The following is a 57306-nucleotide window of genomic DNA, read 5'->3' on the forward strand; positions in this document are numbered from 1 at the left end:
TGGCCCGACGGGCACCATCGTGGCCAAGAACGACGAGCTGGATTATTCGGTGATCGAATTCGGCTCTAATGCTGAGGTCACCCGCACCTACAACGGGGTTACCGTTAATTCCCTGGGCGGAACCGTAAACCCGGGTGAGACCGTATGCAAGCAGGGCGTTGCCACCGGCAAGACCTGCGGTATGACCTATCAGCAGGCACAAAGCATCCAGGTCAACCAGGTCTGCGCCATGATGGGCGATTCCGGCGCGCCGCTGCTCGCCGGTGACCGCCTCATCGGTTCCATCTCCGGCGGCTTCCTGCCGGTGAACTTCCCGTGCCGCACCCCGCTGCAGGGTGCGGTTCACAACCCCACCGCCGCTACCAACATGGACACCGTGTTGGCGGATATGAACCGCCGCGGTGGCGTTGGCGCAGGGTTTACCTTGCCCGAAGCATAAACCGCGAAGCAGATAGCGCCCCGTCCGGCTTTAAGAGCCACGCGGGGCGCTTTTTTATGCGCAATTTCTATGTGCGTATAACGCGCATGCGTCCCGCCAAAGTGGGGGAAAGCGCAGGATAGCCTTGCCTGCAACCAAAGACATAAACTAAGGTGAGACTTACCTATTGTCCATTTAGGAATAGTCAATATCTGCTGTGGCTAACGCTTCCACAGCGAAGTTTGAACTGAGGTTTCCCCCATGCACAAAACCCATTCCACCCCACCAGAAACCGGGCCCATGCGCGCGGACCAAGCACCCACTGACGCCGTGGTGGAACTATCCGCTGATTGCCTGCACAACGCGACCGAGACCCAACCGGCACTGGCCGTGCGGCTGCGCGAGCTGGGCTTTAGTCCTGGTACCCGGGTGCAGATCGGCCGCACCGTTGCCGGCGGTGCGCGCGTGGTCAGCGTAGGCACGGCCCGCTATGCGGTGGATGCACACACGCTGCGCCAACTCGAAGTCATTCCGGTGGAGGCATAAGCGATGGCACATAACTCCACGGCCCCAGCAAGCTGCCACAGCACCTCCACCATGCGGATAGCTGCGGAAGGCACGCCGGTGCTCGCACTGGTGGGCGCGCCCAACTGCGGAAAATCCACCCTCTTTAACGCATTGACCGGAGCGAAGGTCCAGACCGGCAACTGGCCGGGCACCTCCGTCGAGGTCAGCCGCGGGCTCTGGAACGCGCAGCCAGAGGCCTTTGACATCATCGACCTACCCGGCGCCTATTCACTTGAGCCCATGAGCCCGGATGAGGCCTTTACCAAGCAGATGCTCATTGACTGCCCGGCAGACGAGCGCCCCGATGTCGTCGTGGTCCTCGTGGACGCAACGGCCCCGGCCCGCGGGCTCAACTTGGCGCTGCAAATTGCCGCCGAGCCATACCGCGTGGTCATCGGCGTGACCAAGGAGGATATGGCCGAGCAGCAGGGCATTAGCATCGATACTGAAGCGCTCTCCCGCGCCACTGGCATGCCAGTGGTCAGCGTCAATGGACGGCGCCGGCGCAACCTCGACGGGCTGGAAACCACCGTGGCACAGGCCATGCGCGTCGAGCCAACCATCATCCGCCAGGATTCCGGCCTGGATCAGCGCTTTGCGGATCTCGATGCCGCCGAAAAAGCTGCGGTCCACCGCGTGGAGGTAGGCGAGACCCTCACCCAGCGCGTGGACCGCGTGGTGCTGCACCCAGTGGTGGGCCCGCTGCTCTTCCTCGCGGTGATGTGGGCGGTCTTCTTCATCACCACCACGGTGGCAGGGCCCATGCAGGACGGCCTCGAAGACCTTGTCACCGGTCCGGTCTCGGACGCGGCCCGCGCCGGGCTCGAAGCCATTGGTCTGGATCACTGGCTGATTTCGGGCTTGCTTGTTGATGGCCTCATTGGCGGCGTCGGCATGGTCCTGACCTTCGCTCCGCTACTGGCGCTGATGTTTCTGTGCTTGGCGGTGCTGGAGGATTCCGGCTACATGGCGCGCGCCGCGGTGGTCACCGATAGGGTGATGCGCTCGATTGGCCTGCCTGGCAAGGCCTTTATCCCCATCGTGGTGGGCTATGGCTGCAACGTGCCGGCGATTTCGGCCACTCGCGTGCTTGGCGATGTCCGCCACCGCATCCTTACCTGCCTGCTCATCCCCTTCACCTCGTGCTCGGCGCGGCTTATCGTCTTTATGATGCTGGCGCAGGTCTTTTTCCCAGATCACGCCGGATCGGCGGTCTTTGGCATGTACGTTCTGTCCATCGCCCTGGTGGTAGCCGTGGGCTTGGCACTGCGCAAAACAGTCTGGCGCGCCATGCCGTCCGAGGCACTCGTTATCGACTTGCCGTCGTATCAGCTGCCCACGTTCAAGCTATCGCTTTCGGTCATGTGGGTGCGCTTAAAGGGATTCCTGCATACCGCCGGCGGCATCATCGTGGCCACGGTAGTGGTCATTTGGCTGCTCATGTCCATCCCGGTTACCGGTGGCCACTCCTTCGACGAGGAAGCCGTCCCGCCGGAGGACTCGGCGTATGGCGCTGTATCCAAGGCGATATCCCCGGCGTTTGCGCCGGCCGGTTTCGATTCGTGGTCCCTAACCGGCCCGCTGGTGACCGGTTTTGTGGCGAAGGAAACGCTGATTTCCACCTGGGCGCAGACCTACGCCGTCGATGACGTCACGGATGCGGATCCTGAGGAACAAGCCGAGTCTTCGCTGGCCGATCACATCCGCAGCGATTTCGATGCCACCTCCGGCGGGCACGGCCTAGCTGCGGTGTGGGCATATATGGTCTTCCTCTTGGCCTATACCCCGTGTGTGGCCACGGTAGCCGCGCAGCGGCGCGAAATTGGCTGGAAGTGGACGCTCATCGGCTTTGCCCTGCAGCTCGTCACGGCTTGGGTCTTGGCCGTCGGCGTCTTCCAAGTGCTGAGGTTATTCCTATGAGCCCTACAGACAAGGTAAAAGAAGCGATCCGCAGCGGTTACTCCACGCCCGCGGACATCGCCCGCGCGACGGGATTAGGGCAGGGGACGGTGGAGGTTATCCTCGCTCACTTGGAGCACAGCGCGCAGCTTGTGCGCGAATCGCTTTCTTCATGCCCCACAGGCGGCTGCGGAAGCTGCTCGCAGAGCGCCGGCTGCTCCGGCGCCGAGGCCGGGCGCCGTGGACCGGTCTTATTGAAGCTTTCGGCCCGACCTTAATCCTGCAGCATCTGCAAAGCGGCCTTGTGCAGGCGGCCATTGGACGCAATGGCCGATCCGCCGTGCGGACCAGGATTGCCGGAAAGATCCGTGAACGTGCCGCCGGCCTCGGTTACGAGAAGGGACGGTGCGGCGAGATCCCAGAGGGAGACCTCCGGCTCAGTGGCGATATCGACGGCGCCTTCTGCCACGAGGCAGTAGGACCAGAAATCGCCGTAGCCGCGCAGACGCCACGTCTTATCCGTGAGGTTGAGGAACTTATCGCGCAACCCACGCTCGGACCAGCCGGTGAGCGAGCTCATGGCCAGGGATGCATGCCCAAGCTTTTCGATCTGGGAGACGTGCAGGCGCTTCGGCTCGCCGCCAAAGACGCGGTAGGCACCGGCGCCTTTCGCCGCGTACCAGCGCCGGCGCAGGGCAGGGGCGGAGACCACGGAGACGACCGGCTCGCCGTCCTCGAGCAGGGAAATAAGCGTGGCCCATACTGGCACGCCGCGCACGAAGTTCTTCGTGCCATCGATGGGATCGATGACCCACTGGCGGCCCTCATAACAGGCCTGGCCGCCGAATTCTTCGCCCAAAATCTCATCGCGCGGGCGGGAGCGCTTCAGGGAATCGCGAATGTGCTTCTCGCAGTTGAGATCCGCATCCGAGACTGGGGTCAGATCCGGTTTTTCCTTGACGGATAGATCGGTGGCCTCAAAACGGTGCATCGTGACCACATCGGCGTGACCGGCTAACTCGAGTGCGAGACCTAAGTCTTCTTTGAATTTACCCACGGAGCCATTCCTCCATTTGTTGAACTACTTGTTTATTTCCGGCCAAGCACCACTCGACGCCACCGGCTTCTACCTTGCGGGCTGCACCACCGGCGGCCTCAATGAGAGCCTTGCCAGGGAACCAATCCCAATCTGCTACCGAGTGCTGCATCCAAGCGCCCCACGTACCTTCTGCCACGGAGGCCAAGTCCACTGAACCGGCACCAAGCATACGGACTGTAGCAAAGTTTTCGGTCACCCGCTGCCACGCAGCACGAATTTCTGGATCCGCCAGCGACGTAGGGTGCAGGTAGGACGAGAGCGAGGTCTCTTCCGCGGGCTTATTTGCCAGCTTGGCGACGTCCTTGCCATCCAGCGAGGTGGGGTAGTCGCGCCCGCCAAACCATGTATAGCCCATGGCGGGGCGGTGGACGGCGCCGAGGGCGACCCCGGAAGCATCGGTAAGCGCGAGCGCCGAACACCAATAATCCGAGCCAGAGGTGAAATTATAGGTGCCATCGACCGGATCGATAACCCAATTGCGCCCAGACTGGGACTCGCGGGCGGTGCCTTCCTCACCCACGAGGCCGTCCTCGGGGCGCACGGCCTCTAGCACGCCGGCGACGAAGCGCTCTGCGGCGCGGTCCGCATCCGTGACCACGTCAGAGATAGAGGTTTTCTGCTCGACCGAGACGCCCATCTCGCGCAAGCGCCAAGCCAAGCGTCCGGCGTTATACACAAGCGCCTGCGCCAAATGGGCATCCCCATCGTCTGCATGCGCGACAATAAACGTTTTGATGACCGCATCGATCATCTCCTGCAAGCTTGGCTTTTGATCCATGCACACCATTGTCACCCTAAATCCAACCAATGGCTAATTCTGTGGGGGAGGTGGGTAAGATTGGGCCCTATGCGTCCCGAAGTAATTACACGGCTCAAGCAATTGGACACCACCCTGACCACCATTGAAAAGGTCATGGATCCGGAAGCCTTGGCTGCGCGCATTCGGGAATTGGAAGCCCAAGCTGGGGATCCCTCGCTATGGGATGACCCCGAGCACGCACAAAAGGTCACCTCTGAGCTGTCTTCAGCACAGGCAAAGGTCCGCAAACTGGAATCCTTGCGCGGGCGTTTAGATGATATGCCGGTGATGTACGAGCTCGCGGAGGAAGAAGGCACCGTCTCGGTAGCCGATGAAGACCTTGCTGATCTGGAAAGCGCCATCGAATCCCTCGAGGTAACCACCATGCTCTCAGGGGAATATGACCCGCGCGAGGCCGTGATCAATATCCGCTCCGGTGCCGGCGGGGTAGACGCGGCCGATTGGGCGGAGATGCTCATGCGCATGTACACCCGCTGGGCGGGAAAGCACGATCACAAGGTGGATATTTACGATATTTCCTATGCCGAGGAGGCGGGCATTAAATCCGCTACCTTTGTGGTGCACGGGGAATACATGTACGGCCAGCTTTCCGTGGAACAGGGCGCGCACCGCCTGGTGCGCCTTTCGCCCTTTGATAACCAGGGCCGGCGCCAAACCTCCTTTGCAGAGGTCGAGGTCCTTCCCGTGGTGGAGCAAACGGACCACATTGATGTGCCAGATAACGAGGTGCGCGTGGATGTGTACCGTTCCTCTGGCCCCGGTGGACAGTCAGTTAACACCACCGATTCCGCGGTGCGCCTGACTCATATCCCCACCGGCATCGTGGTCACTTGCCAGAACGAGAAGTCGCAGATCCAAAATAAGGCCTCTGCCATGCGGGTTTTGCAGGCCAAGCTCTTGGAGCGCAAGCGCCAGGAAGAGCGGGCGGAGCTCGATGCGCTTGGCGCCGGCGGCAATGCCTCTTGGGGCAACCAGATGCGCTCTTATGTTTTGCACCCGTACCAAATGGTCAAGGACCTGCGCACCAATTTTGAAATGGGCGATCCCTCCAAGGTGCTCGATGGGGACATCGATGGATTCTTGGAAGCCGGCATCCGGTGGCGGATGCAACAAGAGCGCGGGGAGGATTAACCTCAACCGCGCTCTGCAGGCTTAAGCCGGGTAGTGCATCGGGGCGCCCGGCCCGAGCGGGATACCCAGCAGGTACCACACGATAAAGAAGATGAACCAGCCAACGATCATGGCGATGGAATACGGCAGCGCCAGTGACATCAGCGTGCCAACGCCCGCCGGCTTGTAGTAGCGCTGCAGGAAGGTCAGTGCGAGGGCGAAGTACGGCGACATCGGTGTGATGATATTTGTCGGCGAGTCACCGATACGGAAGAGCATCTGGGAGACCTCAGGCGAGATGCCCACGTACATCATCATCGGGATGATTACCGGCGCCATCAGTGCCCACTGCGCAGAACCTGAGGTAATGAACAGGTTGAGGACTGCCACCATGGCCACGAGTGCGGCGAACATCAAGACGGGCGGCAGCGACCATGCCTGTAGCAGCTCAGAACCCTTAATCGCGGTCCAGACACCGAGGTTGGACCACTGGAACCACGCCAAGAACTGGGCCACAGCGAAGAAGAGCACCAGCATGGGAACCAAGGTCTTAATGCCTTTAGCCATGAAATCTGGCACGTCGGAGGCGGACTTCAGCGTGCCGGCGTAGATGCCGTAGACGATGCCGCACACCAAGAATGCCAGGGCAATGGGAACCGCAATCGCGCTAATGAGCGGCGACTCCATGAAGCTATCTTCTTGGCTTGCCAGCGGGGAGCCTGGGATAAAGAGCAGAGCAAAGAATCCCGCGAGGAAGATGACTAGCGCGATGCCAGAGGCGGTCAAGCCCTTTTGCTCCTCCGGCTTTACCCGCAGCTCGTCTTCTTCTTCCTCGAAATCAACGTCGCTTTCTTCCTCGTCCGCCTCGTTATCAGCGGCGCCGGCGGCCTGGGAGAAGGAGACTTCCTCGTAATTGATCTTGTCGTGGTTGACCAGATCGCGGGCCTTTTTCACCATGAACCATTCCGTGACGGCGGTGATGATAAGGGACAATACGATGGCGGATGGGATGACGAAGAAGATATTGGCCAGCGGGCTGACCTCATAAGCCTCATCCACGAACTGCGCGGCGGGCGTGGAAATACCGGCCAGCAGGAGGTCAGTAATGTTCAGGATCAGCGAGGCGTTGAAGCCTGCCGAGGACGCTGCAAAGGCCACCATGGCGCCCACGATGGGGGAGCGTCCCACCGAGTGAAAGGCCATTGCGCCTAGTGGGATGAGGATGACATAAATGGCATCGGAGGCCACGGAACCGGTCACGCCGGCTAGCGCGACGATGAAGGTAAGGAGCTTCGGGCTGACCTTGGTCACCATGGCGCGCACGAGTGCGGACAAAAGCCCGGACTGCTCGGCCACGGCCACACCCAGCATCACTGCCAGGATGACGCCCAACGGCGGGAAGCTCGTGAAGTTTTCCACCGCGTCCGTGACCATGCGCGAGATATTTTCGGTGGTCAGGAGGGATTCAACCTCGATGGTATCGCCGGTTTTAGGGTCCTCGGCGCTCATGCCAATCAAGTGGCCAATCCAGGAGGTAATGGCGACGATGATCGCGAGGATAACGAAGAGCCAGAAAGGATCGGGCAGCTTATTGCCAATCTTTTCTACGGTGCCTAAAAAGCCGCTTGCTTTCTCCGGTTTTTCTTTGGTTTTAGTCTCGGCCATAGTATCGGCACTTTCTGTCGATCGGGTCGGGCATCATTGCGCACCAGATTTTGTGTTCTAGACTACACTACTAAATAGCGTTCACAGGTTGCTGTCAACTTTGATTGCTACAGTAGCGGAGTGATTACTTTCGAAAACGTGACTAAGGTGTATTCCGCCCAGTCCCGGCCCGCGCTCGATGGGGTGTCTTTTGACATTGCGGATGGTGAGTTTGCCTTCCTCATCGGACCTTCGGGGTCCGGAAAGTCCACCTTTCTAGAGCTCATGGTGCGCTATAGCAATGTGACCTCGGGCGATATTTACTTCGGTGACTTCCACGTCAATGAGCTAAGCGGCAAGGATATTAACGCCCTGCGCCAATCGATTGGCTACGTATTCCAGGATTTTCGGCTGCTACCCAAGCTCAACGTGTATCAGAATGTGGCGTTTGCCCTGGAGGTCATCGGCAAGAGCAAGCACCGCATCTCCACCGCGGTGCCGCAGGTACTGGAGATGGTGGGTCTGGACAACCGCCACCATGCGATGCCGCACGAGCTTTCCGGCGGTGAGCAGCAGCGCGTGGCCATCGCGCGCGCCCTGGTCAATCGCCCGAAGCTGCTGCTTGCCGATGAACCCACGGGCAACCTCGATCCAGCCACCGCCGACGGGATCATGGACTTGCTGCTGCGCATCAACAAGCGTGGCACCACCGTCGTGATGTCCACGCACAATTCCCGCGCCGTGGATAAGGCGCACAAACGCGTGCTGGAATTGCGCGAAGGCACGCTCGTTCGCGATGAGCACAACGCAGCCTATTCGGCGCAGGAGGAGCAAGCATGAACCTAGGATTCATCTTCCGCGAGGCCACCAAGGGCTTGGGCCGCAACCTGACGATGACCATCGCGATGATCATTACCACGGCCATTTCTGTCGGCGCCGTGGTTGCCGGCATCATGGTCACCAACCTCACCAAGGATACGAAGGATATCTACTTGGACCGCGTGGAGGTCATGGTGCAGCTCAACGAGGATATTTCCGCCACCGATCCAAACTGCTCTACTCCCGCCTGCGCGGATTTAAAGGACCAGCTGGAATCCGATAGTTCCGTGGAATCAGTGGAATTTCGCAACCGAGAGGCCTCCTACGAGCGCTTCCGTGAGCTCTTCCAGGACACGGACCCGGTGATGGTGGAACAAACCTCGCCGGACGCGCTGCCGGCAGCGTTGCACGTGCGCCTCGTTGACCCGGAAGAGGCCTCCGCCATCGATGCTGTGCGGGATAACCCGGCGGTAGAAGAGGTCGTGGACCAGCAAGAAGAGGTGCGCGAGGCTGCAAGCAACCTCGATTCCATCCGCACCGCCACCTTCATCGTGGCCATCGTGATGTCCATTGCGGCCATCTTCCTGGTGGCCAATATGGTGCAAATCGCCGCTTTCCACCGCACCCGCGAGACCGAAATCATGCGCATGGTGGGCGCTTCGCGCTGGATGACGCAGGCGCCGTTCGTGGTAGAAGCCGTGCTCGCTTCCCTCATCGGCGTGATCTTGGGCGGCGCCGGGCTGCTCATCGCGAAATCCCAAGTGATCGATCCTTCCCTGCAGGGCCTGTACGAATCGCAATTGCTGGCGCCGATGAAGTCCAGTGATCTGTGGGTAGCGCTGCCGCTGGTAGGCCTGCTCGCCTTGGCGGTTACCGCTGCCACCGCGCAGATTACCCTACGTTCTTATGTCCGCCGCTAAGCCGTTTGCCGGGTGCGGTAAACGAACAGTACACTGAGGCAATTATGGCTAAAAAGGGCAAGAAGAATAAGAAGGCGGCTTCCGGGGACGCCACGCTTGCGACCAACCGCCGGGCCCGGCACGACTATAAGATCCTCGAAGAATTCGAGTGCGGCATCGTCTTGCTCGGCACGGAGATCAAATCCCTCCGGGAGGGCAAGATCTCGCTCAATGATGCCTTCGCCACCATTGATAATGGCGAGGTGTACCTGCGCAACCTGCACATTCCGGAGTATTCGATGGGGTCGTGGACCAACCACAGTCCGCGGCGCACCCGCAAGCTTTTGCTGCACCGCCGGGAGATCGACAAGCTCTACGGGCAGGTGCGCAATGGCAATAAAACCCTGGTGCCGCTCAAGGTGTACCTCAAAAATGGGTACGCGAAGTTGTCGCTGGCGCTGGCGCAGGGTAAGCAGGATTATGACAAGCGCGAAGACATCAAGCGGCGCGATCAGAACCGCGAAATCACCCGCGAGCTCGGCCGCCGCGTGAAGGGGATTAATGCTTAAGACGGTAAAGGTTCACGACGCAGTCAAGGGCGAGGACTCCATTTCCGGAGCCGGCGTCCTAGTAGACCGCCTGTGGCCGCGGGGCATCGCCAAGGCGGACCTGGACTATGACGAATGGTTCAAGGACGTGGCGCCTAGCCCCGAGCTGCGCAAGTGGTGGAGCCATGACGCGGATTCTTTCCAAGAGTTTTCGCGCCGCTACCGCGCCGAGCTCGATGAGCGGGAATCCGAAGAGCTCACCCAGCTGCTCTCCTTGGCAAAGGAGGGGGACCTCACCCTGCTCTTTGGTGCTGCCGACCGCGAGATTAACCACGCGGTGGTCTTAAAGGACTGGCTGGAAGAGCACTTGGAGAAATAAAAGCGTCTGCGGTAGTGTTGGAATAACCGTAGGGAATGATGCACTATCCCGTCCCTACAGTGCTATGGGGTTGATTTGGTTTCGACTTCGTACACTGCGCCAGGGGAAGCGTGCCGGTGAAGGCTACCGACCACCGTTTAAGCGTCGTAGCAAACAAATAAACGCAGAGAAGAACTCTCAGCGTGACTACGCCCTCGCTGCCTAATTACAGCGACGCGTGTCTGTCAGCCTAGGTTTCGTTCCTGACCTAGAACCTGGCATCGACTAAGGAACTTGCCGTCTGGCTGTGTCATCAGGGCCAGATGGGACTCTTACTGGTGACTGGGCCCATCATCCGGTACGAGTTCGCCCGAACCGGAGGGCCGAGCAGAGATCATGTGCGAACTGCGCACGGAGAAGCCCTGGCAAGGTGACGAAGGACCCGGGTTCAAGTCCCGGCAGCTCCACCGAGAGCCCCAGCTAGATTCAGTTCTAGCTGGGGCTTTTCTCATAAGGTTGCCCGCGCGCGGCTAGGGTGGTGGACATGCAGCGAGTATTCGATTCCCACCTCCACATCATCGATTTTTCCCACCCCATTCAGGAGAATCAGGGTTATACGCCGCCGGAGTTTTTGGTTCCGGCCTATGACGTATGGCGCGAAAAGCTGCGGAGTGAGGGTTTTGATATCACCGCTGGCGCGGTAGTTTCCGGTTCCTTTCAGGGCTTTGACCAGGGGTATCTGGCAGAAGCTCTGGGGGAGTTGGATAACTTCGTAGGCGTGACACAGCTGCCTGCCGATGTCCCCGATGCTGAAATCCGCCGCCTTGATGGCCTAGGCGTGCGGGCGGTGCGCTTCAACTTCCGGCGCGGTGGCAGCGCAGCGCGGGAGGACCTTGAGGAGCTGGCGTGGCGGATTTATGACCTGGCCGGCTGGCACGTGGAGCTCTATGTGGATGCGGCTACGGTGGGCGATATGGCCCCAGTGCTGAAGAAGTTGCCTGCCGTGAGTATCGACCACCTCGGCCTGAGCGCGCAGGGGGTAGATGGTCTCTTAGAGCTTGTCGATGCCGGGGTAAAGGTCAAGGCCACCGGATTCGGGCGAGTGGACCTCGATCCGAGGGAGGTGGTGCGCCGCATTGTCGACGTTGATCCAACCGCGCTCATGGCGGGTACCGATTTGCCCTCGCAGCGGGCGAGCCGGGTGTTTTCGGTGGACGATTTCCGGCTCATCGGGGAGGCGGCGGGGGGTACATGCTGATGACGTTTTCTTCGCCAATGCAGCGCGTTTCTATGGGCTGGACGATGTATTTTAGGAAAGGTTACCCTCACCCTTGATTGGTTAGGGTGACTTAAGATAAGTTTATGGGGCATTTGTTTCTCGTCTATAAGGAAAGCACAATGAAGAAAATTCATCGCGCTCTTTTGTCTGTCGTGGCTGTCGCCTCCTTGGCTCTTACCGCATGTAGCACTGCGGAAGAAGAGGACCAGGGCTCGAATAAGGGGACATCGGAAAGCGCACTGCAGATCGAAGATAATAACGGTACCCATGAGCTGGATGTACCGTTCGAGCGTGTCGCGGTAACGGATAACCGTTCCTTCGAAATCCTCGCGGATTGGGACGTCAACATCGTGGCAGCCCCGCTGGGCATCGTTCCGGATACCCTGTCGGACAAGATCAATGAAGACACGATCGAGGCCAACCTGGGCATGCACCGCGAACCCGACCTGGAGGCGCTGGTTGCCGCAGAGCCGGACATCGTCATCAACGGTCAACGCTTCACCCAGCACCAGGCCGATATCGAGGCTTTGATGGAAGATACCCCGGTCCTGGACTTCTCCCCGCGCGATGACAAGGATATGGCGGAAGAACTCATTCGCCAGACCGAAGCATTGGGCAAGATCTTCGACCACGAAGATGAAGCAAAGAAGCTTGTCGATGACTTCAACAAGGCCCTGGACCGCGCCAAGGATGCCTACGATCCTGAGAAGACCGTCATGGCCGTCAACACCTCCGGTGGCGATATCAACTACATCGCCCCAGGTAAGGGTCGCTTCTTTGGGCCATTCTTTGACCTGCTGGGCATGAAGCCTTCCCTCGAGGTGGAAAACGCCAGCGATGACCACGAGGGCGATGACATCTCCGTCGAGGCAATCGCTGATTCCAACCCTGACTACATCCTCATCATGGACCGTGACGGTGCCGTGGCCAAGGATGAGGCAGGCTACACCCCAGGTAAGAAGCTGGTAGAGGATTCCGCGGCACTCAAGAACGTGACTGCCGTGAAGGAAGGCAAGATCGTTTCCGCTCCGCAGGATACCTACACCAATGAAAACATCATTACCTTCACGGAGACGCTCAACGCGATGGCAGACGCGTTTGAAAAGAACTAGCCACCACTAAAAATCGGAAACCGGAGGGATTTGTGCCCTCCGGTTTTCAGGTGCGTAAAGGATAGTTATGGAAACCACCACCCGCACAAAGGTCTGGGATTGGAAGCTCGGCCTCGGCGTGCTCATCGTCGCCGCGTTGCTCGTTGCCTCCTTGCTGACTGGGCAGTACGACGTTTTTGGTGCCGACGATGGCGCCGCCATGTTCGGCATTACCCGCTTGCCGCGCACCATCGCCTTGGTACTGGCCGGCGCGGCCATGGCTGTAAGCGGCCTGGTCATGCAGCTGCTCACCCAGAATCGCTTCGTCGAACCCTCGACCACCGGAACCACGGAGTGGGCCGGGTTGGGCCTGCTCACCGTCATGGCCGTCGCGCCCACGTCCTCGATTCTGGTCAAGATGATTGGTGCGGTGGTCTTTTCCTTCCTGGGCACCGTCGTATTCTTCCTCTTCCTGCGTCGGGTGACCCTGCGCTCCTCGCTCATTGTGCCTATCATCGGCATCATGCTGGGTGCCGTGGTCTCTGCAATCTCGACGTTTTTCGCCCTGATGACCGATATGCTCCAGCAATTGGGAATCTGGTTCATGGGCTCGTTTACCGCGGTGTACAAGGGCCAATACGAGGTTTTGTGGATCGTGCTTTTGGTGCTGGTGGCGGTGTACATTTACGCCGACCGCCTCACCGTGGTTGGCTTGGGCGAGGACGTGGCCACCAACGTCGGGCTGAACTATAACCGCATGTTGTTGCTGGGAACTGGCCTCATCGCCATTGCTACGGGCGTGGTGACCGTCGTCGTGGGTTCGCTGCCCTTCCTGGGCCTAATCGTGCCGAATATTGTCTCCATGGTGCGCGGCGATGACCTGCGTTCCAACGTGCCTTGGGTCTGCCTGTTGGGCATTGGCATCGTCACGGTGTGTGACCTGGTGGGTCGCGTCATCATCGCCCCATTCGAGATGCCGGTTTCGGTCATCCTTGGCGTCATCGGCGCCATCGTCTTCATCATCATGATTGTGAGGTCGACCCGTGCGAACTAAGATGTCCGCCCCGCCAAAGAAATATTGGATCACGCTGGTCTGCGTATGGGGCCTAGCTGCGGCTTTGGCCTTTGCCTACCTGGCCTATGGCAATCCGATGGAGTTTGGTACGCGCAAGTTTTGGCTCATCGCCCAGCGCCGCGCCGATGCCCTCATCGCCATGGCGATCGTCGCTGTGTGCCAAGCCATGGCGACGGTTTCTTTCCATACCGTGACCAATAACCGCATTTTGACCCCGTCCATCATGGGCTTTGAGTCGCTGTACGTTGCCATCAATACCGCGACCATTTTCTTCCTGGGTGCTAGTGGGCTTAACGATGCCCGCACCTTGCCCACCTTCCTCATGCAAATGGGCGTCATGGTGGGCCTTTCCCTGGTGCTTTATTCGTGGCTGCTAACCAACAGAAAACAGAATATGCACGCCATGCTGCTGGTCGGCGTGGTCATCGGTGGTGGCCTAGGCTCGCTGTCTACCTTTATGCAGCGCATGCTAACCCCCAGCGAGTTCGACGTGCTGACCGCGCGCCTTTTTGGCTCCGTCAATAACGCCGAGACTGAGTACTATCCCATCGCCATTCCCATCGTGGCCATCGCTACCACGCTGTTGGTGCTCAATGCGCGCAAGCTCAACGTGATTTCCTTGGGCGCCGATGTCAGCACCAACTTGGGCGTGAACCATAAAGCGCACGCAATTTACACGCTGGTGTTGGTCTCGTTGTTGATGGCGACGACCACCGCGCTGGTAGGTCCCATGACCTTCCTGGGCTTTTTGGTGGCTACGCTGGCTTATCAATTCGCCGATACCTACGATCACCGCTATATCTTTCCGATGGCGGTGGGCTTAGCATTCTTCGTGCTCATTGCGGCCTACTTCCTCATGCAGCACGTATTTTCCGCCCAAGGTGTGGTGTCCATCATCATTGAGCTGGTAGGTGGCTCCGTGTTCCTGTTTGTCATTATGCGAAAGGGCCGACTGTGATCGAATTAAAGAACGTTTCTAAAACCTATTCCGCCGAGACCGCTATTGGTCCGCTCAACCTGACCATCCCGCAAGGAGGCATCACCGCGCTGGTGGGGCCGAATGGTGCGGGTAAGTCGACGATGCTCACCATGATCGGGCGCCTGCTCGACATGGATGAAGGCAGCATCGAAATCGCCGGCTATGACATTCAATCCAGCAAGTCCGCCGACCTGGCGAAGATTGTGTCTATCTTGCGGCAGGAAAATCACTTCGTCACGAAACTAACTGTGCGCCAGCTCGTGGGCTTTGGCCGCTTTCCCTATACCAAGGGTCGACTTAATAAACACGATGAAGAGGTCATTTCCAAATACATCCACTTCCTGCATTTGGAAGAATTGCAGCACCGCTACCTTGACCAGCTGTCTGGTGGTCAGCGCCAGCGCGCGTACGTAGCCATGGTGCTGTGCCAAGAAACCGATTACGTGTTGCTAGATGAGCCTCTGAATAACCTGGACATTTCGCACTCGGTGGACATGATGCGCCATCTGCGCGAGGCTGCCCAGGAATTGGGGCGCACGGTCATCGTGGTTCTGCATGACATCAACTTTGCCGCGCGCTACGCGGACTATATCTGTGCTTGCAAGGGCGGGCAGATCGTCGAATTCGGTCCGGCCGAGGAGATTATGCGCGACGATATCCTGACGCCCATCTTCAACACTCCGGTGCGCGTTATCGATGGGCCCGATGGAAAGATCGCGTGCTATCACTAAAAACAAACGTTGGCCTGCGAGTTTGCGTTGTGTAGTGGGGTGGTATAAATTTTAGCGAGTCGCCGAGAGGTAGCCGGTTGGTTACTTTTGAGTGACTTTTTGTACTGGCTTGGTCCGAGGATTTGACTTGGTTCAGGTTGTTGGGTAAGTTGGTACGAGCCGCCAACGAGAGGTTAACGTTTGGTGAATTTTCTTGTGGTGTGTGGATGTTGTTTGAGAACTCAATAGTGTGCCAATGTACTTATTTTTTATTTTTGTGTGCATGGTTGTGTGTTGATTGGTCTGTTGGCCGGCGAACCTATGGTGGTTTGTTGGTTGGTGTGTGCCGGTAAGGTGTTGGAATACGCATCTTTTTGAATACTGTTTAGTGTTTCGGCTGCATTGATGGATTGGTTGGCATGTGATTGTGTTCAACTTTTTGTCTCCCTTTTTGTGCCCCGTCGGGTTGGGGAGGCAGTGATTTTTTCTTTGTAGTAATTTTTTGGACGCCAGCATGGGCCTGCTTTTGTGGGTTTGTGGTGGTTTGTTCTTTTGGTTAGGTTTGGGCTTTTCACGGCCTATTTTGGAATTTTGTTGTTCTGAAATTTTTCTTTTTGTGGAGAGTTTGATCCTGGCTCAGGACGAACGCTGGCGGCGTGCTTAACACATGCAAGTCGAACGGAAAGGCCCTGCTTGCAGGGTACTCGAGTGGCGAACGGGTGAGTAACACGTGGGTGATCTGCCCTGCACTTCGGGATAAGCTTGGGAAACTGGGTCTAATACCGGATAGGAGCCATCTTTAGTGTGGTGGTTGGAAAGTTTTTTTCGGTGTAGGATGAGCTCGCGGCCTATCAGCTTGTTGGTGGGGTAATGGCCTACCAAGGCGGCGACGGGTAGCCGGCCTGAGAGGGTGTACGGCCACATTGGGACTGAGATACGGCCCAGACTCCTACGGGAGGCAGCAGTGGGGAATATTGCACAATGGGCGCAAGCCTGATGCAGCGACGCCGCGTGGGGGATGAAGGCCTTCGGGTTGTAAACTCCTTTCGCTAGGGACGAAGCTTTGTGTGACGGTACCTAGATAAGAAGCACCGGCTAACTACGTGCCAGCAGCCGCGGTAATACGTAGGGTGCGAGCGTTGTCCGGAATTACTGGGCGTAAAGGGCTCGTAGGTGGTTTGTCGCGTCGTCTGTGAAATTCTGGGGCTTAACTCCGGGCGTGCAGGCGATACGGGCATAACTTGAGTGCTGTAGGGGTAACTGGAATTCCTGGTGTAGCGGTGAAATGCGCAGATATCAGGAGGAACACCGATGGCGAAGGCAGGTTACTGGGCAGTTACTGACGCTGAGGAGCGAAAGCATGGGTAGCGAACAGGATTAGATACCCTGGTAGTCCATGCCGTAAACGGTGGGCGCTAGGTGTGAGGGTCTTTCTACGACTTTCGTGCCGTAGCTAACGCATTAAGCGCCCCGCCTGGGGAGTACGGCCGCAAGGCTAAAACTCAAAGGAATTGACGGGGGCCCGCACAAGCGGCGGAGCATGTGGATTAATTCGATGCAACGCGAAGAACCTTACCTGGGCTTGACATACACTAGATCGCTGCAGAGATGTAGTTTCCCTTTGTGGTTGGTGTACAGGTGGTGCATGGTTGTCGTCAGCTCGTGTCGTGAGATGTTGGGTTAAGTCCCGCAACGAGCGCAACCCTTGTCTTATGTTGCCAGCATTTGGTTGGGGACTCATGAGAGACTGCCGGGGTTAACTCGGAGGAAGGTGGGGATGACGTCAAATCATCATGCCCCTTATGTCCAGGGCTTCACACATGCTACAATGGTCGGTACAACGCGCTGCGACACTGTGAGGTGGAGCGAATCGCTGAAAGCCGGCCTTAGTTCGGATTGGGGTCTGCAACTCGACCCCATGAAGTCGGAGTCGCTAGTAATCGCAGATCAGCAATGCTGCGGTGAATACGTTCCCGGGCCTTGTACACACCGCCCGTCACGTCATGAAAGTTGGTAACACCCGAAGCCGGTGGCCTAAACGTGTTAGGGAGCCGTCGAAGGTGGGATCGGCGATTGGGACGAAGTCGTAACAAGGTACCCGTACCGGAAGGTGCGGGTGGATCACCTCCTTTCTAAGGAGCTTTTTTATTGGGCTGCAGTTGCAGCCATGGCCCACAGTTGTGGGTTGCCCACCGTGTTTGATGGTGGGTTGGTGGTTGAGTGGGCGAGTGTTCTGCTGCCACCGAATTTGGAAATTCCGGGTAGGAGACACACCTTAATCAGCAGTATTAAGTGTTGAGACAGTGCTTTGTGACATGCGTAAAAGTGTCCATGCATACAAAATTAATGTTGAGTGGTAAGTCGTTGGTGCATTGTTGGGTGTCTGGGGCATTATCCCCTTATTGTGTGCCTGACTGGTTGATGGATGCCATTCATTGTGGTGGTGTTTGTTGTCAGTTGGGGTGTTGTGTGAGAACTGTATAGTGGACGCGAGCATCTGCATGATGCCATCTGCTTGTGTGTGGGTGGTGTTGTGTGTGTGATGTGATTTTTCTTTTTGTTTATTTTGTCAAGTTCACTTGTTGCTGCTGCATGTGGGCTGCGTGACCTTTTTGTTGGTTGTGTGGTTTGTGTGTGGTGGTTGGTGTGTTCGTTATTTAGGGCGCATGGTGGATGCCTTGGCATGCTGAGCCGATGAAGGACGTGTAAGGCTGCGTTAAGCCTCGGGGAGTTGTCAATAAAGCGTTGATCCGAGGATGTCCGAATGGGGAAACCTGGCCCTGGTTATGTGGGGTTACCCTTCAGTGAATTCATAGCTGTTGTGGGGGTTACGCGGGGAAGTGAAACATCTCAGTACCCGTAGGAGGAGAAAATAATAATGATTCTGCTAGTAGTGGCGAACGAACGTGGATGAGGCTAAACCGTGTGCATGTGATACCTGGTAGGGGTTGTGTGTGCGGTGTTGTGGGGCCTAGCTGTGTGTCATCTACCAGTGGCACGCCCTGTGCATTGTTGTTAGGTGAAGTGGTTTGGAATGGCCTGCCGGAGTAGGTGAGAGTCCTGTAGCTGAAGATGATGATGTGGGGGTTGTTGGGTTCCCGAGTAGCAACGGGCTCGTGGAATCTGTTGTGAATCTGCCGGGACCACCCGGTAAGCCTAAATACTCAGTGTGACCGATAGTGGATAGTACCGTGAGGGAATGGTGAAAAGTACCCCGGGAGGGGAGTGAAATAGTTCCTGAAACCATGTGCTTACAATCCGTCAGAGCACTTTTTATTGTGTGATGGCGTGCCTTTTGAAGAATGAGCCTGCGAGTCAGCGGCATGTCGCGAGGTTAACCCGTGTGGGGTAGCCGTAGGGAAACCGAATCCTAATGGGGTGATAAGTGGCATGTCCTGGACCCGAAGCGGGGTGATTTACCCATGGCCAGTGTGAAGCAGCTGTAAGAGGTTGTGGAGGCGCGAACCCACGTAGGTTGAAAACTGCGGGGATGAGCTGTGGGTAGGGGTGAAAGGCCAATCAAACTCCGTGATAGCTGGTTCTCCCCGAAATGCATTTAGGTGCAGCGTCGCATTGAGCTTGGTGGAGGTAGAGCGACTGGTTGGTTGAGCGGGACTACAATCTTAGCAATGTCAGCCAAACTCCGAATGCCATCAATTGTGTTGTGCGGCAGTGAGACTGTGGGGGATAAGCTTCATAGTCGAGAGGGAAACAGCCCAGATCGCCGGTTAAGGCCCCTAAGGGTGTACTAAGTGGAAAAGGATGTGGGATCGCGAAGACAGCCAGGAGGTTGGCTTAGAAGCAGCCATCCTTGAAAGAGTGCGTAATAGCTCACTGGTCGAGTGGTTCTGCGCCGACAATGTAGTGGGGCTCAAGTACACCGCCGAAGCCGCGGCAAGCAATAATTTTTTGTTGTTTGGGTAGGGGAGCGTCGTGCATGGGTGGAAGCGTTACCGTGAGGAGGCGTGGACTGTGTGCGAGTGAGAATGCAGGCATGAGTAACGAATTGTAAGGTGAGAATCCTTACCGCCGGATGACTAAGGGTTCCTGGGTCAAGTTCGTCTTCCCAGGGTGAGTCGGGACCTAAGGCGAGGCCGACAGGCGTAGTCGATGGATAACCAGTTGATATTCTGGTACCCGTACATGTGCGCCCATGATGAAGCACTGATACTAACCACTGCGGATACGCTACCTGTTCACTTTTTTGAGTGTTGGTGGTGTTGATGTCGTGGGGCCTGATGTGTGGTTCAAGTGATGGGGTGACGCAGTGAGGTAGCCGCGCCACTTAGTGGATTGGTGGTGTAAGCGTGCAGATCGTGTGGTAGGTAAATCCGCCGCACAGTGTGGTTGAGGCGTGATGCGTAGACCCAAAAGGGTTGATGGTGGTGATCCTGTACTGTCGAGAAAAGCCTCTAGCGAGTGTGTGTATGGCCCGTACCCTAAACCGACACAGGTGGTCAGGTTGAAGATACTAAGGCGTTCGGGTGAACTGTGGTTAAGGAATTCGGCAAAATGCCCCCGTAACTTCGGGAGAAGGGGGGCCCTGTGATGTGAAGACCCTGTGCGGTTGGAGTGTTGTGGGGTCGCAGAGAATAGAGGGAAGCGACTGTTTATCAAAAACACAGGTCCATGCGAAGACGTTAAGTTGATGTATATGGACTGACGCCTGCCCGGTGCTGGAAGGTTAAGAGGACCGGTTAGTAGTCTTTTGGCTGCGAAGCTGAGAATTTAAGCCCCAGTAAACGGCGGTGGTAACTATAACCATCCTAAGGTAGCGAAATTCCTTGTCGGGTAAGTTCCGACCTGCACGAATGGCGTAACGACTTCTCTGCTGTCTCGACCACAGGCCCGGTGAAATTGCATTACGAGTAAAGATGCTCGTTACGCGCGGCAGGACGAAAAGACCCCGGGACCTTCACTATAGCTTGGTATTGGTGTTTGGTTCGGTTTGTGTAGGATAGGTGGGAGACTGTGAAGCTGTCACGCTAGTGGTGGTGGAGTCGTTGTTGAAATACCACTCTGATCGGATTGAGCATCTAACCTTGGCCCATGATCTGGGTTGGGGACAGTGCCTGGTGGGTAGTTTAACTGGGGCGGTTGCCTCCCAAAATGTAACGGAGGCGCCCAAAGGTTCCCTCAGCCTGGTTGGCAATCAGGTGGTGAGTGTAAGTGCACAAGGGAGCTTGACTGTGAGACAGACATGTCGAGCAGGGACGAAAGTCGGGACTAGTGATCCGGCACCTACTTGTGGATGTGGTGTCGCTCAACGGATAAAAGGTACCCCGGGGATAACAGGCTGATCTTCCCCAAGAGTCCATATCGACGGGATGGTTTGGCACCTCGATGTCGGCTCGTCGCATCCTGGGGCTGGAGTAGGTCCCAAGGGTTGGGCTGTTCGCCCATTAAAGCGGCACGCGAGCTGGGTTCAGAACGTCGTGAGACAGTTCGGTCTCTATCCGCCGCGCGCGTTGAAACTTGAAGAAGGCTGTCCCTAGTACGAGAGGACCGGGACGGACGTACCTCTAGTGTGCCAGTTATCCCGCCAGGGGTAGTGCTGGTTGGCTACGTACGGAAGGGATAACCGCTGAAAGCATCTAAGCGGGAAGCCTGTTTTAAGATGAGGTTTCTTTTGAGGTCCCCTAAAGACTATGGGGTAGATAGGCCAGACTTGGAAGCACTGTAAGGTGTGAAGGCTACTGGTACTAATTGACCAAAACAAACACACCACAACAACCCCCAAAACACTATGTGGTTTGAGGTTGGATTGTTGGGTGGACTTGTTAGGCGAGTAAACAAATAAATGAACACATTCTTGTGTGTCGCGTCCACTATGCAGTATCTGACACAACACCACACGCAGTGGTGGGTAGTGTTCTTTTAGGTTTGTCGGTGGTTCATAGCTACAGGGAAACGCCCGGTCCCATTCCGAACCCGGAAGCTAAGCCTGTACACGCTGATGGTACTGCAACCGGGAGGTTGTGGGAGAGTAAGTCACCGCCGACACCAAACAACAAACAACAAAATACTGTTTATACAGAGAGGGGCAAGGTTACCAATTTACTGGTGGCCTTGCTCCTCTTCTTTGTGATCCCATAATTTTGTATACTGAATCCCATGAGAACTCTTGCACAGGCGGTAACCGATCTCGTTCGGACCAATGACCCAGATCTGTACAAGGGTGAACGCGGCGTTTATTACAGCGACCGCATATATGAAGCCGCTGAGCTATTAGAACAAGCAGTAGAGGATCCCGCACAACTTTCTGGCATCGTGCCGCCGAATCCATCCGATATCGTGCTTGTTGCTCTAGATGCAGTAGAAGAGGTCCTCAAGACTATCCCTAGGGTCAATGACTATGCCCATGCTGTAAGGGATGCCGGCGAAGTCTTGGCGCGGGTAGTTCCTACCGCGGCGCAGCGAGCTAGTTATTCCGGTAGCGCTTTGGCTCACTGGTTCATACGAATGAACGAGATTCTTTCGGTGGAAGAAATTGACCTTGACCCAGTCTATTTGGCGCCGGCCCTTGGAGATGAGGGCGTGGCCCGCATCCGCTCGTGGTATGCGGCGGAACAGGGCGGTGGCTATGTGGGGCGTCGGCTAGCGGTGCTTGAAGGCAGTGCTGAAGCCGTTCTTCGGACCCATGGTCTCAAGGGAAGTGCGGCGTTGCGATATGAGGAGATCATTGGCGGCCTTTGTGACATCGGCCGCTATGGTCTTGCCTTCGATTGGTCCGAGAAGGCGGTTAACGAGTGCGCCGTGGAGGAAACCCGAAATATAGCCTCGGGTTGGGCTGTTCTTGCCAGGGAGCATTTTCCCGAACATTCGGAACGCGTCGCCCGAAAAGTATTCGATACGTACCCGGAACTACCGTCCGCTCAGGAACTCTATGCAGTCGCCCCCGACAAGGCGGAATCGGCGGCGCATATACAACACACGTTGGAGGATAAGCCATGGGATTTGGTGATGTTTCAGCACTTGTGCCTTGAAGACCCTGGACTTGCCTGGAGCACCGTCGTTAAGGCGGGAATGGAACGGCCAATGGCGCAACGGTTCCTCGATGACCTCCCGGCGCAGGTCCTTCCTTTCGTTCGCGACAATGTCACAACTTACCTAGATTCGACGAAGGTCGGTCGTGACATGGGCATCGAGCTGCTGCAGACCATGAGAGAAAAGTCGTCGGAGCTGGGAGCGCCCTGGGATGCGGATTTCAACACGCTCTTGACAGATCTACGGTGCCGCTATGCAGAGCGGTATGTCGTCTTAAGGAGACTGGACGAGGTTTCCTTTATCACTTGATTCGGCTACCGAGAAAACGCTCAATTTGTGCCTATGGGTGAGAAGGGAGTCAGCAGTACGACGTGACCACAGCAAAGCGCCGGCAATGCTCACAGGGTGGTGTACAAATCGCTTTACTTGTTGTAAACATGTTTACATGAGCGAGTCAGTAATTCGTTTGCGCGTTAACGCGAAGCAGAAAGAGCGCCTAGATGCGCTTGCTTCGCGGACTGGGCGGACTGGGGCCTTCTATCTTCGCAAGGCCCTAGATTCCTACCTAGATGAACTTGAGTATGTGTATGCGCTTGAAGCCGAAGCCGAAGCAGCACGACGCGGAGAATTGGACACAATCTCCCTGCAGGACTTAGAGGACGAGTGTGGCTTGGTCGATTGAGTTCACCCCGCGTGCGGCAAAGTCGTTTCGGAAGCTCGACAAACCGGTACAGAAACAAATCAGTAAGTTCCTTCGTGAGGTAGCAGAGTTAGACGATCCTCGTGTGCGCGGTAAGGGGCTCGTCGCGGACAAGTCTGGATTGTGGCGATGGAGAGTAGGGGATTATCGGGTGATTGTTTCTATCCTCGATGAAGCTGTGGTCGTCAACGTCATCGATGTAGGACACCGACGCAATATTTACCTTTAACCATTTGGCAAAGGTAAAAGAAAAAGCACCAGAAACAATCTGGTGCTTGAGTGACCTAGCTAGAGGACGAGCAGGTCATAGCGGGTGGCTTTGACATCGGAAAGCCGCTTGCGGGCGCGCTCTAGGCGCTGCCATTGGTCCTGTGGGATGGACTTGCGGGCGATGGTGATGGTTTCAGCATCGGGGGTTCCCCATGCAATAGGCATGGGAGAGATCTGCTGCCAATGCTCCTTATCGGATGAAGAACGTTGGCCGGAAACGGCGGCGACGGGAACCTTGGTGCCCACGGTGCGCTGAACGCCGGGGATGGCAGATACCGTGCGCAGGCACGCGCCCCAACGCGGCGGCAGGGAAGGATCCACGTTGGTATTGACCAAAGCCATGAGGACCATGTCACGCTCGTTGACCTCCGCGATGACGGCGGGAGCCAGCGGATAGGAGTCATAGAGAGATTGCGCCGTTCCCACCTTGCTGGCGGCGGCAACGCCGACAATCGCCACGACAATGCCGAACAGGATAAGCCCTAATCCCAAGGTGATTCCCCAGGAAAAGCTCCACCAGACGGCGGCGCCGGCGATGATCAGGATGAGGCCGAAGATAAGCCCGGATACGCGAAGCCGGTTGGAATCACGCAATAACTCGTTATTGGCCTTGGCAAAGGACTCGTCAACGTCGAACTTAAAGATCTTCATTGGCCTAAGTCTACTGCGTCCATGAGTCGGTAGGCATATCCTTGCTCGGCGAGGAAGCGTTGGCGGTGCATAGCGTAGTCCGCATCTAGGCTGTCGCGGGTGACTAGCGTATAAAAGAGCGCCGCGGTTTCCTTCGGACGCAGCAGGCGGCCGAGGCGTTGTGCTTCCTCTTGGCGGGAACCAAAGGTGCCGGAGACCTGGATGGCCAGTGCTGCTTCGGGCAGATCGATGGAGAAATTGGCCACTTTGGATACGACAAGGATGGCCAGCTCGCCCTCGCGGAATTGCTGGAAGAGCTTTTCGCGCTTGGCGGTAGAGGTGGTGCCATCGATGACGGGGGCATCGAGGTGTTCACCTAATTCGCGCAGTTGATCCACGTATCCGCCGATGATGAGCGCTTGCTGGTCGTGGGAAGCAAGGATCTTATCGACGGCGCGGAGCTTGGCCGAGGCCTGTGCAGCGATGCGGTAGCGGTCGCGCGGCTGCGCGGTGGCATAGAGCATGCGTTCTTCCGGATCCATATCCACGCGGACCTCGATGCACTCCGCGGTGGCGATGTAGCCGGCCATTTCCAGCTCTTTCCACGGCGCATCGTAACGCTTCGGTCCGATGAGGGAGAACACATCGCCTTCACGGCCATCCTCGCGCACGAGGGTGGCGGTAAGCCCAAGCCGGCGCCGCGATTGCAGGTCCGAGGTCATGCGGAATACGGGTGCGGGAAGCAGGTGGACCTCGTCGTAGATAATAAGGCCCCAGTCGCGGGAATCGAAGAGCTCGAGGGCGCGGTATTCACCCTTGGTTTTCCGCGTGACCACTTGATAGGTGGCGATGGTAATCGGCTTGATTTCCTTCTTCTCGCCGGAGTATTCGCCGATATCGTTTGGAGAAAGCGTGGTGCGGCGCAGGAGTTCGTCGCGCCACTGGCGGCCGGCGACGGTATTGGTAACCAAGATGAGGGTGGTGGATTGCGCCTTTGCCATGGCGGCGGCACCGACGATGGTTTTGCCGGCACCGCAGGGCAGCACGACGACGCCAGACCCGCCGGACCAGAAGGCGTCGGTGGCGTATTCCTGGTAATCACGCAGGTGCCAGCCGTCCTCGTTGAGCGCGATGGGGTGAGATTCGCCGTCGATATAGCCGGCAAGGTCTTCGGCGGGCCAGCCGGCCTTGAGGAGTTCTTGCTTGAGGCGGCCGCGTTCTGAAGGAGCCACGGCGATGGTGTTGTCATCGATGCGCGAACCCAGCAGTTTTCCTACCTTGCCGCGGGAGAGCTCGGTGAGGATAGCGGGCTCTTCGGATTCGAGGATGAGCCCGTGGGCGGGGTGCGCCTGGAGGCGGACTCGGCCGTAGCGTGACATGGTCTCGGCGACATCGACAAGCAGCGATTGCGGGACCGGGAACCGGGAGTAGGTTTCTAGGACATCGACGACCTGCTCGGCGTCGTGCCCGGCGGCGCGGGCATTCCAGAGTGCCAGGGAAGTAATGCGGTAGGTATGCACGTGCTCTGGGGCGCGCTCCAGCTCCGCGAACGGCGCGAGGGCGGTGCGTGCAGCGGCGGAATCTGGATGATCGACTTCCAGCAAGACGGTCTTGTCCGACTGCACAATCAGTGGTCCGTTCATGCGTCTAGGGTAACGGAGGTGATGCGGTGCAAGGGAAACCGGATGGTGGAGCCATCGGCGGCGCGGGCATCGATTTGGCCACCGGCGACGGTCAGTGGGGTGACGGTGCGGGTCTTGGTATTGCCATTTTTATCGGCGTAGCCAATGGTGATGGGGCGTGCGGTGCGCGCGGCGGCGTGGACCAGATCCAGGTTGGGCAGGCTCGGGGCCTCGCCGGTGGTGAGGTTGCGCAGCGCACGCGCGATATCCGGCGGCGCGGCCTGGGCGCGAGGGCTGGGTGTGGGAAGCGTTGCGGGCTCGGGCGCGATGGACAGGCTAGCGCCGTTTTCGTCCTCGGCAGCGGGGGAAAGGCCGTTTTCGCGCAGGCGCTCCAACAGCTCGCTGACGCGCAGCTGGGAAATCGCGACCGTGGGGGCCAGCAGGCGCAGCGGGGCGGACTTCGCGGCGATCTGCAAGAGGGCTGGGTCCTCGCTGCGCAGGTAGGACAGGGCAGGGCCGGAGCGCAAGGTGCCGTGGCGCTTGGCGATGTCCTCGATGTGGAATTCCAGCGTATGCGGGACATCGCCATGCGCGGCGAAGAAGTCGCGGATTTCTGTGCCCGTCATCCCACGGTCGAGGCCGCGGCGAAGAGAGGCATCGCTGATGCGGTAGACGCTGGCTAAACCGGGCGATTCTAGGTCCGCGAGGGACTCTAGAGTGTGATGGGCGGCAGGCTCGAGGGGCCCAGGCACGAGCACGGTCATATCCGCTTGAATCAGGAAATAATCGATGGTGTCTGGGGTTAAGGCATCGGCCGCAGCAAAGCCATCGATGAGCACGCTGGTAGCTCGCCCGAGCGCGATGGCACCTATCCATTCCGCCTCGTGGTGCAGCTCCTCGATGGTCTCCGGGGAGGTGTGCGTGGCGAAAAGGGGAAAGTAAAAATGCAGATCTTCGCGAAAATCCTCCGTGGAAAGAGGCTCTGCGGAATTGAGGCAGACATCGAGGATATGCCGGCGGAACTTGGGCAGACGATCGGTGCTGGTAGAAAGCACCCGGCCCGATTCCCACGGGGTCCACGGAGAATGTTGCCAGGCCGCGAGGAGCACTCGCCACTGCGCGGCTAGTCCTGCATCGAGCCACTCTTGGGCGGATTCAGTGGGCGCGAGGAAGTTTCCCTCGTACCCGGACGGTTCGCCGCGGTTGATAAGGCGCGCAGACAGGCCGAGCGTGATGAGGCGGCGCAGTTCTGGTTCCGCGATGTCGAGCTGCTTGCTGAGCTGGGCAAGGGGGCGCACGCCGACGGTTTTATCCTTGAGCAGCTCGATCGGCCGGGCACCCAGGGCAGAAATGAGCTGTTGCATGCCGCGCACCACGGACAGGCCCGCGGCGGTGCCGGCGTCATCGGCCTTGCGGTCAGCGGTGGGCTCGCCGCGCCGCGCAGAGGGCTCGGTGGGAATATGCGGGACGGTGTGCCCCTTCATCGCGCGGTGCACCTCGCGCGGCAGGCGAACGGTCTGGGAGTCAACGCGCTGTAAGAGCTGCTTGGCAATCAAACGCGGCACCGGGTGGGACGGATTGGTCTCGCGGGTGGTACCGATGCCATTGGAGCGCGCCAGGGTGGCAAGGACGTGGCGTTCGTCTTCAGCAAGGGCATCGATTGTCGCGGGTGATACATCGAGTTGATTAAGCAGTGACCAGCCCGTGGGGAGTGCGGGCATGACCTCTGGCGGGATTTGCACCGCGCCAAAGGCGAGGCCGCGTTCCTTGAGCTCGCGGGTGATGGCGGGGTTGTGGTCTTCTACCTCTGCAAGCTCCCCGCCGCGCTTGGCGATGTCCTCCAGCACCGCCAACTGCTGCGCGTTACACTCCGCTAGCGCTCGGGCGATGGAGGTGCGCAAGAGCAATCGCGTGGCCAGTGCCGCGATGGAGGGTGGCAGCGGGGTTAAAACGTCGGGGCGGTGGCGAAGGATGGTGGCCAGTTCCTCTTCAGTGAGGGAATTAAGCCAGGTGCGAAAATGTGGGAGGTGGGAGGACTGAGTCATGATAAATCACAATTTTAGCGCCGGATTGAGTTACGTTTTCGCCCGAGGTTTGAAATAATAAGGCTATGTCGAATGAAAAAAATGGCTTTGTTTCCCCGGCTTGGCCGGACAATGAACACCGCGAGCATGCAATTACGGAAATTTCTGCGCCTTTTGCTGGTGCTTCCAGCCCCTACGGCGACGATCTGGTGCTGCCGATGCCGGCAGAGAAGTTGAACTACGTTCACCCTTATACCCGCATCAATCGCTAAAAAATTCCCCTTGCCGCGGACGGCGAGGGGAATTTTTATGTGCTTATTTAGCGGCTGAAGTTCTCAACCAGCTGCGCAACCGGGTCGATGACGTTGCGGTTCGCGGAGTAGAACGCGTTAAAGTCGTGGCGGTTTGCGTGGTAGAAGTCGGTGAACTGCGCCGGCAGCTGCAGGCCGTAAGCATTAGCGGTGTCCTTAACAAGGTTGTAGACGGCGTCTACGGCGAGCTCATCGGACTTGTTTTCTACTGCCTGCTGCACTGGCTGCGGTGCCTCAGCGGGTGCGGAAGGTGCGGTGCGCTCGGTCGCCGCGGAGTTCAGGCCAAGGGAGGCCGAGCATGCGGGCCATGCGCCCCAGCCCTGGTTAGCCAGGGTGCGCTCAGCGATGACAATCTGCTGCTCGCGGGTTGCCTGGTTAGCGGTAGGGGCGAATTCACCGCCGCCGTATGCTTGCCAGGTCTGCGCGTTGAACTGCAGGCCGCCGTGGTAGCCATTGCCGGTGTTGATGTGCCAGTCGCCGCCGGACTCGCACTGTGCGAGGCGGTCCCAGTCGGAGTCAGGGGCAGCGGCGGCGTTCGGTGCCATGATGGCGGCGGCTGCACCCAAGGCAACGGTGCCTGCGGTGAACTTAGCGGCAAAGTGGTTAGTCTTAGCGGAGTGGCGTCCCATAAAAGTAGTCCTTTCCGTGGTGCCCGTTTTCGTGGAAATGTTTTGCGCCTAGAAGAAAGGATGGGCGGGGAAACCTTCTTTGCGGCGACACTGAGGGCCAGCGTAGTGGTTTATAACGAAATAGTCACGTTCTGGGTACTAAACGGGAAAGAATTGAGACTATTGTGGTTCCGTCAGCAAAGTTTCCGCAGGTAATTGCGGCGTTGTAAACTATGTCACACGACACGTGGAACTTCTGTTCTGTATAACTTCCAGCTAAACTTAAGAATTTACCCAAGAGAAGAGGTGGATACCTATGCCCATTGGCAAAGTGAAGTGGTATGACGCCGAGAAAGGTTTCGGTTTCGTTAGCAACCCGGGCGATGAAGACGTCTACGTCGGCCGGAATGTCCTGCCCAAGGGAGTAGAAGAAATCTTTCCGGGCCAGCGCATCGAATTCGATTTCGCGGCGGGGCGCCGCGGGCCGCAGGCGCTGCGGGTGCGCGTGCTGGATAAGCCGCGCCGCCGCACGCCGTCGCGCAAGCCGGAAGAGCTCGGCAGCATGGTCTCTGATGTCATGACCCTGCTGGAATCCCAGGTGCAGCCGGTGCTGAACTCGGGGCGCTACCCCGAGCGCAAGACCGGGCGCCAAGTAGCAGAAATCCTCCGCGCGATCGCGAAGGATTTAGATAGTTAATCATCCATGGTGGATAGGGACCACACGGTGGCGAGGGGGGTTTCTTCGCCATCGTCGTCGGTGCCAATCATGAGGGAGGAGACCTCCACCACCATGAGCCGGGGGCGCTCGCCAGTCGATGCCTCGATGGGGTCTACCGAACCGGGGATATCCACCTCGGTCGTTTCATTCGCACCGTGAGAGGTCTCGTCATTGGCGGCGGGATCATCATAAATGGACAGTACCTTCCATTCGTGATTAGAAATCTCTTCGGGGATGTCCAGATGCAAGGTGTCATCTTCGCCCACGGTTAGCTGGGGAACATCGCCTTCAGGGCAATCGGTTCCCGGCTCGCACACGAGGTAGGGCGTGACCTCCTTGGTGTTATCCCCCACGGAGGCGGTAATCGCAATTTCGCTCGGCTCAGGGCCTGGGCGCGAATTGCGCCAGCTTTGAAAGATCACCACGGAGGCGACGATGACCGCCACGACCACGATGAGCGCGAGGATCTGCAGCAGCGACTTTTTCCTTGCTTCCTTACGGGTTGCCATGGACCATTACTTTACTCGAACGCGGTAGAGCTCATCCCACCGCTTGCCGGTAAGCCAGAATTCATCGGTGCCCTCGATATGGGCGATGCCGTTTAAGACATCATCGGGATCGGTATATTTCGATTTATCTATGGCATCGGTAGAAATCACTGCGGTCACCTCGCCGGAGGAGGGATCTATGCGGTAGATATCTTCACTGCCCCACACGTTGGCGTAGACATCACCGTCCACGCATTCCAGCTCGTTAAGATTTTCTACCGGCGAGCCCTCAAGGGTGACTTCCGTGGTGGAGCGCTCCGCAAAGGTTTCTGGATCCATGTGCCGCAGGGCAGAGGTGCCATCGGACATGATGAGCTCGTCCTGGTTGGCGCATAGCCCCCAGCCTTCGCCGGCATAGGTGGCGGTGTCAATGTGCTGGAAGTCGCCGTCATAGCGCAGCGCCTGCCCGCGCTTCCAGGTCAACTGCCAGATGGAGTCGCCATATTGGGTAATGCCTTCCCCAAAAAGCGATTCATCCAGGGCGTGGTCTTGGAGGACCTCGCCGGTCTCAGGGGAGAAGCGGATGAGTTTAGATTCGCCCCATTGCCCAGTGCCGAGCAGGAGGTTGCCCTCGCCGTCTTCTTCGAGGCCTTGCGTAAAGGAGTTCTCTGGCAGCGGCGCGGTATCGAGGACTTCCACTGATAGGTGCTCGGGGGAGGAAGATTCAGAAGCATCAGAAGAGCAGGCGGTCAAGGCGCAGCAGGGCACGGCAATGAGCGCGGCGCGGCGGAGAAACGACATGCACCATATGTACCACTGTTGGCGGGCCATCATGAATAATGAGGGGCGTGAGTAAGCGAAAAGCAAATCCGTTGATCGATTCCCGCGCCGTACGCATTGCGCGTGAGGCATTGGAAGAGGTGGGGGAAGGGGGCATCGGCAAGCATAGGGGCGTAGCCGGAATGGGCCGCAACGTGGTTACTCATCGCTTTGAAGCGGATATGCCGGGCTACCCAGGCTGGGAATGGCAGGCCGTGCTCGCGTGCGCGGATGGCTCGCGCTACGTCACCGTCAACGAGGTGGCGCTGGTACCGGGCGGGGAAGCGCTGCAGGCCCCGGAATGGGTGCCGTATGAGGACCGCGTGCTGCCGGGGGATTTGGGCCCGGGGGATCTTATGCCGCCGGCCGTCGATGATGAGCGCCTAGATGGAAATGAGCTTTCCGCCAAGGGCCTAGCGGATGCCAAGCAGCGCTGGCAAGAAGAATATGGCCCAACCTCGGAGATGGCGGCCAAGGCGCATCTGCAGTGCCGCACGTGCGCGTTTTATATGCAGCTGATGGATAACTTTGGGGTATGCGCCAATGAGTATTCCGCCGATGGCCGCGTGGTGCATGCGCGCTACGGGTGTGGTGCGCATTCGCAGACGCGGGTGAGTGAGGAGAAGGCGCCGGCCGCGGCCTTCGATGACGAAAAGCCCATTTACCAAGATTTTGAATTTGGGGATTAAAGCAGCACACTTAGGGCGTAAAAATACCGCTCTACGTGAAAGGGCACGGCGTGAAAGCCACTCTCGATCGCTATTTCCAGATTTCTGAACGCGGTTCCACCATTGGAACTGAGCTACGCGCGGGAACGGTCTCGTTCTTCGCCATGGCATATATTATTTTGCTCAACCCGCTGATCCTGGGCACGAGCCCGGATGCGGAGGGCTATACCTTAGGCGTGCCGCAGGTCGCGGCAGCTACGGCGCTGGTCGCCGGCGTCATGTCCATCGCCTTCGGCGCGATTGCGAAGTACCCCTTCGCCATGGCCGCGGGACTGGGCATGAATACCTTCGTCGCCATCAGCATGGTCGCCACCAGCGGGCTGACCTGGCAAGAAGCCATGGGCCTAGTGGTAATCGAGGGCCTTATTATCGTCCTGCTCGCCGTGTCCGGTTTCCGCACCGCAGTATTTGACGCCATCCCGCAGCCCATGAAGGCCGCGATGGGCGTGGGCATTGGCATGTTCATCGCCATGATCGGTTTCGTGGACGGCGGGTTTGTCACCCGCGTGCCCGATGCCGCACAGACCACCGTGCCGGTGGGCCTGGGAATTAATGGATCGATTGCCACCTGGCCGGCGGTGGTCTTTGTCATTGGCCTTATCATTTGTGCCTTCATGGTCATCCGCAATGTCCCGGGTGGGCTATTTATTGCCATCATCCTCAACACGGTGATCGCCTTTATTGTCCAGGCATTCACCGACTCGGAGGACTGGGGCATGGCCGCCCCAGAGGCCCCAGATGCGCTGGGTGGCATACCGGACCTTTCCATCGTGGGCGATGTGAACCTGGTGGGCGCCTTTGCCAATATCGGCGTGATTTCCACGGTCCTGCTCATCTTTACCTTGCTGCTGACCAACTTCTTTGATGCCATGGGCACCATGACCGGGCTGGGTAAGCAGGCCAAGCTCGTGGATGAAAACGGCAACCTGCCGGGCATGAAGAAGGCTCTGGTTGTGGAAGGCACCGGTGCGGTCGCCGGTGGTTTGGGCTCGGCATCCTCGAATACCGTCTTCGCGGATTCCTCTGCCGGCATTGCCGATGGCGCGCGCACCGGCCTGGCCAATATCATGACCGGCCTGCTGTTTATCGCCGCCATGTTTTTCACCCCGCTCTATGAGATCGTGCCCATCGAGGCCGCCGCGCCCGTCCTGGTCATCGTGGGCGTGATGATGGCTGCGCAGCTCACGGATATCCCGTGGACGCGCATGGAAGTGGCCATCCCGGCCTTCCTTACCATCGTGGTCATGCCGTTTACCTATTCGATTGCCAACGGCATCGGCGTGGGCTTTATTACCTTTGCGCTCATGTCCACCTTTGCTGGTAAGGCCAAGCAGGTGCACTGGATCATGTGGCTGCTTGCTGGCTTGTTCGTCATTTACTTTGGCATCGATCCGATTTCGGAGGCCATCGGCTAGCCTGGAAGGCATGCATATTTCTGATCCCCGTGACCCTCGCCTGGATGATATTCGGAACCTCAACAAATCCGATAAATCCGGCGAGGGTTTGGTCATTGCAGAAGGCCCCTTGGTGGCAGCCCGCCTGATGGAATCGCGGTTTCCCATGCGGTGCCTGGTGGGCTTTCCCCAGAAGCTGGAGGCCTTCTTTGCAGAGTACGGAGAGCCAGAGTGCCCCGTCTACGAAGTATCGCGTGAGACCCTCGCGGAGGTCGCAGGGTTCGATATGCACCGCGGGTTGGTTGCCGCCGCAAACCGCGCCCCAGAGCCGGAGGTGGGCGAGATTCTGGAGCAGGCCCGCACCATCGCCGTGCTGGAGGGCGTGGGGGATCATGAAAATATCGGCGCCATTTTCCGCCATGCGGCCGGCATGAACGTGGATGCGGTATTGCTGGGCTCAGGTGCTGCGGATCCGCTCTATCGACGCTCGGTGCGCGTATCCATGGGCCACGTGCTCCGCGTGCCCTTTGCCCATTTGGAGGGCGGTTTCACCACGTGGCAGCGTTCCTTGCAGGCGCTTGCCGATGCCTCCTTCACCCTCATTTCCTTAACCCCCAACCCCCAAGCGGTGCACCTGGCAGAGGCCATGCACGGGCAGGACAAGGTGGCCATGCTGGTAGGTGCGGAGGGTCCCGGGCTTACCGAGCACGCGATGAAGGCCACCGATATCCGCGCGCGGATACCGATGGCCCCAGGTACCGATTCCCTTAATGTGGCAACCGCCGCCGCCATTTCCTTTTATGAGCGCCAGCGATCCTTAAGTGACTTAAACGTCTGACGCAGCCAGTTGCCAATTAGCGAGCCGAGGTGCTTGGCGGTGGAAAGGAGCTCATCGCCGGTGGAATCCGGCTCGGCATCGTGGTCCTCGTAGTCGTCATAATCATTAAGGCCCAGCTTATTCGCGGATTGAGCGGCGAACTCGCTGACCGGCTGCTTCGGCTTCGGCGGATCGATCTTGGGTTCTGGGCGCCCGTCGACGGCATAGCCCACGACGTCCAGGTCCGGGCCTTCCTGTCCCACGGTGATGCCCAACCAGTGTTTTTGGGCGGCCTCCATGATGCTGTGGGGGCGAAACGGCAGGGAAATGCCGCCGAGGGATTCGTCCTTTTCGCCGGCCCAGAACGGCGCCTCGAAGGGCTCGGGCAGGCCGGTGTCCTCGTAGAGACGGTCGCGGGAGGCACACAGGCAGCGCTTGAGCTCGCCGCCTTCCCACAGCGCGAAGCCCGCATAGTCCTCGTCCGCGTTGCTGACCAGGGCGATAACCCGCTGGGCGGGAACCGCGTTCAAGAGGTCTTGCGGCAGCTGGGAAAGCAGGACGGAATCGCCCTCGCAGACCGTTTGCACCACGGTAATGCCCGGGTAGCCGCCGATGTAGTACTCATTCGGATCCGTCTGCGCGGAACGGTTCAGGGGGAATTGCCCAATCGGGGTGACCGGGAAATTCGGGTTGAGTTGGGCTAGGAACTTGCGGCCGAACCCGCGGTCCGCCTTGGGCTCGGTCTTGAGTACTTCTTCGGCGCCTGGCTTGGAGATGTACCACAGCGTGAGAACGGCATGAGAGATGTCCACTGTTTAGTCCCTTGGGCGCTTGGTATTGGAGCGAACGCCCAAGAGTACGTCCTCCCAGTGTGGGGTGACGGCTTTGCGGCGGCGCTTCGAGGGCTTGGACTCGGAGGAAGGATTCTGCAGGAATTCCTCTTCTTCCGTCTCCTCGTTGGAACCGGAAATATCGGTGACATTGGCGGGCTGATCGCCATCAATGGCCTCGTCGTAGCGGCCGCTGCCCAAGGAGGTTAGCGAGCGCACCGGTTGTACGAAGTCCGGGTCCGTAAGGTCTGCCGCGACCGAGTTGCGGGCCTCGACCGTAGCGGGGGAGGACATGGACTGCTTAAAGGTCCATTCCGCCTCGTTTTCAGAAAGGCCCGCCTTCCAGGTCACGCGTACAACCCACGGCTCACCCTGGTGGCGGTAGGCGTCCCACGTGGACTCCGAAAGGGAGTGGCCGCGGGCGGCAAAAGAGCTGGCCAGCACCTCCCACAGGGTGAGCTTGGCAGGGCCATCCTCGCGCATTGGGTGGGCCTGCTTGGCCACCTCAGAAATGCGATTGCGCTCCAGCATGACTGGGTAGGCGAAGGGCTCGATGCGTGATTCATCGACGTGCATTTCTTCCGCTAGCTCTGCCGTGGAAGCACCGGCGCGGATGCGGTTTTGGATCTCGGCCGGCCGGATCTGCTTTTCTTCCTCTTCGTGGGAGGGCTTGGGCATCGGCGCTAGCTTCGGCGGCTCTGGCTTGCTAGCGGTGGGCGTGAGGGCGGAACGCAGCTCATCGGTGATGGGAAGGGAAAACTCTTCGCCTTCTTCGGTGCGTAGCACCAATGAGTCTTCGCTCGATTCGCTGTCAACGAGAAACAGCTCGCGCATAGTGTGGCGCTCCTTTGCCTATCGACGGAAGGACGGATCTGTGATGCAGTCAACTATAACGCGAAAACGCCCCGCGCCATGCGAGGCGGCGGGGCATGTTGATGACTTAGTTGGCATCCAGCACGTAGTCGATGCACTGCGTGAGCTTGGCGATGTCCTCGGTTTCAATCGCCGGGAACATGCCCACGCGCAGCTGGTTGCGGCCGAGCTTGCGGTACGGCTCGACATCGAGGATGCCGTTGGCGCGCAGGGTGGCGGCAAGTTGTGCGGCATCCACGGATTCGTCGAAATCGATGGTGCCCACGACCAGCGAGCGCGCTGCCGGGTCGCTGACGAATGGGGTGGCCTCCGGGCGAGATTCGGCCCAGTTGTACAGCGTGGAGGAGGACTCGGTGGTGCGCTTGACCATGCCGTCGAGCCCGCCATTGTCATTCATCCACTTAATCTGGTTATCCAGCATGAGCAGGGTGGCAATCGCCGGGGTGTTATAGGTCTGGTTCTTGCGGGAGTTAGTAACCGCAGTCTGCAGGTTCAAAAACTCCGGGATGAAGCGATCGGAGTTATTGATCTTTTCGATGCGCTCCAGGGCAGCCGGGGACATCGCGGCGAGCCAAAGGCCGCCGTCGGAAGCAAAGCACTTCTGCGGCGAAAAGTAGTACACGTCGGTCTCTGCGATATTGACGGGGAGGCCGCCGGCGCCAGAGGTGGCATCGACAAGCACGAGCTGCTGGTCGTTGTGGGGGTGGGGGCGAACGACTTCCGTCATTGCGCCGGTCGAGGTCTCATTGTGGGCCCAAGCGGCGACATCGGCATTGGCCGCGAGCTCGCGCGGATCCGGTGCGGTGCCGGCGGGAGATTCGGTCAGGGCCGGGGCATCAAGCCATGGAGCCTTGGAGGAGGCTTTGGCAAACTTGGTGGAGAACTCACCAAAGGTAAGGTGAGCCGACTGGCGCTCGATGAGGCCGAAGGTAGCCGCATCCCAAAAAGCCGTGGCGCCGCCCAAGGACAGGACGATTTCGTATCCCTCCGGAAGAGAAAAGAGATCGCTTAAGCCCTCGCGCACGGAACCGACGAGGTTTTTCACCGCCGGCTGGCGGTGCGAGGTGCCCACGATAGCGGGGTCAATAGCCTCGATCTGGGCGGGGCGCACCTTGGAGGGTCCGCAGCCAAATCGGCCATCGGAAGGCAAGAGATCTGCTGGCAGTGTGATTTCTGGAGTACTCATGCCGCTAGTGTAGAACAGTTCCGGTTGAATGGCAGGTATTTTGATGCCCGTAAACATGTTGGCAGTATCACAAAGTTTGCTAGAGTGTGAATAGGTATAAGGCTGACTTGTGTAAGTTAGCGCCTTAAAGAACTCTTTAACAGGGAAAGGAAATTCCGTGTCTACTGAAGAAAACAAGGTAGTACTCAAGCACGCTGGCAACGAGTACGAGATGGATATCAAGCAGTCCACTGAGGGCGATTCCGGCTTCGATATCTCCAAGCTCCGCAAGGAAACCGGGCTTGTTACCTTCGACCCCGGCTACACCTCCACCGGCTCCACCGAGTCCAAGATTACCTTTATTAACGGTGAGGAGGGCATCCTTCGTTACCGTGGCTACGATATCGCTGAATTGGCAAATAACGCCACCTTCAATGAGGTTTCCTACCTGCTGATTAAGGGTCACCTGCCGGATGAGCAGGAACTGTCGGAGTTCAATAACGCCATCCGCCACCACACCCTCTTGGATGAGGACTTTAAGGCGCAGTTCAACATCTTCCCGCGCGATGCACACCCGATGGCCGTGCTTGCGTCCTCCGTGAACATTCTCTCCAGCTACTACCAGGACCAGCTGGACCCACTGGATGAGGAGCAGCTGGACAAGGCTACCGTTCGCCTGCTGGCTAAGGTGCCGATGCTGGCCGCTTACGCTTACCGCGCGTCCCAGGGCAAGCCTTATATGTACCCGGATAACAACCTGAATGCGCGCGAGAACTTCCTGCGCATGATGTTCGGTTACCCCACCGAGGAGTACGAGGTTGACCCGGTTGTCTCCAAGGCACTGGACAAGTTGCTCATTCTGCACGCTGACCACGAGCAGAACTGCTCCACCTCCACCGTCCGCATGATTGGTTCTGCACAGGCCAACATGTTCGTCTCCATCGCCGGCGGCATCAACGCCCTGTCCGGCCCGCTGCACGGTGGCGCTAACCAGGCCGTGCTGGAGATGCTCGAGGACATCGAGAAGAACAACGGCGGCGACGCTACCGACTTCATGAACCGCGTGAAGAACAAGGAAAAGGGCGTTCGCCTGATGGGCTTCGGCCACCGCGTGTACAAGAACTACGACCCACGCGCGGCCATCGTCAAGGAAACCGCACACGAGATCATCGATCACCTGGGCGGCGACCCGATGCTGGATCTGGCCATGAAGCTGGAAGAGATTGCGTTGAACGACGATTACTTCGTGTCCCGCAAGCTCTACCCGAACGTGGACTTCTACACCGGCCTCATCTACCGCGCCATGGGCTTCCCGACGGACTTCTTCACCGTCCTCTTCGCCATCGGCCGCCTGCCGGGCTGGATCGCTCAGTACCGCGAGCAGCTGGAGATGAACACCAAGATTAACCGTCCTCGCCAGATTTACACCGGTGAAACCCTGCGCAAGGTTACCCCTCGCAGCGAGCGCTAATTAGCGCTTTTGGTCGCCCCAATTCAACCGAATCGGGCTTGAGCACTATAATTGGTGCAGCTCGGTTCGGTTTCATTGCGACCGCACGAACAAACTAGATTTCCCAAGGAGAATAATCCCCATGGATAAACCTGTTATTGAAGCCCAGTCTGGCCCAGCGCCGACCGACCTCGTCATCGAGGACATCGTCGTAGGCGATGGCGCTGAAGCTAAGCCTGGCGGCGTAGTGGAGGTCCACTACGTTGGCGCCGAATATGAGACCAACCAAGAATTCGATTCCTCGTGGGACCGTGGCCAGTCCATCGAGTTCCCACTGACCGGTCTCATTGCCGGCTGGCAAGAGGGCATCCCGGGAATGAAGGTAGGCGGTCGCCGTCAACTCATCATCCCGCCGGAAAAGGCCTACGGCCCCGCCGGCGGTGCGCACCCGCTGTCCGGCCGCACCCTGGTCTTTATCATTGACCTTATCCGCGCCGACTAATCTGCGCTAAAAAGCGTTGAACCGGCTCCCCTTAAGGGGAGCCGGTTTTTCGTTGTGTAGGGGCAGTCAGTTGCCGCAAGGGGCCGCATAAGACGACAAACTGGGGCACAATGGGAACTATGACTGTGCCAACTATTTCTTTCAATGATGATCGCGAGATGCCCCAGCTGGGTCTGGGTACCTACAAGCTCAACGACGATGAATGCATTCGCGTAGTCCGCGAAGCCATTGACCTGGGCTACCGCCACTTTGATACGGCAACGCTGTATAAGAACGAAGAGGCATTAGGTACCGCGCTGAACCAAGCCATTGACGCGGGCGACGTCACCCGCGAGGACCTGTTTATTACCTCCAAGGTCTGGCACTCCCATCACGGCGCGCAGAAGGTGGAACAGGCTTTCCAGGAATCCATGGAGAAGCTGAAGCTGGATTACTTGGACCTGTACCTTATCCACTGGCCGTGGCCACAGGGCGGGCTGTACGTGGAGACTTTTGAATCCATTGCCCGCCTGCAGGGCATGGGTCAGATTGCTTCCATCGGTGTCGCTAACTTCTACGAGGAGGTCCTCGAGGATCTCATTGATAAGACCGGCATTACCCCGGTGCTCAACCAAGTAGAGCTGCACCCCGGATTCACCCAGCCGGAGCTGCGCGAATTCCACCACAAGCACGGCATCGTGACCGAGGCTTGGTCGCCGCTGGCACGCGGCGTGGTGCTTAATAACCCGGAGATTGAAAAGATTGCCGCCGCGCACGAGGCTACCGAGGGCCAGGTGGTACTGGCGTACCTGATGGCCAAGGGCATTTCCGTTATTCCGAAGTCCGCCCGCAGTGAGCGTCTCAAGGAGAACCTGGCCGCCGCGGAGCTAGAGCTGGGCAAGGATGAAATCGCCGCGGTTGACTCCTTGGAAGGCCAAGAAGGCTTCGGCCGCATGTTTAATGACCCCCGCGAATTCCCGGGTGCTGAGGGCTAAGAAAGCACTCTCGGGCGAAGGAGCCACCGGCGACGGCGTCGTCGGTGGCTTTTGCTGTGCGTGCCCGTTGGGTGGGGAGTACGTGCTGGTCAAAGCACCAACGACGTTGATAGGTGGTTCCTTTCGTGCGGCCTTTACTCATTAGTTAATGTCTGGTTAACAAAATTTGCGAACCACTTAAATTCAGGGTGAAGGGGGTGATTTGCAAAGAATATTAGCCCAGTTCATCGGAACCTATCAAGCTAAAAGGGGGGAGTTTTTATGGGGCGTATTGGCAATATTTACTGCTTTGCAAAAAATGTTCTGTATCTTACATATCAACGCAGGTAGTGATGAACAACACATCTCGCCTCGTTTGTACAGAACCTCTCTCACCCAAGGAGACAACCCTTCTATGAGTGATACAACTGCTTCCGTCGAGCGCCGTGAGCTTACGGCAGCCGACTACATAGAAATGCGCGATAGCGAAGAGTTTGGCGAGCTGCGCAGCGCTTATCGTAGTTTCACTTTTCCCATGACCGTCGCGTTTTTCGTGTGGTACATCGTCTACGTGCTCACTGCCGTGTTTGCGCCTGGTTTTATGGCCATTGAGCTTGGCGATGGCGGCTGGAATATTGGCCTCGTCTTCGGCCTAGCCCAGTTCCTCACCACGTTCATCATTACCTGGGTTTACGTGAAGTACGCCAATAAGAATATTCAGCCTAAATCGGTTGCTATTCGCGAGAAGTTGGAGGCCAAGTAAATGACTACCACTTACCTTGCACAAGAAACTTCTGCCGGTAACCCGATTCTGAATATCTCCATTTTCGGCATCTTCCTCGTGGTTACCATGGCCGTCGTGTTACGCGCCGGCAAGTCCACGAAGAAGGCGTCTGACTTCTATACCGGTGGTGGCTCGTTCTCCGGCCGCCAGAATGGCTTGGCCATTTCTGGTGACTACCTTTCTGCGGCGTCCTTCCTCGGTATCGTCGGTGCGGTGGCGCTCAACGGCTATGACGGGTTCTTGTACTCCGTTGGCTTCTTCGTCGCCTGGCTCGTGGCCCTGATGCTCGTGGCCGAGCCGATGCGTAACGTGGGCCGTTTTACCATGGCGGACGTTTTGTCCTTCCGCCTGAAGCAAAAGCCGGTGCGCGTGGCCGCGTCCATCGCCACGCTCTTCGTGACGCTGTTCTACCTCATTGCCCAGATGGCCGGCGCCGGTTCGCTGGTGGCCGTGCTGCTGAACATCCATGACTTCAAGTGGCAGGCAGTTGTCGTCGGCATCGTCGGCGTGCTGATGATCCTCTACGTTCTGGTTGGCGGCATGAAGGGCACTACCTACGTGCAGATGATTAAGGCCGTCCTGCTAGTGACCGGTGTGGTCATCATGTGCATCATGGTGTTTGTCTCCCTGCGGGGTGGCTTCAGTAACATGTTCAGCACAGCGATTGATATGCACGCGTCCTCCGACTACCTCCATGAAAAGGGCTATGAGGCCAAGGAAATCATGGAGCCGGGCCTGAAGTACGGTGGCTCTACCGCCGCAAAGTTGGACTTCATCTCCTTGGGCATGTCCCTGGTGCTGGGCGTGGGCGGCTTGCCACACGTGCTCATGCGCTTCTACACCGTGCCGACAGCCGTTGAGGCTCGCCGCTCCGTGACCTGGGCTATCGTTATCATCGGCTCCTTCTACCTGATGACCCTAATTCTGGGCTACGGTGCAGCCGCACTGGTTGGTCCGGACCGCATCCTGAACGCACCGGGTGGCGCGAATGCCGCGGCACCGCTGCTGGCACTGGAAATCGGTGGCTCCATCTTCATGGCGATTATTTCCGCCGTGGCCTTTGCTACCGTGCTCGCCGTGGTGGCGGGCCTGGCGATTACCGCCTCCGCCTCCATCGCGCACGATATCTACCACGCCGTTATCCGCAACGGTGAGTCCACCGAGGCAGAGCAGGTGCGCGTCTCGCAGGCCACCGTGGTGGTCCTGGGTATTGTCTCCATCATCTTGGGCATCTTGGCGATGACCCAGAACGTGGCCTTCCTAGTCTCCCTGGCCTTCGCAGTGGCGGCATCGGCTAACCTGCCGACCATCCTGTACTCGCTGTACTGGCGCCGCTTCAACACCGCGGGTGCCGTGGCCTCCATGTACACCGGTGTTGTCTCCTGCTTGGTCCTCATCTTCTTCTCCCCAGCGGTATCCGGCACCGAAAGCGCCATGTTCCCGAACGCGGACTGGGCTATCTTCCCGCTGACCTCGCCGGGTCTGGTCAGCATCCCGCTGTCCTTCTTCGTTGGTTGGTTCGTCTCCATCGTGACCAAGCCAGATAACTTGGACGAGCTGGCGGCAGAGATGGAAGTTCGTTCCCTGACTGGTGTGGGCGTCGAGGCCCCAGTCCAGCACTAATTGCCCGAAAAGGAGCAATTACCGGTAATATGGTTCGACGTGTTTAAACCGTCCTCTCTCAACGCGGCGGCATCAGTAAAGGCTGGTGCCGCCCTTGCCGTGTGCATGCTTGCCTGCTCTACGGTTGCTGGGTGCAGCAATAGCGAGCGAGACAGCACCGCCAAAGCCGAAGACACCACGATTACTGCGCATAGGGCAGCAAAGGTGCCCCCGCGGATCAATGAGTTCCTCAAGGGGGATGAGGACCATTCCATTAGCTATATTCGCCTGCACGATGGCATGTATATGGGCTCTGCGGCAGAACACGATCCCCGCCCGGCGCTCAGCCTTATCAAGCTCTATATCGCTACCTACGTCATTGAGCAGGGCGAGTACGAGGACAAATACGAGGCGCTCGGTATGATCGCCAGCTCTTCTGATAAGAGCGCCGAGGAGCTGTTTAAGAAGTACCCGGATTCCATCGATAAGATTGCCAAGGAATACGATCTGGAATCCACCAAGGCGGGCGAGACTTGGGGCTATTCGGAAACCTCCACCTATGACGTGGCCAGCTTCATCTCTCAGCTCATCAAGCGCGATGAAACCCACCCCGTGCTGGTGGCGATGTCGCATGCGGATCCCGTCTCAGAAGATGGCTATGACCAAGACTATGGCACCGCGAAGCTCTCAAATGTGGTGGGCAGCAAGTGGGGCTGGTCTAATGACAAGTCCATCAATTCCTCGGTGTCCTTTGGCAAGAACTTCGTCGCCGCGGCCTCCATTAATGGTTCTGCCGATGACCTCACGGACTACGTCAAGAGCGAAATCACCGGCGAGAACCTGGGTAAGGCTACCGAGCGGTTCCTGAAGTACAAGGACGGCGAGGACGTCCCGCCCATCGAGACGACCTCGGAGAAGCCGTCCTCGAGCGAGAAGAAGGACGAGGACAAGAAGGACGAAAAGAAGTCCTCCGAGCCCAAGGGGAAATAGGCCTACTTAATGGCCTTGGCGATGTCCTGGGCGGCATCGGCAAGCCCGCGGATTTGCTCGTTGCTTAGCGATGACCCCTTAAAGCTCACCCCATCCGCGTTGAGCTGCGGCAGCTCCGGCATATTCGGGATGGCCTTGTCCAGGGTGGAGCTGAGATCCTGGATTCCTGGCTGCTTGGAGCCGGGCGTCCATTGGCCCCAGTCGCTGGCATAGACCTCGTTGACATCGACGATGACGTTCTCGATGGTCTGCTGGCGCGACTGCGGTAGCTGGTGAATGGTGGTCTTGGGGTGAATTTTCCCGTTGGAGCCCCAATCGTGCATCCAGTAAAACGTGCCAATCCCATTCTGGCTGGCCCACTCGATGGTGTTGTAGTTGCCGTAGACACCGGTCTGGTAGCCGGCCACGGATAGGGCCTTGGAAAACGCTTGCAGGTACGGCCGGATGAACTGGGTGTAGTGCTCGCGGGTGGGGTTATCGTCGATGGCGATATAAATGGGGCGGTGCGTGGGTCCACCGGCGGCCTTGTGCAGCGAAATGGCCTGCGGGGCGTGGATGGCGGCGCCGGCCGCGCCCTGCTTCCAATCGGCGGTTTCGGCGCGGCCGAATTGATAGACCGAGGCCGTGGGCAGGCCAGCCGCGGCATTGGCGGCAGCCTCTTGCAAAGTGACCGGCTTGCCGGTCATCCAAGCCGCGCCGGGGCGCTTATTGGAGACGTAGCGAATAGCGCCGATATGGCCCGCGCGCTTGATGGCGGCGGGGGAGGGGATACCGGAGGAAAAGTCGATGATGGTGCCGCGCACCGGGCCGAGGGCGGCGGCCGAGGGTGCGGCCGCACCAATGGCCCCGGCGGTAAGGGCAAGGGCGCTTGCCTTCAAGAGGCCGCGACGAGACAGAGACGGTGACATGAAAAGCTCCTGCAGTGATCGCATTAGTCACAATAGTTAACAAATGCACCATAGCAGGAGATGGTGGGTGGATCGTGTTTATTTTGACACGTTGCTAAATTCCACGTTCGTGGCGTGTTCCACGGTGCGCGATACCGTGCAGTCCTTCTCGTGGGAAATGCGAATCAGGTTATCTACCAGTGCGCGGGCCTTTTCGCCGTCCGGGGTGGAAGGGAATGCGAGGTCGAAGGCGACGCGGACATCGGAAAGCCGCGAGGCGCCATCCTCATCCACGCGGTCGCCCTCGGCGCGCACATGGAAAGACTCCGGCTCGGTGCGCCGAGAGGTCACGACATCCACGTCCACCGCGGTGCACCCGGCGACGGCGGCCAGCAGGAGCTCTACCGGCGATAACAGGCCCTCCCCGCGGCCGAACTCGATGCTGGCGCCTTCCGCATTGGTGGCCCGGTACACCGAATTTTCTACGCGGTTAAGGTCAACGGAATACTGCTTCGTGATTTCACTCATGGCCTAAAGCTTAAGCCAGGCTCGGGATATAGGCCACGCTGCCGCCTAAGGACATCGTGATAAAGATGGGCGCGATAACCAGGGGCCCGAGCCAGACGCGGCCGGTATTGGCATAAAACATCTTGTTCAAGATGGGCAGCAGGATCATCATGGGCAAGATGGACTGCAGCATATTGACATACAGCCAGTCATCGGTCCAGTGCACCGTGCCGGTGGCGGCGAAGACGGAATATTGGATAACGAAGATCATCGCCAAGCCGACGGAGTTGGCCAGCGCCGCAATGAGGTAGGTCTGCCACTTGGGCGTATCGCTATAGCGCGTGCCCACACCGGCGCGAATGGAGTTGGCCAGGTAGAAGATGAACATCGCCGGCACGTACATGAGAGCCACAAGGAACCAGCGCAGTGTTAGCGGGCGGGAGGCTACGACCAAGAAGCGGTAATCATTGTGGAAAGCGAGATACACAATGGATAGCACGGAGAAATACACGAAGAGCAAGATGAAGGCCAGCAGTAGCGTGCGCCCAAAGGTGCGCCAGCTCATCGTGATGCCCCAGGAACGGGCGCGCTCGCCACGGGCGTAGGTGGACTTATCCCGGGTGATATAGAACAAGATAAGCCCGACTATGCCGTTGACGATGGCCCACAAGACCACCGAGTTGACCATGCGCGCCGGGAAGAACCAGGTACTGACCTTATTCGCGGCATCGTAAAAGACATCTTGCGATAGGTTTGCCAGCGGCATGAACGTGAAGAACGCGATGGCCGCCGTAAGCACGAAGAACGCCCAAAACTTCGCGGCCTCTTTGCCCCGTGGGCGCTTCGGCACCGTTGGAAGCGCCTGCGCCACTGGTGCGAAGTAGCGGGTGCGCAATAGCATGCGGGTCAGCGGGAAGAGCATGGCAATGCCGCCGATGAGGGACAGGAGGTTAAAGACCTCCTTGAGCCACCACGTCTGATTGCCGGAATCCATCTTCACTGGGGCATCCAGGGTGTCATCGAAGAACTCGAGGATACTGCCGATGGCACTGGGCGTAAGCGGCTGCAGCGGGTGCAGCGTTTCATCGTTATAGGCAATGCGGTAGGTGCCCTTGTCGACGTCCCCGTACCCATGGCCAATCTCAATGCGGTCCACCTGGTCTTGTTTCTTGAGCCCAGAGTTGACCATGGACAGGGCCTCCGGCGCATCGCGCAGATCACCATCTCCATTGATATTGCGGTAGCCGCCCTCATCGTAGCGTGCATAGCCCAGCGCCATATTGGAGTGCACGTGGGCGAACTTTTTATCGTTCAAGTTCTGTAGCCAGCCGGAGATAAAGACCGCGGAGATCTTATCCAGATCTTCGGCGCGCTTGCGCTCGCCATCCGTGATGGTGGTGCCGCCTTCGCTATCCGGATCCTTGGCGGCTTCGAGCGCATCATCGACCTTCTTGCCGTATTTATTGGCCGCGGTGCGCACCGCGGTACCACCGGCGGAGTGGCCGGTAATGCCGATTCGATCCTCATCGACGTAATTGAACGTATCCAGGTGGTCTGTGACGTAATCAATGGCGGTCACAATGGCGGAATCGCTATCATCCGGGTGCTGCGAGCTCGATTCGCCCTGGTTATATGGGTCAACTACCAGGGTGACAAAGCCGCGCCGGGCCAATTCCAGCGAGTTGGAGACCTGAGTTTCCTTGGTGCGCTGGAAACCGGGCGAGACGATGACCATTGGCGCTTTATTCTCCGGCGTCGCGTCCTTCGGGCGGAAGAGATCCGCGGTGACCGTAGCGCCGTGCTTGCCGGCGATCTTTAGATCGGTGACCTGAACATTGCCGCCATCGGTTTGCACTAGGGATGAGCCCAATCCGCCGATGAGCACGATGGCAATGCATACAAAGAGCTTCCAGCCATCGCTAAAGCGGCGCTTTTTGGATACTTCAACAGGCATCTGCTCTGCCTGATGTTCCGGCGAAAGGGACGACTGTTCTTCCACAGGAGTGGAGGAGGGGGATGCGGAGTCGGACATATACGCGTTCCTTGCAGGTGGTACTTAATTGAAACGAGTGGGCTGAAAGTCCGATAATGGAAAACTTAAAGTCCAGCGTGGAAGCATATTAGGCCCGCCCGAAAGCGGGTGCAACCGTTGCGGTAAATGGGGGTGCAGTGCAAGCGCTGAACTGGCCAAAGTTCGCGCGATGCGGTGAATTAATAAATCAAGGGCGGCGAGAAGCGAATACGCACCGATTGTCCAAGCTCTGATTTATTATCTGCGGTAGTCCGGAAAGTGACCCCAGATTCATGGGAGGCGGTAACGGAGTAGTGCCCGGCTTCGAAAATGGCGGAGTCAACTACCGCTGGAACCGTGGCGCCTGGATCGTTTTCCTCCACGATTGTTGCGTGGTGTGGCAAGATGGCGGCCTTAGTGCCTTCTCCTCGCACGGTCACGTCACTCAACGGCCAAGAGATACCAAGAGCGGGGCACTCGACGCGGCCTCCTGAAATAGTGGTCTGGACAATAGTGGCATCTGCAATAAATCCCGCGACCAGCGGGCTAGCGGGATTTTCCAGTAGCTTTTGCGGGGTAGCAATCTGCTGGATTTCGCCGCCGTCTAGAACCACGACTCTATCTGCTATTGCCAGCGCCTCGGCGCGATCGTGGGTGACGTGCACCGTGGTTAGGCGTTGCTTTTGCGTCAGGGCTACCAGCTCTCGGCGCAAATTATCGCGCAATGGTTCATCGAGCGCCGACAGGGCCTCATCCAGCAATAAAACCTTGGGGTTAGCGACGATCGCCCGGGCCAGGGCAACGCGCTGGCGCTGCCCACCAGAAAGGCTATCCGGAGTACGGTCCTCGAATCCTGGCAGGCCCACGAGAGCTAAAGTCTCAGAAATGCGCTCTTCGCGCTCGGCCTTTGCTACTTTCGCCTGGCGCAACGGGTAGCCAACATTGTCTCTAACGGACATGTGCGGCCAGATTGCGTGCTGTTGGAAGACCATGCCAATGCCGCGTTTCTCGGGAGGAATAGCAGTCATCTGCCGGCCGTCTATGTAAAGCTCACCCGACGATGGAGAAATAAAACCAGCGATGGTGCGCAGGAGCGTGGTTTTACCGGAGCCTGACGGGCCAACGAGTGCAATGAGTTCCCCAGGCTCGATGGAGAGGTTGATATCGCGCAGGCCGGTGGTTCCATCCGGAAAAGTGACCGTGAGGTGGGAAGCTGCAATTTTCGCCATTATTAAGTCCTTACCTTAGGAGCACGAATAGTCAGTGCGAGGGCAATGATGCCAAGCAGCGCAAAGAGCAAAGCGAGTGCTGATGCTTGGTTATAATTTCCTGCCTGCTGCAGGTTGAAGACTTGGACACCCAGTGTTGTGGTTCCGGGTGCGACGAGGAGTACGGAAATAGTAAGTTCTCGAATCGCGGTCACCGCGACGAGCACCGCACCGGAGATCGCCGCCGGAATGGTCATCGCGCCGGTGGTAGTAAATAGCGCCTTAAGCGGCGTGGCACCAGAAATGCGCGCTGCTTCTTCCACGGTGACCGGGGTGCTTATTAGCGGGGCACGCACGGATTGGACAACGAGTGCGGTAAAAGCGCAGACGTAGGCGATAAGGATTATCCAAATGGTGTTATATAGCCCGGTATAGCGTCCGGCAATCAGCCAGGCGACGCCGATGATGAGCCCAGGCAGCGCGCTCGGTAGCAGCGCAGACAGTGTTAAAAGCGTATTTCCCCGCGCCTGGGTCCGGGTCACTAGAATTCCGATGACCCAGCCAAGAATCCCGCAGATTATCGCGGCGGTTATTGATAGAAATGCGGAATTGGTGAGGCCGTCGATAACGCGCGGGTTGGATAAAGCGCTGCTGAAGTTCGCCAGCGAGATGGTTTCTAAGGTAAACGGAACCCCGGGAGCCGGCAGCAATGCGCGGTAGGCCAAACCAAGAATTGGGCCAATGGAAATGGCGAGTCCGCACACCCACATGATGATCGTGACCGGCCAACGCGCTGAATGCAGTGCAAAGCGCGCCGGGCTTCCAGACTCATGGGTAGAAGATGAGTTTTTCAGGGAGGTGAGGTAGTCCATGATGACTGCGCCGATTCCCAAAAATAAGAGGACGACGCCGATGGTCGAGACCACCTGTAAGGGGTTGGATATGGTGCCGGAATCAATGAACCGGTAAATCATCGTCGCGAGCGTTTCGAATCGAGCCGGCGAGCCGATAATGGCGGGAATTCCGAAATCCGCCAGATTAGCAATTGCCGTGAGGGTAAATGCGGATAATAACGCGGGGCGCAAGAGCGGAAGGGTGACCGTGCGCAGAACTGTCATCACGGAAGCGCCAGATACTCGGGCGGCTAGCTCAAAATCGGGGGAGATGGAGCGCAGGCTCGAAGAAATGATGACGTATGCTGTGGGAAAAGAGTGGATGGTCATCAGCGCAATGACCCCGTCTGCGCCGTAGATATTCCATATTTCGAACCCAAAGAGCTTATTCAAGCCCTGATTCGGGCCGAAGAGTTGAATCCAGGCGATCGCTCCGATAAATGGGGGAACCAAGAGTGGCGAGAGCAGGAATAGGCGCAGTACCGAAGAGCCGTAGATATCCGTGCGGTCTAGCGCGATGGCAATAACGGTGCCGATGATGACAGCGGCGAGCGCCGAAAGCGCCGTGGTGAAAAGCGAATTCCATGTAGCAATACCGAGCCCTTGCTCTAGCAAGACGGGAATTTGGTTCCCGCCCAATGCAAGGGAGACAACAAGGGCCAAGGGCGCGATGAACAGGCCAATGGCAATGAGCCACACGCCAACGCGCAGCGCGGATACAGAGGGATTTTTCAACAAACGAGCCATCAAGAACTAGGAAGACACTGCCTTTTGGAATACCTCGACGGCGGCGTCTTTATCCTTGGTGATTTTCTCCAGGTCCTGGTCCATGAGCTCAATGTCTGCGAGTTCAGGGGTGTCCGCTGGAGTTCCCACGTCCTCACGTACTGGGAGGTACGACTGCTCGACGGCGATTTCTTGAGCCTTCTTCGAAAGCAGGAAGTTGATGTACTTCTGTGCTGCTTCTTGTTCCTTGGAGCCTTTGAATACGCCCGCGGGCTCAGAAATATACGGTGATCCCTCGCTAGGGTAGGCGAGGGCAACTGGGGATCCCTTATCCGCTAGGTCGCGGACTAAGTAATCGACGACCACGCCCACGGGCCTGGAGCCGGAGGCGATTTCTTGGGAAGTAGGACCATTGGACTCTGCGATCATCGGGGAATTCTTGCCCAAGTCTTCGATCCATGCTTCACCGAGGTCTGGATTGTTCTTCCATGCTGAGGCGTTGAATGCTGCCGCACCAGAGACCGCCGGGTTAGGCATGACGAGTTTGTCCTTGTACTTCGGATCGGTGAGATCCGCCCACGTGGTCGGGGCATCGCCTTCTGCGATTTCGTCGGTGTTATAAGCAATGACCGTGGGGATAATGCGCGTGCCTACATAAAAATTCTCGTCGTCCTTGGCCTCATCGATGACGTCATCGGAATCGACATCGGCAAGCTCGATGAGATCGCCATCCTCGGCGTAATTTTCAAAGGTAGGTGCATCGGCCGCCCAGAAAACATCCGCTTCGATATCGCCAGATTGCTTCTCCGAAGAAATGCGCGCGTTCAAATCGCCGGTACCGGCGCGATATACCTTTACCTCGATATCGGGGTTTTCTTCATTGAAGGCCGCATTGATTTCATCGACCTTTTCTTCTGGCTCAGACGTATAGACGGTAATAGAGGTTGAATCGTTTGCAGCCTGCGTATCTTCATTGTCGGTCGCAGGCTCACCGCACGAACTAAGAAGAGCGGTTGAAGCAAGGGCTAGGGCAGCGAGAGATGAGTGCTTCGGCTTCATTGGGGGAGTTCCTCCAGAGAGAGTAGTGATCAGGAACGTCAATCTAACTGCGCCGAAGTTAAGGCAACTTGGGATCGGTGTGAACGCACAGTAAATTCTTTGAGCTCTTGAGCGAGTGTTGTGGAGGGTGGGATCGCCAAGGAGCCTCGCTCGAATGGGTAGCCTTTTAGCGGTGAATAGCGGGAAACGAGGAGTTGACAAGCTCAAGGTAACCCCACATGGGGGATTAATCTATAGGCCAATAGATATTTATATACCTGTAGTACTACCGTTATGAAAAGCAATGAAGGAACCCTACAAGGAGAAATAATGGATTCGGTGATCGCAGGCAATGCGAGCTGGATGCTCATGAGCGCGGCTCTCGTGCTGCTCATGACCCCAGCCTTGGCACTTTTTTACGGAGGCATGACAGAGCGCCGCGGCGTGCTCAATATGATGTTGATGTCCTTTGGCTCACTAGCGGTAGTCAGCATCATTTACATCCTCTGGGGCTGGTCAATGAGCTACGGCACGGAGTCCTGGGGCGGCATCGTTGCCAATCCCTTCGAGTTCTTCGGGCTCAAGGATTCCATCTTTGATGCCAATGGTGAATACCTCGAAGGTGCGGAAGGCTACGCCAATATCATTGATATCGGATTCCAGCTCACCTTCGCCGTTATTTCCACCGCGATTATCTCCGGTGCACTCGCCGGCCGTGTGAAGTTTGGTACCTGGATGCTTTTCAGTGGCCTGTGGGCAACCTTTGTCTACTTCCCGCTGGCCCACATGGTCTGGGGCGGCGGCATCCTGGGTGAGGGCGAAAGCAGCGTCACCAGCTGGATCTTTGGCAGCGAAGGCGGGGAAGCGCTTGTGGCCCCCATTGACTTTGCCGGTGGTACCGTCGTCCACATTTCCGCCGGTACGGCCGCACTGGTCCTGGCGATTGTCGTGGGCAAGCGCCAGGGCTTCCCGAAGAGCGTGCAGCGCCCCCACAACCTGCCCATGGTCATGCTCGGTGCCGGCCTGCTGTGGTTTGGTTGGTTCGGTTTCAACGGCGGTTCCGCCTTCGCAGCCGATGGCCTCGCCGGCCTGGCCTGGGTCAACACTACCGCCGCAACGGCTGCGGCAATCCTGGGCTGGTTGCTCGTGGAAAAACTGCGCGATAACTACTGCACCTCCCTGGGTGCTGCCTCCGGTGTGGTCGCAGGACTTGTCACCATTACCCCTGCCGCGGGCGACCTGAACCCGGTGACCTCGCTCATCATGGGCGCCCTCGGCGGCATGCTGGGCTGCCTGGGCGTGGGTCTGAAGTTCCGCTTCGGCTTCGATGACTCCCTCGACGTCGTGGGCGTCCACCTGGTCGCCGGCCTGTGGGGCACCGTGGCGGTTGCTTTCTTTGCCAATGACCGCGGCATTTTCACCGGTGGCGGCGCCGAAGGCTGGAAGCTGCTCATCGTACAGATCCTCATCGCCGCAATCGCCGTGGTCTTCGCCGCAGTCATTACCGCCATCATCGCGGTGATTTTGAAGGCGACGATTGGCTGGCGCGTGACCGACCAGATTGAAACCGACGGCATTGACTTTGGTGGTCACCGTGAGACCGGCTATGACATTGGCGGCCGTGCCATGCGCGGTACCACCAGCCGCAACTAAAACGCCCAGCGATACCTAGGAGCAACAATGAAACTCGTAACAGCCGTGGTCAAGCCCTTTACGCTTGATGATATCCAGCAAGCCCTACAAAAGCTCGGCTCACCGGGCATGACGGTGACTGAAATCGAAGGCTTTGGCCAGCAACGCGGTAACAAGGAAATCTACCGCGGCGCCCAATTCGCCACTTCCTTTGTGCCCAAGGCCAAAATCGAGCTCATCGTGGCAGACGATGACGCCGAAGCGATTGTCGATGCCATCGTCGATGCCGCCTGCACCGGCGAAATCGGCGACGGCAAGATTTGGATAGCTTCCGTCGAAGACGTCATCCGCGTCCGCACCGGCGAGCGAGGCGAGAAAGCTATTTAAGCATCCAACACACCAGCGCCCTAGGCCCCCACAGAAGAGTGGAGGGCTGGGGCTTTATGCGGCGGTGTGTGAACCTGGGATTTTAGCTTTCTAGCTGGCCAGTTTCTTTTGCGGAGGCCATAATATTGGCCAAGGCATCCACCAAGCTATCCAGCACGTTTTTATCGCTGGACACTAGAGCATCGCGCTGCTTGCGCTGTTCGATGCCGCTAAAAATTGCCCGCGTTGCTTCTGCCTTGAACCGCTTAGAGCGCTTGAGCTGCTCCTTGGAGTTTTCTTGGCCGAGTTTCACTGCCGCGGGCTGACTCGAGAGCGTACCCCATGCAGCAACGATCATCTGAGCGGTATCATCGCTGTCAACGTCAACTCCCGCGAGCGAGAAAAGATCGTTGACCTTTTCTACTGCCTCATCAAAGGCACTACGCAGGGGTGTCTGCGGCTCGCCTAGTCGGACCGTGAACTCTGGCACTTGCAATGCCTCGGATTCGCTGCCGCTAACGCTATGGTCTTCTTCAACTTCACCCTGGGCAATTGCGACGCCAGCCAGTGTGACACCGGTGAGGAAGTCTTCGCTGTCATCCAGTTCGGTGATATGCAGGTTTGGCTCTAGGACGTTGCACAGCATTGCACGCTTCGATACGTCAGCATCGGCATAAGCAATGATCTGGGATAAAAACTCGTAGGCGTGGCGATATTTCAGCACGTGGGCCTTGAAATCCTTGGCGTGCTCGAGAGCGCTTTTATCGGCGGAGTTACGGTCTGCACGCCAACGGCTAAGGATCGCGTCTGCTGCACCGCGTAGGCGTTCGGAGTCCTCGCCGGCCATGTAGGCTTCTGCCACCGCGTTCATTTCATCGGGGTCATAGTATCCGGCGGTATCTAGCTCGTCTGCAAGTGTGTGTAGCGAGTTCGGATCTACGTCCGTATCGATGGATGCGCCCTGGTAGTAGCGCTGAAAGTCGACCACAATTAGCGCGGGATCGTTGACAAAATCCACCACCATAGGTGCGGGTTTATCCGGATGAATCCTATTGAGACGCGATAAAGTTTGCACCGTGGCTACGCCGGAGAGGTGCTTATCCACATACATGGCGCATAGGCGCGGCTCGTTGAACCCCGTCTGGAACTTGTTGGCCACGATGAGCACGCGATAGGAAAGATCGTCGTCTTTGAATGCCCGCTCCACATCGGACTCGCCGTTGAGACTTACTTCGGTGACCGGCTCCGGTTCATCTTCCATGCGCACCGCGTCAGAAAACGCCACGAGTGAGTGGAAACCGTATCCCTTCTCGGTGATGTAGCGGTTCATCTCGCGTGCCCAATGCACCGCCGCTTTGCGCGAGGAAGTCACCACCATGGCTCGCGCCTGACCATCCAAGTGGTGCGCGACGTTACGGCGATAATGCTCAACAACGACCTCGACTTTTTGGGCAATGGAAGTCGGGTGCAGACGCACAAACCGCACCATATCGGTGACAGCCGCAGACTGGTCTACCTCTTCGGTTCGTCCCAACTCATCACGGACTTCGGCCCACATGGAATACGTGGAGTAGTTGGTCAACACGTCCATGATGAAGCCCTCAGCAATTGCCTGACCCATGGGATAGGTATCAAAAGCTACGTAGTGACCGTCTTTGGTCTGCGAACCAAATAGACGCAGCGTCTTGGCCTTAGGAGTGGCGGTCAAAGCCACAAAGGTCATATTCGACGCATTAGCCACCGCTTCTTGGCGCAGCTCTAGCAGGTCATCAGCGGTGTATTCTTCGTCCTCATCTACGTCAACGTCGGACAACAACTCGCGCAACGCCGATGCTGATGAGCCAGTCTGGGACGAGTGCGCTTCATCAGCAATAACGCACCAGGTCCGTCCTTGAATTTCTGGGTTATTATCCAATAAGGAGAGTACGTGCGGGAACGTCTGCAACGTACAAGTAATAATGTGTCCACCCTCGACCAGTGCCTTGTGCAGTTGCGGTGACTTTGAACCAGAGTTTTCACCCACTGATACCACCAGACCACGTGATGCGGCCAATGCCTGCATGTCCTGGCGGATATTGGTATCGAGCGCGGTGCGATCAGTGACGACAATGACCGAGTCAAACGTCTTCGTACCATCCTCGGCTACCTGTCTAATGAGCCGGTGGGCAAGCCACGCGATCGTTTTGGTCTTGCCTGAGCCAGCCGAGTGCTCAATCAAATAGCGCCCGCCAGCACCGCGTTCGGCCACGTCAGTGGTGACTCGCTCCACCGCGCGCAATTGGTGGAAACGCGGGAAAATCAACGTGCCGTTGGCACCACGCTTGGACTTTTTATCCGGTTCCCACACGGCGAAGTCGCTCAAGATACGCAGCAACAACTGTGGCTGTAGTACCTGCTCCCACAGGTACGAGGTCGCAGACTTGCCCGCAACTGGCGGGTTGCCGCCTGCGCCGTCATGTCCCTGATTAAATGGTAGGAACCTAGTTTCGCTGCCTTTGAGCGCCGTGGTCATGTACGCCTCATCGTTCGATACTGCGAAGTGAACGAGTGCGCGACCTGGCAGCAGGACGCGCCGGTTCTTCGACGGCACACGATCCTCGCGATACTGCTTCATTGCCTTCTTTACGGACTGCGTGTTATCCGTCTTTAGCTCGAACGTGGCAACCGGAATGCCGTTGACTGTAGCAACGAGATCCAGCGTCTCATTGCTGTCGTCGTCGAAATGTACCTGTCGAATGATGCGCAGCCGATTAGCTTCGGCGCGCTTGGCCGCGGTTACGCTCAGCGGATTCGCCGGTGGGAATGCCACCATAGGGCCAAAGGTCGCCGAGCGTGCGTTAGTCTGCGCGTATTTAAAGCCCTCGCGCAGCGTTCCCAACAGACCACCCCGGATACGTCCGGTTTGTGCGTCCTTGCGCGTCGCGGACTCTAGTCGCTTGGCAACATATTCCAGAAGCAGACTCTGCGCATTCTCGCGGGTGGTATCCGGTGCGTCCTGCGGCACAGCTTTGGCGTAGTTCTCTGGGTACTGGGTCTCCAGCCAGTGCAGCACGTCAGCCGGAAACAGGCCGAGCCGTGCATCCCAGCCAGTGTCTTTCATACCCGGTTCATAAATCCAGCCGTTAGCTTGTAAGGATTCGCAGATCGTTTCTTCCAAGCGTTCTTCGCGCATGATGTCACGTTTAGGCATGAGATTCGTCCTTGGTAGTAGGGGAGGCAGGAATATCTATCTGGCCGGTTACCGCCGCAGAAATCACCGCTGCGCGACGCTCAGCAAGCAAATTCCGCAACTTTTTAATGTCCTCCAACATCAAGTTAATCTCGGAGGTCTCTCGGTTAATTTCGCCCGCGATACGACGTTGTTCGGCGAGGGGCGGGAGAGGGATCTGCAAATCCTCCAACATGTGCATACGAAGAGACGGAACGGTTGAGGAAGCACCCCCGTAAAGCACTTCTTTTGGCAGCAGGTAGGAAAATGCGTGGAAGAAATACATGGGGTCTACGTCGCGAAAACCATGGATACAGTAGACACGCTGGTGAACCTTGAACTTTCCCTCTGCGTAGTGAAATATCTTTCCTACCCCCGCACCGTCGCCTGCAGTAAGAACGGCGGGGCCGTTAAACTCCCATTGGTTTGAAGACAACACAGTGTCGGAACGGACGTAAAAAGGATACTGGCCGTCTTCGATGGCATCTTGTGTATCACCGCTGCCTGTATTAATAGTTGCGACGTACTTCACTTTTACGGCTGTATATGATGTCGAAGATTCGAAATATTTGGCCTTGATAGCTTGTCGACGCTCCGTCATCAGCCGTTCCATTTTGTCTAAATCGGTGCGCATATCGTCGAGCTCGGCGGTCTCGCGGTCGAGGTAGTCAGCGATGGCGCGTTGGGCGGGAAGCGGTGGGAGGGGAAGAGAGAATAAAGCCAGCCGTGAAAAATTAATCGTCTGACCGTCGCGGAGTTGGTCAGTAAAATTAGCTAGGCCTTCGATAAAACGTGATGATTTGAAAAGGTAGCTGTAGTATTTACCCTCAATTTCACGTCGCGGCTTAAGCACAGTGTAGGCATTACTAACTTTTCCCGGAACGGTCGAATGCTCTAATCCACCTTGGAAGCTGCGCAGGTGACTGATGAAGTCGCCCGGCAGTACACGCTTCATGTTGTCTGTTCCGAGGCGATTTTTAACCACCTGCGCACCAGTCTTTTCTATATACTGCTTTTGGGGAATCACGCCCAACTTTTGTGAAGGAGTCAGATGTACGTCCTCGTCAGATGACTTCTCGCTACGTTCTCCGAAAATAACGCTAGTGGGAACGATTTTCCAATTGGGCGATGTCTGTATCCATTTGGTGAAGCCCATTACTTCCTCACCTGCCCGAACTTGTCCATCAGGCGAGCCATGACTTCGGCTACATCGGCATCAATGTCAGCCAACGGGCGCACGGGTTCGGGCTTGTAGAACACACGCTTAAAAGGGATCTCGTAACCGGTGACGGCTTTGTCGGCATCCCAGGTGACATCGGGTGCGAATGGGATTACTTCGCGTTGCATGTGCTCGCCAATGTCTTCGGTAAGTGGCACTCGCTCGGTCATGGTGAACGACGGGTCGAGCACTGGGTTGCCCTTGCGGTCAACCGCTGGTCCCGCATCTGGGTCGTTGACCGCAATGGCTTTGGAAATGGCATCGATAAGCGTGGCGGGCATCTTCACGCCGTGTTCCTTGGCTGTGGTTTTAAGCTCGTCCGGCAGGTCGTTGTAGGTGGTGCCAGCTACCGCGCGCATTACGTCGGCATGTCCGTTTACGGCTTGCTTGTGCGCTAGTACCTCGGCAATAGCGTCCTCGGTGACTTTTACCGCCAGGCGTGCCTGCTTGGTGACTTTAACGTCTCGGAAGCCCAAGTCGTCCGGAGTGAGAACTTTGGACATGTCACTATCGGCGAAGGCGCTGTAGGTTTGCAGCACTTTGTCTCGGTCGGCCTCGCGCATTTCGCGGCGCTTGTCGCCTAATCCCTTATCCGGGACAGACCAGCATTCGGAGGCGTCGATAAGTTGTACATAGCCCTTGCGGTGGTCTTCCTTGTTTGTGTCAAGAATCCATACGTAGGTGGAAATGCCGGTGCCGTAGAACATGTTGGTAGGCAGCTGGATAATTGCGTCCACGAGGTCATTCTCTAGTAGCCACGCGCGGATCTGATCAGGGCCTGAACCGGGGCCACCTGTAAACAACGGTGAGCCGTTGGATACCACCGCGCCACGTCCTCCGGAACCGTTCTCGCCTGCAGGCATGAGCTTGGAAGCAACGTGGGCAAGGAACAGCATCTGGCCGTCGCCCTTATTGGGCAGGCCATGGCTAAAGCGGGAACCAGGAACCTTGGCCTGCTCCTTGACCGACGATTGCTGCACCGACCAGTCGGAGCCGAACGGCGGGTTGGACAAGATGTACTCGAATTGCTC

General features: G+C 57.9%; 50 protein-coding genes, 3 rRNA genes, 1 other RNA gene and 1 pseudogene (2 of these 55 running past the window's edge). 34 read left to right on the forward strand and 21 right to left on the reverse strand.

Annotated elements, in window-relative coordinates:
* The 4 genes from ACLI1T_RS03315 to ACLI1T_RS03330 all read left to right on the forward strand — a co-directional run.
* Positions 1-439 carry the 3' portion of a S1 family peptidase gene (locus ACLI1T_RS03315; RefSeq protein ID WP_411703012.1) on the forward strand. 653 nt of this gene lie to the left of the window's left edge, so only the last 439 of its 1092 coding nucleotides appear in the window; its start codon lies beyond the left edge, outside the window; the stop codon is at positions 437-439.
* A gap of 240 nt (positions 440-679) precedes the next feature.
* The gene (locus ACLI1T_RS03320) at positions 680-964 is read left to right on the forward strand and encodes a FeoA domain-containing protein (protein WP_411703013.1); all 285 of its coding nucleotides are present in this window, start codon (positions 680-682) and stop codon (positions 962-964) included.
* A 3-nt stretch (positions 965-967) separates the two neighbouring features.
* On the forward strand, positions 968-2905 hold the full coding sequence (gene feoB, locus ACLI1T_RS03325; protein WP_411703014.1) for a ferrous iron transport protein B: 1938 nt from the start codon (positions 968-970) through the stop codon (positions 2903-2905).
* Positions 2902-3162, forward strand: coding sequence for a MarR family transcriptional regulator (locus tag ACLI1T_RS03330; RefSeq protein WP_411703015.1), 261 nt, complete (start codon positions 2902-2904; stop codon positions 3160-3162). The genes feoB and ACLI1T_RS03330 overlap by 4 nt, the downstream gene beginning before the upstream one ends.
* Here ACLI1T_RS03330 and hisN read toward each other — a convergent pair.
* Both hisN and ACLI1T_RS03340 read right to left on the reverse strand, forming a co-directional pair.
* On the reverse strand, positions 3159-3941 hold the full coding sequence (hisN, locus tag ACLI1T_RS03335) for a histidinol-phosphatase (RefSeq protein WP_411703016.1): 783 nt from the start codon (positions 3939-3941) through the stop codon (positions 3159-3161). The genes ACLI1T_RS03330 and hisN overlap by 4 nt on opposite strands.
* Positions 3934-4770, reverse strand: a complete 837-nt coding sequence (locus tag ACLI1T_RS03340) for an inositol monophosphatase family protein (protein WP_349868558.1) — start codon at positions 4768-4770, stop codon at positions 3934-3936. The genes hisN and ACLI1T_RS03340 overlap by 8 nt, the downstream gene beginning before the upstream one ends.
* Positions 4771-4830: 60 nt before the next feature.
* On the opposite strand from ACLI1T_RS03340, the gene prfB reads away from it, so the two are divergent.
* A complete protein-coding gene (gene prfB / locus ACLI1T_RS03345) occupies positions 4831-5934 on the forward strand; it encodes a peptide chain release factor 2 (RefSeq protein ID WP_411703017.1) in 1104 nt (367 codons plus the stop codon).
* A 21-nt stretch (positions 5935-5955) separates the two neighbouring features.
* Here prfB and ACLI1T_RS03350 read toward each other — a convergent pair whose 3' ends face one another.
* Positions 5956-7578, reverse strand: coding sequence for an AbgT family transporter (locus tag ACLI1T_RS03350; protein WP_023025795.1), 1623 nt, complete (start codon positions 7576-7578; stop codon positions 5956-5958).
* 120 nt (positions 7579-7698) lie between these two features.
* On the opposite strand from ACLI1T_RS03350, the gene ftsE reads away from it, so the two are divergent.
* The 16 genes and pseudogenes from ftsE to ACLI1T_RS03430 all read left to right on the forward strand — a co-directional run bounded on the left by ftsE (position 7699) and on the right by ACLI1T_RS03430 (position 23231).
* Positions 7699-8397: a cell division ATP-binding protein FtsE gene (gene ftsE / locus ACLI1T_RS03355; protein WP_411703018.1), complete on the forward strand. Its 699-nt coding sequence runs from the start codon at positions 7699-7701 to the stop codon at positions 8395-8397.
* Positions 8394-9296, forward strand: a complete 903-nt coding sequence (gene ftsX / locus ACLI1T_RS03360; RefSeq protein WP_411703019.1) for a permease-like cell division protein FtsX — start codon at positions 8394-8396, stop codon at positions 9294-9296. Before ftsE ends, ftsX begins: the two co-directional genes overlap by 4 nt.
* Positions 9297-9340: 44 nt before the next feature.
* The gene (gene smpB / locus ACLI1T_RS03365; protein WP_023016945.1) at positions 9341-9844 is read left to right on the forward strand and encodes an SsrA-binding protein SmpB; all 504 of its coding nucleotides are present in this window, start codon (positions 9341-9343) and stop codon (positions 9842-9844) included.
* Complete coding sequence (locus ACLI1T_RS03370) at positions 9837-10202, forward strand: DUF488 domain-containing protein (protein ID WP_411703020.1); 366 nt, start codon at positions 9837-9839, stop codon at positions 10200-10202. Before smpB ends, ACLI1T_RS03370 begins: the two co-directional genes overlap by 8 nt.
* 66 nt (positions 10203-10268) lie before the next feature.
* Positions 10269-10651: a transfer-messenger RNA gene (gene ssrA / locus ACLI1T_RS03375) on the forward strand.
* A gap of 74 nt (positions 10652-10725) precedes the next feature.
* A pseudogene (locus tag ACLI1T_RS03380) lies at positions 10726-11494 on the forward strand (amidohydrolase family protein).
* Positions 11495-11579: 85 nt separating this feature from the next.
* Positions 11580-12572, forward strand: a complete 993-nt coding sequence (locus ACLI1T_RS03385; RefSeq protein ID WP_411703021.1) for a siderophore ABC transporter substrate-binding protein — start codon at positions 11580-11582, stop codon at positions 12570-12572.
* Positions 12573-12639: 67 nt separating this feature from the next.
* Positions 12640-13605, forward strand: a complete 966-nt coding sequence (locus ACLI1T_RS03390; RefSeq protein WP_349851938.1) for an ABC transporter permease — start codon at positions 12640-12642, stop codon at positions 13603-13605.
* A 1-nt stretch (position 13606) separates the two neighbouring features.
* Positions 13607-14584, forward strand: coding sequence for an iron chelate uptake ABC transporter family permease subunit (locus tag ACLI1T_RS03395; RefSeq protein WP_411703281.1), 978 nt, complete (start codon positions 13607-13609; stop codon positions 14582-14584).
* Positions 14581-15336, forward strand: a complete 756-nt coding sequence (locus ACLI1T_RS03400; protein ID WP_349851936.1) for an ABC transporter ATP-binding protein — start codon at positions 14581-14583, stop codon at positions 15334-15336. The genes ACLI1T_RS03395 and ACLI1T_RS03400 overlap by 4 nt, the downstream gene beginning before the upstream one ends.
* Positions 15337-15928: 592 nt before the next feature.
* A 16S ribosomal RNA gene (locus ACLI1T_RS03405) occupies positions 15929-17447 on the forward strand.
* A 514-nt stretch (positions 17448-17961) separates the two neighbouring features.
* Positions 17962-21040: ribosomal RNA gene (locus tag ACLI1T_RS03410) — 23S ribosomal RNA — on the forward strand.
* Positions 21041-21200: 160 nt separating this feature from the next.
* Positions 21201-21318: ribosomal RNA gene (rrf, locus tag ACLI1T_RS03415) — 5S ribosomal RNA — on the forward strand.
* Together the 16S, 23S and 5S rRNA genes form the textbook arrangement of a ribosomal RNA operon.
* A gap of 111 nt (positions 21319-21429) precedes the next feature.
* Positions 21430-22611, forward strand: a complete 1182-nt coding sequence (locus ACLI1T_RS03420; RefSeq protein ID WP_411703022.1) for a hypothetical protein — start codon at positions 21430-21432, stop codon at positions 22609-22611.
* A gap of 136 nt (positions 22612-22747) precedes the next feature.
* Positions 22748-22984, forward strand: a complete 237-nt coding sequence (locus tag ACLI1T_RS03425) for a peptidylprolyl isomerase (RefSeq protein WP_278723585.1) — start codon at positions 22748-22750, stop codon at positions 22982-22984.
* Positions 22968-23231 (forward strand): type II toxin-antitoxin system RelE family toxin, encoded by a 264-nt coding sequence (locus ACLI1T_RS03430; RefSeq protein ID WP_023017564.1) that lies wholly within the window; start codon positions 22968-22970, stop codon positions 23229-23231. Before ACLI1T_RS03425 ends, ACLI1T_RS03430 begins: the two co-directional genes overlap by 17 nt.
* Before the next feature lie 59 nt (positions 23232-23290).
* Here ACLI1T_RS03430 and ACLI1T_RS03435 read toward each other — a convergent pair whose 3' ends face one another.
* Genes ACLI1T_RS03435 through ACLI1T_RS03445 form a run of 3 tightly spaced genes read right to left on the reverse strand, consistent with a single transcriptional unit; the run spans position 23291 to position 27569 of the window.
* The gene (locus ACLI1T_RS03435) at positions 23291-23923 is read right to left on the reverse strand and encodes a DUF3239 domain-containing protein (RefSeq protein WP_411703023.1); all 633 of its coding nucleotides are present in this window, start codon (positions 23921-23923) and stop codon (positions 23291-23293) included.
* Positions 23920-25545 carry a DNA repair helicase XPB gene (locus ACLI1T_RS03440; RefSeq protein WP_284853780.1) on the reverse strand — a complete coding sequence of 542 codons (1626 nt, stop codon included), beginning with the start codon at positions 25543-25545 and terminating at the stop codon, positions 23920-23922. The genes ACLI1T_RS03435 and ACLI1T_RS03440 overlap by 4 nt, the downstream gene beginning before the upstream one ends.
* Entirely contained in the window at positions 25542-27569 is a 2028-nt protein-coding gene (locus ACLI1T_RS03445; RefSeq protein ID WP_411703024.1) for a helicase-associated domain-containing protein, read from the reverse strand. Before ACLI1T_RS03445 ends, ACLI1T_RS03440 begins: the two co-directional genes overlap by 4 nt.
* Before the next feature lie 65 nt (positions 27570-27634).
* On the opposite strand from ACLI1T_RS03445, the gene ACLI1T_RS03450 reads away from it, so the two are divergent.
* Complete coding sequence (locus ACLI1T_RS03450) at positions 27635-27820, forward strand: hypothetical protein (RefSeq protein WP_005279826.1); 186 nt, start codon at positions 27635-27637, stop codon at positions 27818-27820.
* A 47-nt stretch (positions 27821-27867) separates the two neighbouring features.
* Here ACLI1T_RS03450 and ACLI1T_RS03455 read toward each other — a convergent pair whose 3' ends face one another.
* Positions 27868-28488 carry a resuscitation-promoting factor Rpf1 domain-containing protein gene (locus ACLI1T_RS03455; protein WP_411703025.1) on the reverse strand — a complete coding sequence of 207 codons (621 nt, stop codon included), beginning with the start codon at positions 28486-28488 and terminating at the stop codon, positions 27868-27870.
* A 295-nt stretch (positions 28489-28783) separates the two neighbouring features.
* On the opposite strand from ACLI1T_RS03455, the gene ACLI1T_RS03460 reads away from it, so the two are divergent.
* A complete protein-coding gene (locus ACLI1T_RS03460) occupies positions 28784-29164 on the forward strand; it encodes a cold-shock protein (RefSeq protein ID WP_005279828.1) in 381 nt (126 codons plus the stop codon).
* Here ACLI1T_RS03460 and ACLI1T_RS03465 read toward each other — a convergent pair.
* Together ACLI1T_RS03465 and ACLI1T_RS03470 are read right to left on the reverse strand one after the other, a co-directional pair.
* Complete coding sequence (locus ACLI1T_RS03465; protein ID WP_239269234.1) at positions 29161-29694, reverse strand: DUF2771 domain-containing protein; 534 nt, start codon at positions 29692-29694, stop codon at positions 29161-29163. The genes ACLI1T_RS03460 and ACLI1T_RS03465 overlap by 4 nt on opposite strands.
* 6 nt (positions 29695-29700) lie before the next feature.
* Positions 29701-30507 carry a glutaminyl-peptide cyclotransferase gene (locus tag ACLI1T_RS03470; protein WP_411703026.1) on the reverse strand — a complete coding sequence of 269 codons (807 nt, stop codon included), beginning with the start codon at positions 30505-30507 and terminating at the stop codon, positions 29701-29703.
* Positions 30508-30512: 5 nt separating this feature from the next.
* On the opposite strand from ACLI1T_RS03470, the gene ACLI1T_RS03475 reads away from it, so the two are divergent.
* From ACLI1T_RS03475 to ACLI1T_RS03485, 3 genes are read left to right on the forward strand one after another with little or no spacing between them, the layout of a single operon-like run.
* The gene (locus ACLI1T_RS03475) at positions 30513-31181 is read left to right on the forward strand and encodes a DUF3027 domain-containing protein (RefSeq protein WP_411703027.1); all 669 of its coding nucleotides are present in this window, start codon (positions 30513-30515) and stop codon (positions 31179-31181) included.
* A gap of 50 nt (positions 31182-31231) precedes the next feature.
* The gene (locus ACLI1T_RS03480; RefSeq protein WP_349853726.1) at positions 31232-32635 is read left to right on the forward strand and encodes an NCS2 family permease; all 1404 of its coding nucleotides are present in this window, start codon (positions 31232-31234) and stop codon (positions 32633-32635) included.
* Between the two features lie 10 nt (positions 32636-32645).
* Positions 32646-33452 (forward strand): RNA methyltransferase, encoded by an 807-nt coding sequence (locus ACLI1T_RS03485; RefSeq protein ID WP_349887694.1) that lies wholly within the window; start codon positions 32646-32648, stop codon positions 33450-33452.
* On the opposite strand, the gene ACLI1T_RS03490 is transcribed toward ACLI1T_RS03485, so the two are convergent.
* The 3 genes from ACLI1T_RS03490 to serC form a co-directional block, all read right to left on the reverse strand.
* Positions 33413-34243, reverse strand: a complete 831-nt coding sequence (locus tag ACLI1T_RS03490) for a DUF6928 family protein (protein WP_411703028.1) — start codon at positions 34241-34243, stop codon at positions 33413-33415. The genes ACLI1T_RS03485 and ACLI1T_RS03490 overlap by 40 nt on opposite strands.
* A gap of 3 nt (positions 34244-34246) precedes the next feature.
* The gene (sepH, locus tag ACLI1T_RS03495) at positions 34247-35095 is read right to left on the reverse strand and encodes a septation protein SepH (protein WP_411703029.1); all 849 of its coding nucleotides are present in this window, start codon (positions 35093-35095) and stop codon (positions 34247-34249) included.
* Positions 35096-35201: 106 nt separating this feature from the next.
* Positions 35202-36320, reverse strand: a complete 1119-nt coding sequence (serC, locus tag ACLI1T_RS03500; RefSeq protein WP_411703030.1) for a phosphoserine transaminase — start codon at positions 36318-36320, stop codon at positions 35202-35204.
* Positions 36321-36477: 157 nt separating this feature from the next.
* Between serC and ACLI1T_RS03505 the strand changes: the two genes are divergently transcribed.
* From ACLI1T_RS03505 to ACLI1T_RS03530, 6 genes are all read left to right on the forward strand, one after another.
* The gene (locus ACLI1T_RS03505) at positions 36478-37770 is read left to right on the forward strand and encodes a citrate synthase (RefSeq protein WP_239269226.1); all 1293 of its coding nucleotides are present in this window, start codon (positions 36478-36480) and stop codon (positions 37768-37770) included.
* A 121-nt stretch (positions 37771-37891) separates the two neighbouring features.
* Positions 37892-38251 (forward strand): FKBP-type peptidyl-prolyl cis-trans isomerase, encoded by a 360-nt coding sequence (locus tag ACLI1T_RS03510; protein WP_023025863.1) that lies wholly within the window; start codon positions 37892-37894, stop codon positions 38249-38251.
* 110 nt (positions 38252-38361) lie between these two features.
* A complete protein-coding gene (locus ACLI1T_RS03515; RefSeq protein WP_411703031.1) occupies positions 38362-39225 on the forward strand; it encodes an aldo/keto reductase in 864 nt (287 codons plus the stop codon).
* A 394-nt stretch (positions 39226-39619) separates the two neighbouring features.
* Positions 39620-39967: a DUF485 domain-containing protein gene (locus tag ACLI1T_RS03520; protein ID WP_411703032.1), complete on the forward strand. Its 348-nt coding sequence runs from the start codon at positions 39620-39622 to the stop codon at positions 39965-39967.
* The gene (locus ACLI1T_RS03525; protein ID WP_411703033.1) at positions 39968-41611 is read left to right on the forward strand and encodes a cation acetate symporter; all 1644 of its coding nucleotides are present in this window, start codon (positions 39968-39970) and stop codon (positions 41609-41611) included.
* A gap of 39 nt (positions 41612-41650) precedes the next feature.
* Positions 41651-42580 (forward strand): hypothetical protein, encoded by a 930-nt coding sequence (locus tag ACLI1T_RS03530; RefSeq protein WP_411703034.1) that lies wholly within the window; start codon positions 41651-41653, stop codon positions 42578-42580.
* A gap of 2 nt (positions 42581-42582) precedes the next feature.
* Here the strand turns inward: ACLI1T_RS03530 and ACLI1T_RS03535 are convergent, their stop codons facing one another.
* The 6 genes from ACLI1T_RS03535 to ACLI1T_RS03560 all read right to left on the reverse strand — a co-directional run bounded on the left by ACLI1T_RS03535 (position 42583) and on the right by ACLI1T_RS03560 (position 49871).
* Positions 42583-43488 carry a DUF1906 domain-containing protein gene (locus tag ACLI1T_RS03535; RefSeq protein ID WP_411703282.1) on the reverse strand — a complete coding sequence of 302 codons (906 nt, stop codon included), beginning with the start codon at positions 43486-43488 and terminating at the stop codon, positions 42583-42585.
* 78 nt (positions 43489-43566) lie between these two features.
* Complete coding sequence (locus ACLI1T_RS03540; protein WP_411703035.1) at positions 43567-43995, reverse strand: OsmC family protein; 429 nt, start codon at positions 43993-43995, stop codon at positions 43567-43569.
* Positions 43996-44005: 10 nt separating this feature from the next.
* Positions 44006-46006, reverse strand: coding sequence for a prolyl oligopeptidase family serine peptidase (locus ACLI1T_RS03545; RefSeq protein WP_411703036.1), 2001 nt, complete (start codon positions 46004-46006; stop codon positions 44006-44008).
* Between the two features lie 179 nt (positions 46007-46185).
* Positions 46186-47214, reverse strand: a complete 1029-nt coding sequence (locus tag ACLI1T_RS03550; RefSeq protein ID WP_411703037.1) for an ABC transporter ATP-binding protein — start codon at positions 47212-47214, stop codon at positions 46186-46188.
* Positions 47215-47216: 2 nt separating this feature from the next.
* The gene (locus ACLI1T_RS03555) at positions 47217-48833 is read right to left on the reverse strand and encodes an ABC transporter permease (RefSeq protein ID WP_411703038.1); all 1617 of its coding nucleotides are present in this window, start codon (positions 48831-48833) and stop codon (positions 47217-47219) included.
* Between the two features lie 6 nt (positions 48834-48839).
* Positions 48840-49871: an ABC transporter substrate-binding protein gene (locus ACLI1T_RS03560; protein ID WP_411703039.1), complete on the reverse strand. Its 1032-nt coding sequence runs from the start codon at positions 49869-49871 to the stop codon at positions 48840-48842.
* Between the two features lie 309 nt (positions 49872-50180).
* On the opposite strand from ACLI1T_RS03560, the gene ACLI1T_RS03565 reads away from it, so the two are divergent.
* A complete protein-coding gene (locus tag ACLI1T_RS03565; RefSeq protein WP_284852306.1) occupies positions 50181-51503 on the forward strand; it encodes an ammonium transporter in 1323 nt (440 codons plus the stop codon).
* Between the two features lie 27 nt (positions 51504-51530).
* A complete protein-coding gene (locus ACLI1T_RS03570; protein WP_284609876.1) occupies positions 51531-51869 on the forward strand; it encodes a P-II family nitrogen regulator in 339 nt (112 codons plus the stop codon).
* An 82-nt stretch (positions 51870-51951) separates the two neighbouring features.
* On the opposite strand, the gene ACLI1T_RS03575 is transcribed toward ACLI1T_RS03570, so the two are convergent.
* The 3 genes in view from ACLI1T_RS03575 to ACLI1T_RS03585 are tightly spaced (each overlapping or abutting the next) and all read right to left on the reverse strand, a layout consistent with a single transcriptional unit that may run on beyond the window.
* A complete protein-coding gene (locus tag ACLI1T_RS03575; protein WP_411703040.1) occupies positions 51952-55038 on the reverse strand; it encodes a type I restriction endonuclease subunit R in 3087 nt (1028 codons plus the stop codon).
* Positions 55031-56212 (reverse strand): restriction endonuclease subunit S, encoded by a 1182-nt coding sequence (locus tag ACLI1T_RS03580; protein WP_284609874.1) that lies wholly within the window; start codon positions 56210-56212, stop codon positions 55031-55033. The genes ACLI1T_RS03575 and ACLI1T_RS03580 overlap by 8 nt, the downstream gene beginning before the upstream one ends.
* Positions 56212-57306, reverse strand: the 3' portion of a protein-coding gene (locus ACLI1T_RS03585) for an N-6 DNA methylase (RefSeq protein ID WP_411703041.1). It continues 840 nt past the right edge of the window; only the last 1095 of its 1935 coding nucleotides appear in the window; its start codon lies off the right edge, out of view; its stop codon occupies positions 56212-56214. Before ACLI1T_RS03585 ends, ACLI1T_RS03580 begins: the two co-directional genes overlap by 1 nt.

Source organism: Corynebacterium tuingiense, assembly GCF_046718165.1.
Lineage (GTDB): Bacteria > Actinomycetota > Actinomycetes > Mycobacteriales > Mycobacteriaceae > Corynebacterium.

Excerpts from the sequence above, each read along its gene's own strand:
- ACLI1T_RS03320 (WP_411703013.1), top strand. The coding sequence starts at position 680 with ATGCACAAAACCCATTCCACCCCACCAGAAACCGGGCCCATGCGCGCG.
- feoB (WP_411703014.1), top strand. The coding sequence starts at position 968 with ATGGCACATAACTCCACGGCCCCAGCAAGCTGCCACAGCACCTCCACC.
- ACLI1T_RS03330 (WP_411703015.1), top strand. The coding sequence starts at position 2,902 with ATGAGCCCTACAGACAAGGTAAAAGAAGCGATCCGCAGCGGTTACTCC.
- ACLI1T_RS03340 (WP_349868558.1), bottom strand. The coding sequence starts at position 4,770 with ATGGTGTGCATGGATCAAAAGCCAAGCTTGCAGGAGATGATCGATGCG.
- prfB (WP_411703017.1), top strand. The coding sequence starts at position 4,831 with ATGCGTCCCGAAGTAATTACACGGCTCAAGCAATTGGACACCACCCTG.
- ACLI1T_RS03350 (WP_023025795.1), bottom strand. The coding sequence starts at position 7,578 with ATGGCCGAGACTAAAACCAAAGAAAAACCGGAGAAAGCAAGCGGCTTT.
- ftsX (WP_411703019.1), top strand. The coding sequence starts at position 8,394 with ATGAACCTAGGATTCATCTTCCGCGAGGCCACCAAGGGCTTGGGCCGC.
- smpB (WP_023016945.1), top strand. The coding sequence starts at position 9,341 with ATGGCTAAAAAGGGCAAGAAGAATAAGAAGGCGGCTTCCGGGGACGCC.
- ACLI1T_RS03370 (WP_411703020.1), top strand. The coding sequence starts at position 9,837 with ATGCTTAAGACGGTAAAGGTTCACGACGCAGTCAAGGGCGAGGACTCC.
- ACLI1T_RS03385 (WP_411703021.1), top strand. The coding sequence starts at position 11,580 with ATGAAGAAAATTCATCGCGCTCTTTTGTCTGTCGTGGCTGTCGCCTCC.
- ACLI1T_RS03390 (WP_349851938.1), top strand. The coding sequence starts at position 12,640 with ATGGAAACCACCACCCGCACAAAGGTCTGGGATTGGAAGCTCGGCCTC.
- ACLI1T_RS03395 (WP_411703281.1), top strand. The coding sequence starts at position 13,607 with ATGTCCGCCCCGCCAAAGAAATATTGGATCACGCTGGTCTGCGTATGG.
- ACLI1T_RS03420 (WP_411703022.1), top strand. The coding sequence starts at position 21,430 with ATGAGAACTCTTGCACAGGCGGTAACCGATCTCGTTCGGACCAATGAC.
- ACLI1T_RS03425 (WP_278723585.1), top strand. The coding sequence starts at position 22,748 with ATGAGCGAGTCAGTAATTCGTTTGCGCGTTAACGCGAAGCAGAAAGAG.
- ACLI1T_RS03435 (WP_411703023.1), bottom strand. The coding sequence starts at position 23,923 with ATGAAGATCTTTAAGTTCGACGTTGACGAGTCCTTTGCCAAGGCCAAT.
- ACLI1T_RS03440 (WP_284853780.1), bottom strand. The coding sequence starts at position 25,545 with ATGAACGGACCACTGATTGTGCAGTCGGACAAGACCGTCTTGCTGGAA.
- ACLI1T_RS03445 (WP_411703024.1), bottom strand. The coding sequence starts at position 27,569 with ATGACTCAGTCCTCCCACCTCCCACATTTTCGCACCTGGCTTAATTCC.
- ACLI1T_RS03450 (WP_005279826.1), top strand. The coding sequence starts at position 27,635 with ATGTCGAATGAAAAAAATGGCTTTGTTTCCCCGGCTTGGCCGGACAAT.
- ACLI1T_RS03455 (WP_411703025.1), bottom strand. The coding sequence starts at position 28,488 with ATGGGACGCCACTCCGCTAAGACTAACCACTTTGCCGCTAAGTTCACC.
- ACLI1T_RS03460 (WP_005279828.1), top strand. The coding sequence starts at position 28,784 with ATGCCCATTGGCAAAGTGAAGTGGTATGACGCCGAGAAAGGTTTCGGT.
- ACLI1T_RS03465 (WP_239269234.1), bottom strand. The coding sequence starts at position 29,694 with ATGGCAACCCGTAAGGAAGCAAGGAAAAAGTCGCTGCTGCAGATCCTC.
- ACLI1T_RS03470 (WP_411703026.1), bottom strand. The coding sequence starts at position 30,507 with ATGATGGCCCGCCAACAGTGGTACATATGGTGCATGTCGTTTCTCCGC.
- ACLI1T_RS03475 (WP_411703027.1), top strand. The coding sequence starts at position 30,513 with ATGAGGGGCGTGAGTAAGCGAAAAGCAAATCCGTTGATCGATTCCCGC.
- ACLI1T_RS03485 (WP_349887694.1), top strand. The coding sequence starts at position 32,646 with ATGCATATTTCTGATCCCCGTGACCCTCGCCTGGATGATATTCGGAAC.
- sepH (WP_411703029.1), bottom strand. The coding sequence starts at position 35,095 with ATGCGCGAGCTGTTTCTCGTTGACAGCGAATCGAGCGAAGACTCATTG.
- serC (WP_411703030.1), bottom strand. The coding sequence starts at position 36,320 with ATGAGTACTCCAGAAATCACACTGCCAGCAGATCTCTTGCCTTCCGAT.
- ACLI1T_RS03510 (WP_023025863.1), top strand. The coding sequence starts at position 37,892 with ATGGATAAACCTGTTATTGAAGCCCAGTCTGGCCCAGCGCCGACCGAC.
- ACLI1T_RS03515 (WP_411703031.1), top strand. The coding sequence starts at position 38,362 with ATGGGAACTATGACTGTGCCAACTATTTCTTTCAATGATGATCGCGAG.
- ACLI1T_RS03520 (WP_411703032.1), top strand. The coding sequence starts at position 39,620 with ATGAGTGATACAACTGCTTCCGTCGAGCGCCGTGAGCTTACGGCAGCC.
- ACLI1T_RS03525 (WP_411703033.1), top strand. The coding sequence starts at position 39,968 with ATGACTACCACTTACCTTGCACAAGAAACTTCTGCCGGTAACCCGATT.
- ACLI1T_RS03535 (WP_411703282.1), bottom strand. The coding sequence starts at position 43,488 with ATGTCACCGTCTCTGTCTCGTCGCGGCCTCTTGAAGGCAAGCGCCCTT.
- ACLI1T_RS03540 (WP_411703035.1), bottom strand. The coding sequence starts at position 43,995 with ATGAGTGAAATCACGAAGCAGTATTCCGTTGACCTTAACCGCGTAGAA.
- ACLI1T_RS03545 (WP_411703036.1), bottom strand. The coding sequence starts at position 46,006 with ATGTCCGACTCCGCATCCCCCTCCTCCACTCCTGTGGAAGAACAGTCG.
- ACLI1T_RS03550 (WP_411703037.1), bottom strand. The coding sequence starts at position 47,214 with ATGGCGAAAATTGCAGCTTCCCACCTCACGGTCACTTTTCCGGATGGA.
- ACLI1T_RS03555 (WP_411703038.1), bottom strand. The coding sequence starts at position 48,833 with ATGGCTCGTTTGTTGAAAAATCCCTCTGTATCCGCGCTGCGCGTTGGC.
- ACLI1T_RS03560 (WP_411703039.1), bottom strand. The coding sequence starts at position 49,871 with ATGAAGCCGAAGCACTCATCTCTCGCTGCCCTAGCCCTTGCTTCAACC.
- ACLI1T_RS03565 (WP_284852306.1), top strand. The coding sequence starts at position 50,181 with ATGGATTCGGTGATCGCAGGCAATGCGAGCTGGATGCTCATGAGCGCG.
- ACLI1T_RS03570 (WP_284609876.1), top strand. The coding sequence starts at position 51,531 with ATGAAACTCGTAACAGCCGTGGTCAAGCCCTTTACGCTTGATGATATC.
- ACLI1T_RS03575 (WP_411703040.1), bottom strand. The coding sequence starts at position 55,038 with ATGCCTAAACGTGACATCATGCGCGAAGAACGCTTGGAAGAAACGATC.
- ACLI1T_RS03580 (WP_284609874.1), bottom strand. The coding sequence starts at position 56,212 with ATGGGCTTCACCAAATGGATACAGACATCGCCCAATTGGAAAATCGTT.